At 71.5% G+C, this 55,733-nt stretch carries 52 protein-coding genes and 4 tRNA genes (1 of these 56 running past the window's edge); 28 read left to right on the top strand and 28 right to left on the bottom strand.

Annotation, left to right across the window (positions count from 1 at the left end; all coding sequences use genetic code 11):
* From D1648_RS09775 to D1648_RS09765, 3 genes are all read right to left on the bottom strand, one after another.
* A protein-coding gene (locus D1648_RS09775; RefSeq protein ID WP_126281986.1) for a hypothetical protein crosses the window boundary here: on the bottom strand, window positions 1–200 show its start. The gene continues 253 nt to the left of window position 1, outside the view; the window shows 200 of its 453 coding nt (coding positions 1–200); the start codon lies at window positions 198–200; its stop codon lies off the left edge, out of view.
* Window positions 201–254: 54 nt separating this feature from the next.
* Window positions 255–1,331: a hypothetical protein gene (locus D1648_RS09770; protein WP_126281985.1), complete on the bottom strand. Its 1,077-nt coding sequence runs from the start codon at window positions 1,329–1,331 to the stop codon at window positions 255–257.
* A 422-nt stretch (window positions 1,332–1,753) separates the two neighbouring features.
* A complete protein-coding gene (locus tag D1648_RS09765; protein WP_122941215.1) occupies window positions 1,754–2,371 on the bottom strand; it encodes a transposase in 618 nt (205 codons plus the stop codon).
* 64 nt (window positions 2,372–2,435) lie between these two features.
* Here D1648_RS09765 and D1648_RS09760 point away from each other — a divergent pair, with 64 nt between their 5' ends.
* Window positions 2,436–2,681 carry a type II toxin-antitoxin system prevent-host-death family antitoxin gene (locus D1648_RS09760; RefSeq protein WP_122941213.1) on the top strand — a complete coding sequence of 82 codons (246 nt, stop codon included), beginning with the start codon at window positions 2,436–2,438 and terminating at the stop codon, window positions 2,679–2,681.
* A gap of 546 nt (window positions 2,682–3,227) precedes the next feature.
* Here D1648_RS09760 and D1648_RS17800 read toward each other — a convergent pair.
* From D1648_RS17800 to D1648_RS09740, 6 genes are all read right to left on the bottom strand, one after another.
* Window positions 3,228–3,752: a hypothetical protein gene (locus D1648_RS17800; RefSeq protein ID WP_126281984.1), complete on the bottom strand. Its 525-nt coding sequence runs from the start codon at window positions 3,750–3,752 to the stop codon at window positions 3,228–3,230.
* 36 nt (window positions 3,753–3,788) lie between these two features.
* Window positions 3,789–4,286, bottom strand: a complete 498-nt coding sequence (locus D1648_RS17795) for a hypothetical protein (RefSeq protein WP_126281983.1) — start codon at window positions 4,284–4,286, stop codon at window positions 3,789–3,791.
* A gap of 180 nt (window positions 4,287–4,466) precedes the next feature.
* The gene (locus D1648_RS09755; protein WP_122941211.1) at window positions 4,467–5,195 is read right to left on the bottom strand and encodes an SOS response-associated peptidase; all 729 of its coding nucleotides are present in this window, start codon (window positions 5,193–5,195) and stop codon (window positions 4,467–4,469) included.
* A complete protein-coding gene (locus D1648_RS18215) occupies window positions 5,125–5,460 on the bottom strand; it encodes a type I restriction-modification system subunit M N-terminal domain-containing protein (protein ID WP_122941209.1) in 336 nt (111 codons plus the stop codon). Before D1648_RS18215 ends, D1648_RS09755 begins: the two co-directional genes overlap by 71 nt.
* A gap of 286 nt (window positions 5,461–5,746) precedes the next feature.
* Window positions 5,747–5,820 (bottom strand) — tRNA-Met (locus D1648_RS09745).
* A 273-nt stretch (window positions 5,821–6,093) separates the two neighbouring features.
* Window positions 6,094–9,108 carry a UPF0182 family protein gene (locus D1648_RS09740; RefSeq protein WP_241155434.1) on the bottom strand — a complete coding sequence of 1,005 codons (3,015 nt, stop codon included), beginning with the start codon at window positions 9,106–9,108 and terminating at the stop codon, window positions 6,094–6,096.
* A 248-nt stretch (window positions 9,109–9,356) separates the two neighbouring features.
* Here D1648_RS09740 and D1648_RS09735 point away from each other — a divergent pair, with 248 nt between their 5' ends.
* Complete coding sequence (locus D1648_RS09735) at window positions 9,357–9,914, top strand: PPA1309 family protein (protein ID WP_122941207.1); 558 nt, start codon at window positions 9,357–9,359, stop codon at window positions 9,912–9,914.
* A 66-nt stretch (window positions 9,915–9,980) separates the two neighbouring features.
* On the opposite strand, the gene D1648_RS09730 is transcribed toward D1648_RS09735, so the two are convergent.
* The 3 genes from D1648_RS09730 to D1648_RS09720 form a co-directional block, all read right to left on the bottom strand.
* Window positions 9,981–10,475, bottom strand: coding sequence for a single-stranded DNA-binding protein (locus D1648_RS09730; protein ID WP_122941205.1), 495 nt, complete (start codon window positions 10,473–10,475; stop codon window positions 9,981–9,983).
* Window positions 10,476–10,682: 207 nt separating this feature from the next.
* Window positions 10,683–11,045: a GNAT family N-acetyltransferase gene (locus D1648_RS09725; protein WP_122941203.1), complete on the bottom strand. Its 363-nt coding sequence runs from the start codon at window positions 11,043–11,045 to the stop codon at window positions 10,683–10,685.
* Window positions 11,046–11,426: 381 nt separating this feature from the next.
* Entirely contained in the window at window positions 11,427–12,056 is a 630-nt protein-coding gene (locus D1648_RS09720) for a superoxide dismutase (RefSeq protein ID WP_122941819.1), read from the bottom strand.
* 143 nt (window positions 12,057–12,199) lie between these two features.
* On the opposite strand from D1648_RS09720, the gene D1648_RS09715 reads away from it, so the two are divergent.
* The 4 genes from D1648_RS09715 (at window position 12,200) to D1648_RS18425 (ending at window position 18,436) form a co-directional block, all read left to right on the top strand.
* Window positions 12,200–16,885 carry an ATP-dependent helicase gene (locus D1648_RS09715; RefSeq protein ID WP_122941201.1) on the top strand — a complete coding sequence of 1,562 codons (4,686 nt, stop codon included), beginning with the start codon at window positions 12,200–12,202 and terminating at the stop codon, window positions 16,883–16,885.
* Window positions 16,885–17,793 carry a DNA-formamidopyrimidine glycosylase family protein gene (locus D1648_RS09710; protein ID WP_122941199.1) on the top strand — a complete coding sequence of 303 codons (909 nt, stop codon included), beginning with the start codon at window positions 16,885–16,887 and terminating at the stop codon, window positions 17,791–17,793. The genes D1648_RS09715 and D1648_RS09710 overlap by 1 nt, the downstream gene beginning before the upstream one ends.
* A 59-nt stretch (window positions 17,794–17,852) precedes the next feature.
* Window positions 17,853–17,925 (top strand) — tRNA-Arg (locus D1648_RS09705).
* 106 nt (window positions 17,926–18,031) lie between these two features.
* Window positions 18,032–18,436 carry a hypothetical protein gene (locus tag D1648_RS18425; RefSeq protein ID WP_164518672.1) on the top strand — a complete coding sequence of 135 codons (405 nt, stop codon included), beginning with the start codon at window positions 18,032–18,034 and terminating at the stop codon, window positions 18,434–18,436.
* A gap of 202 nt (window positions 18,437–18,638) precedes the next feature.
* Here the strand turns inward: D1648_RS18425 and D1648_RS09695 are convergent, their stop codons facing one another.
* From D1648_RS09695 to D1648_RS09670, 6 genes are all read right to left on the bottom strand, one after another.
* Window positions 18,639–20,309, bottom strand: a complete 1,671-nt coding sequence (locus tag D1648_RS09695) for a CotH kinase family protein (protein ID WP_122941196.1) — start codon at window positions 20,307–20,309, stop codon at window positions 18,639–18,641.
* A 1-nt stretch (window position 20,310) separates the two neighbouring features.
* Window positions 20,311–20,997: a DUF4956 domain-containing protein gene (locus D1648_RS09690; protein WP_122941194.1), complete on the bottom strand. Its 687-nt coding sequence runs from the start codon at window positions 20,995–20,997 to the stop codon at window positions 20,311–20,313.
* Window positions 20,998–21,084: 87 nt separating this feature from the next.
* Entirely contained in the window at window positions 21,085–21,984 is a 900-nt protein-coding gene (locus tag D1648_RS09685) for a polyphosphate polymerase domain-containing protein (protein WP_206424798.1), read from the bottom strand.
* 143 nt (window positions 21,985–22,127) lie between these two features.
* Window positions 22,128–22,802, bottom strand: coding sequence for a response regulator transcription factor (locus D1648_RS09680; RefSeq protein ID WP_122941192.1), 675 nt, complete (start codon window positions 22,800–22,802; stop codon window positions 22,128–22,130).
* A gap of 2 nt (window positions 22,803–22,804) precedes the next feature.
* On the bottom strand, window positions 22,805–24,013 hold the full coding sequence (locus D1648_RS09675; protein ID WP_122941190.1) for a sensor histidine kinase: 1,209 nt from the start codon (window positions 24,011–24,013) through the stop codon (window positions 22,805–22,807).
* 51 nt (window positions 24,014–24,064) lie between these two features.
* Window positions 24,065–25,414 (bottom strand): S1C family serine protease, encoded by a 1,350-nt coding sequence (locus D1648_RS09670; protein ID WP_122941188.1) that lies wholly within the window; start codon window positions 25,412–25,414, stop codon window positions 24,065–24,067.
* Window positions 25,415–25,606: 192 nt separating this feature from the next.
* On the opposite strand from D1648_RS09670, the gene D1648_RS09665 reads away from it, so the two are divergent.
* On the top strand, window positions 25,607–25,858 hold the full coding sequence (locus D1648_RS09665; RefSeq protein ID WP_122941186.1) for a hypothetical protein: 252 nt from the start codon (window positions 25,607–25,609) through the stop codon (window positions 25,856–25,858).
* Between the two features lie 107 nt (window positions 25,859–25,965).
* Window positions 25,966–26,844 carry an SDR family oxidoreductase gene (locus D1648_RS09660; protein ID WP_122941182.1) on the top strand — a complete coding sequence of 293 codons (879 nt, stop codon included), beginning with the start codon at window positions 25,966–25,968 and terminating at the stop codon, window positions 26,842–26,844.
* A gap of 196 nt (window positions 26,845–27,040) precedes the next feature.
* On the opposite strand, the gene D1648_RS09650 is transcribed toward D1648_RS09660, so the two are convergent.
* Entirely contained in the window at window positions 27,041–27,589 is a 549-nt protein-coding gene (locus D1648_RS09650; protein ID WP_122941180.1) for a thioesterase family protein, read from the bottom strand.
* 150 nt (window positions 27,590–27,739) lie between these two features.
* On the opposite strand from D1648_RS09650, the gene orn reads away from it, so the two are divergent.
* Window positions 27,740–29,644: an oligoribonuclease gene (orn, locus tag D1648_RS09645; RefSeq protein WP_122941178.1), complete on the top strand. Its 1,905-nt coding sequence runs from the start codon at window positions 27,740–27,742 to the stop codon at window positions 29,642–29,644.
* A gap of 152 nt (window positions 29,645–29,796) precedes the next feature.
* On the opposite strand, the gene D1648_RS09640 is transcribed toward orn, so the two are convergent.
* Window positions 29,797–30,147 (bottom strand): thiamine-binding protein, encoded by a 351-nt coding sequence (locus D1648_RS09640; RefSeq protein WP_122941176.1) that lies wholly within the window; start codon window positions 30,145–30,147, stop codon window positions 29,797–29,799.
* A 135-nt stretch (window positions 30,148–30,282) separates the two neighbouring features.
* On the opposite strand from D1648_RS09640, the gene D1648_RS09635 reads away from it, so the two are divergent.
* Complete coding sequence (locus tag D1648_RS09635; protein WP_122941174.1) at window positions 30,283–31,266, top strand: diaminopimelate dehydrogenase; 984 nt, start codon at window positions 30,283–30,285, stop codon at window positions 31,264–31,266.
* 194 nt (window positions 31,267–31,460) lie between these two features.
* Window positions 31,461–31,536: transfer RNA gene (locus tag D1648_RS09630), tRNA-His, on the top strand.
* A gap of 104 nt (window positions 31,537–31,640) precedes the next feature.
* Here D1648_RS09630 and D1648_RS09625 read toward each other — a convergent pair.
* Complete coding sequence (locus D1648_RS09625) at window positions 31,641–32,042, bottom strand: DapH/DapD/GlmU-related protein (RefSeq protein ID WP_370239787.1); 402 nt, start codon at window positions 32,040–32,042, stop codon at window positions 31,641–31,643.
* 136 nt (window positions 32,043–32,178) lie between these two features.
* Between D1648_RS09625 and D1648_RS09620 the strand changes: the two genes are divergently transcribed.
* Window positions 32,179–33,369 (top strand): alpha/beta hydrolase, encoded by a 1,191-nt coding sequence (locus D1648_RS09620; RefSeq protein WP_164518671.1) that lies wholly within the window; start codon window positions 32,179–32,181, stop codon window positions 33,367–33,369.
* Between the two features lie 79 nt (window positions 33,370–33,448).
* Window positions 33,449–36,004: an FAD-dependent oxidoreductase gene (locus tag D1648_RS09615; RefSeq protein WP_122941170.1), complete on the top strand. Its 2,556-nt coding sequence runs from the start codon at window positions 33,449–33,451 to the stop codon at window positions 36,002–36,004.
* Between the two features lie 13 nt (window positions 36,005–36,017).
* Here the strand turns inward: D1648_RS09615 and D1648_RS09610 are convergent, their stop codons facing one another.
* Window positions 36,018–36,791 (bottom strand): IclR family transcriptional regulator, encoded by a 774-nt coding sequence (locus D1648_RS09610; protein WP_122941168.1) that lies wholly within the window; start codon window positions 36,789–36,791, stop codon window positions 36,018–36,020.
* A 189-nt stretch (window positions 36,792–36,980) separates the two neighbouring features.
* Between D1648_RS09610 and D1648_RS09605 the strand changes: the two genes are divergently transcribed.
* The 6 genes from D1648_RS09605 to D1648_RS09580 all read left to right on the top strand — a co-directional run bounded on the left by D1648_RS09605 (window position 36,981) and on the right by D1648_RS09580 (window position 42,778).
* Complete coding sequence (locus D1648_RS09605; RefSeq protein ID WP_122941166.1) at window positions 36,981–38,219, top strand: glycine cleavage T C-terminal barrel domain-containing protein; 1,239 nt, start codon at window positions 36,981–36,983, stop codon at window positions 38,217–38,219.
* Entirely contained in the window at window positions 38,212–39,066 is an 855-nt protein-coding gene (locus D1648_RS09600; protein ID WP_241155433.1) for a methylenetetrahydrofolate reductase, read from the top strand. The genes D1648_RS09605 and D1648_RS09600 overlap by 8 nt, the downstream gene beginning before the upstream one ends.
* 113 nt (window positions 39,067–39,179) lie before the next feature.
* Complete coding sequence (locus D1648_RS09595) at window positions 39,180–40,007, top strand: GTP pyrophosphokinase family protein (RefSeq protein WP_122941162.1); 828 nt, start codon at window positions 39,180–39,182, stop codon at window positions 40,005–40,007.
* Window positions 40,008–40,078: 71 nt separating this feature from the next.
* On the top strand, window positions 40,079–40,870 hold the full coding sequence (locus tag D1648_RS09590) for an NAD(P)-dependent oxidoreductase (protein ID WP_122941160.1): 792 nt from the start codon (window positions 40,079–40,081) through the stop codon (window positions 40,868–40,870).
* On the top strand, window positions 40,867–41,589 hold the full coding sequence (locus D1648_RS09585; protein WP_206424797.1) for a Pr6Pr family membrane protein: 723 nt from the start codon (window positions 40,867–40,869) through the stop codon (window positions 41,587–41,589). Before D1648_RS09590 ends, D1648_RS09585 begins: the two co-directional genes overlap by 4 nt.
* A gap of 4 nt (window positions 41,590–41,593) precedes the next feature.
* Complete coding sequence (locus tag D1648_RS09580; RefSeq protein ID WP_122941158.1) at window positions 41,594–42,778, top strand: cytochrome P450; 1,185 nt, start codon at window positions 41,594–41,596, stop codon at window positions 42,776–42,778.
* A gap of 33 nt (window positions 42,779–42,811) precedes the next feature.
* Here D1648_RS09580 and D1648_RS09575 read toward each other — a convergent pair whose 3' ends face one another.
* Window positions 42,812–43,654 (bottom strand): maleylpyruvate isomerase N-terminal domain-containing protein, encoded by an 843-nt coding sequence (locus tag D1648_RS09575; RefSeq protein WP_122941156.1) that lies wholly within the window; start codon window positions 43,652–43,654, stop codon window positions 42,812–42,814.
* 144 nt (window positions 43,655–43,798) lie between these two features.
* Here D1648_RS09575 and D1648_RS09570 point away from each other — a divergent pair, with 144 nt between their 5' ends.
* From D1648_RS09570 to D1648_RS09555, 4 genes are all read left to right on the top strand, one after another.
* On the top strand, window positions 43,799–44,014 hold the full coding sequence (locus tag D1648_RS09570) for a heavy-metal-associated domain-containing protein (protein WP_122941154.1): 216 nt from the start codon (window positions 43,799–43,801) through the stop codon (window positions 44,012–44,014).
* A 64-nt stretch (window positions 44,015–44,078) separates the two neighbouring features.
* Window positions 44,079–46,364, top strand: a complete 2,286-nt coding sequence (locus D1648_RS09565) for a cation-translocating P-type ATPase (protein WP_122941151.1) — start codon at window positions 44,079–44,081, stop codon at window positions 46,362–46,364.
* A 45-nt stretch (window positions 46,365–46,409) separates the two neighbouring features.
* Entirely contained in the window at window positions 46,410–46,757 is a 348-nt protein-coding gene (locus tag D1648_RS09560; protein ID WP_241155432.1) for a metal-sensitive transcriptional regulator, read from the top strand.
* Window positions 46,758–46,895: 138 nt separating this feature from the next.
* A complete protein-coding gene (locus tag D1648_RS09555; RefSeq protein ID WP_164518670.1) occupies window positions 46,896–47,663 on the top strand; it encodes a TetR/AcrR family transcriptional regulator in 768 nt (255 codons plus the stop codon).
* A gap of 18 nt (window positions 47,664–47,681) precedes the next feature.
* Here the strand turns inward: D1648_RS09555 and D1648_RS09550 are convergent, their stop codons facing one another.
* From D1648_RS09550 to D1648_RS09530, 5 genes are read right to left on the bottom strand one after another with little or no spacing between them, the layout of a single operon-like run.
* A complete protein-coding gene (locus D1648_RS09550) occupies window positions 47,682–48,281 on the bottom strand; it encodes a cysteine hydrolase family protein (protein WP_122941146.1) in 600 nt (199 codons plus the stop codon).
* Window positions 48,278–49,171, bottom strand: coding sequence for an SDR family oxidoreductase (locus D1648_RS09545; protein WP_122941144.1), 894 nt, complete (start codon window positions 49,169–49,171; stop codon window positions 48,278–48,280). Before D1648_RS09545 ends, D1648_RS09550 begins: the two co-directional genes overlap by 4 nt.
* 60 nt (window positions 49,172–49,231) lie before the next feature.
* Window positions 49,232–50,434 (bottom strand): alcohol dehydrogenase catalytic domain-containing protein, encoded by a 1,203-nt coding sequence (locus D1648_RS09540; RefSeq protein WP_122941142.1) that lies wholly within the window; start codon window positions 50,432–50,434, stop codon window positions 49,232–49,234.
* Between the two features lie 39 nt (window positions 50,435–50,473).
* On the bottom strand, window positions 50,474–51,505 hold the full coding sequence (locus D1648_RS09535) for a cation transporter (RefSeq protein ID WP_122941140.1): 1,032 nt from the start codon (window positions 51,503–51,505) through the stop codon (window positions 50,474–50,476).
* The gene (locus D1648_RS09530) at window positions 51,502–51,990 is read right to left on the bottom strand and encodes a transporter substrate-binding domain-containing protein (protein ID WP_122941138.1); all 489 of its coding nucleotides are present in this window, start codon (window positions 51,988–51,990) and stop codon (window positions 51,502–51,504) included. Before D1648_RS09530 ends, D1648_RS09535 begins: the two co-directional genes overlap by 4 nt.
* A gap of 269 nt (window positions 51,991–52,259) precedes the next feature.
* On the opposite strand from D1648_RS09530, the gene D1648_RS09525 reads away from it, so the two are divergent.
* The 5 genes from D1648_RS09525 to D1648_RS09505 all read left to right on the top strand — a co-directional run bounded on the left by D1648_RS09525 (window position 52,260) and on the right by D1648_RS09505 (window position 55,494).
* Entirely contained in the window at window positions 52,260–52,502 is a 243-nt protein-coding gene (locus tag D1648_RS09525; RefSeq protein WP_241155431.1) for a hypothetical protein, read from the top strand.
* Between the two features lie 15 nt (window positions 52,503–52,517).
* Complete coding sequence (locus D1648_RS09520) at window positions 52,518–53,252, top strand: GAF and ANTAR domain-containing protein (protein ID WP_122941136.1); 735 nt, start codon at window positions 52,518–52,520, stop codon at window positions 53,250–53,252.
* Between the two features lie 86 nt (window positions 53,253–53,338).
* Window positions 53,339–54,379 (top strand): TetR/AcrR family transcriptional regulator, encoded by a 1,041-nt coding sequence (locus tag D1648_RS09515; protein ID WP_122941134.1) that lies wholly within the window; start codon window positions 53,339–53,341, stop codon window positions 54,377–54,379.
* Between the two features lie 115 nt (window positions 54,380–54,494).
* Entirely contained in the window at window positions 54,495–55,268 is a 774-nt protein-coding gene (locus D1648_RS09510) for an ABC transporter ATP-binding protein (protein WP_122941131.1), read from the top strand.
* Window positions 55,269–55,420: 152 nt separating this feature from the next.
* Window positions 55,421–55,494: transfer RNA gene (locus tag D1648_RS09505), tRNA-Lys, on the top strand.
* Window positions 55,495–55,733 lie beyond the last annotated feature (239 nt).

The following is a 55,733-nucleotide window of genomic DNA, read 5'->3' as shown; positions in this document are numbered from 1 at the left end:
CTGCTGCCGAAGGCTCCCAAGAGCGAGCAGAGGAGGATCACGGCGAGCAGCACTCCGGCCACGATGGGCAAGGGATCGCCGTACCCGAAGATCAGCGGGGAGAACCATGAGACTCTCTCCACGAAGACCTCTGAGCTCACCGGCGAGGCCATGAACTCAACCTTGTAGGTGGGCAGCACAGCGACGACGAAGGCGATCACGCAGCCCGCGAGAGCTAACCAGTCGAGACCACGGGTTCTCATCTGCGCCCCCATCTACTTGATCCAGAACTTGGTGTTCGTGCCGACCAGGCCACCGGCGAGCACAACCTTCGGATATCCAGAGTAGCCGTAGTGGACGATGGCGTCACCGTTCTTGACGAGACCGTAAGCAACGACCGCGTGACTGGACTTGGACTTCCCGGACGTCGTGGGGAATCGCCCGAAGAGCAGAACGGGACGGTTTGCATTGATCTGCGACGCCACGCCGGAGTTACCCCAATTGTAATAGCAATCGACCGAGACCTTCCGATTCGAGGCATTGCGCTGCAATGCGCGAACCAGATCGGGAGCCCACGTCTTGTTGCGCCCCTTCGCGATCTTCTGAAGGTGGGACGCGAAGTTCGGCGAGCTCGTCATGTTCGTTCCGGACCGGTAGCCCTTGGGTAGCAAGCCCTTACTGGACTTCCTCGCATGCCAGTACCGCGTAAGGATGCTGCCCGCAACCCATCCGCAGATGTCCGTCTTGTTCGGGTAGACCCTGGAGCCTGTGACGAAGGACGCCGATGTCACGAGCTTCTTGACGGTTCCGGCCTTCGGAGGAACAGGCTTGGCCATCGGCTGCACCTTCCCAGGCTCACTCGACGCCTCTGGGGCCCTCTGATTCTCAGAGTCGAAGTCCCGCGAGAAGGCCGAGAACTCCGCAGAGGCGGCTTGAACGCTGGCGGGCTCCACGACCTCTCCATCGAGGACGTTCACCGCCCGCCCCTTGTCCACCGCGAAGAACTGGCCGGGGCCGTTATACAGACGGTCTCCACCGGCATTCAACCGGTAAGGATTCGCGGCCTCGTCGGAGAACTCTAGATAGACCCTGTTGGTCGGGTCGACCACCGCATACCCGGCACCCCCGAACACCCAGCATTCCAGCGGGTTCTCTGACTGCGGGTTCAGCGGAGTCACGCTGATCGATGAGGGCGAAGAGCCGAGCATCGACTCTCCGAGCACCCACCGCCAGTCGCCGGCGTCAGGCGCGAACTCGTCCCGCGGATCTTCCGCGCGCGCCACCTCCCCACCGAACACCACCGCGCCGGCTGCGAGCGCAGTGGCAGCCAGTACATTTCTACGTGCGATCATATCGAGCCCTCTTCCCTGAACGTGGAAAATGGCACACAAGCGTGCAGGTAGGACTGTGTTGGAATTCCGACACCCTGCAAGGCCGCTAAGGGCCAGGCGCACGCAATACCAACTCTGACGGGAATGGGACCACCACGCCAAGGGCGCGCAACTCGCTAATCGCGAGCGTGCAGGATCCGCACACCTACGGATAGACCACCGGACACGCGAGTACTTCACTGCGCACGGGAGGGAGAGCTGGCTCGCGCCGTGGCATCCCGTGATGGGCGTCATACTATTCGGTCTTCAGAGCTGCGGTCAAGAGTGGAAATCGGCACGGTTCCGGATATGTGCACGTCTGCGGGGAACATTCTCACCTCCGGGACCGCTACCGGCTGGTCGGAACCGTGCGGAAGCTGCATCAACGACTGCGAACAGTGGGATCATCGGGGCCGCGCCCTCCGGCTCGTGCTGCGGCCCTGCCGCTCGGCTGGGAGCAGGTCGTGCTTGCGGAGCAGCCAACGCACCCAGGTCGCGCCATGCTCGAGGGCGAGCGATAGCGTCTGCATCGGCACACCGTCCTCGACGAGAGCGAGGCACGCCTCTGCGACCGCGAGCCCCTCGGGGCCCGTCATGTCGAGGTGCCCGGGCCGCGACCGCGGTGCCGGCGGACACTGCTCGAGCAGTCGGCGCAGCAGGGTGAGCTCAGCGTCGGTGGGTGTTCGGCGCGAGCGGAGCTCGGGGTACCGCGTCATCGGTGGCCCGTGGGTCGCTTCCAGCGCGGTGCGCACCGCGGTCCTCGAGCACCCCAGTGCCTCAGCGATCCCCTCGATGGTCTCCCCCGCGTCGCGCCGGCGCGCGACCTCTGCAGGGTCCGCGACGGGCTTCGCTCCCGAGCGACGGTAGGCGACCTCGTGGCGCTGCCGGACGATGCGGCGCAGGGAGCCCGGATGCAGGTCGTGGTCGCAGGCGATCTCGACCCACGACTCCCCCGCCTCGTAGCGTGTGATGGCGTTGCGGGCGATCTGCTCGCGCTGCTCTTCGGTGAGTCGCTTCCTCATCGCGTCCCTTGCACCTGTGGCGGCCGCTCTGGTGGGTCAGTAGTCCACAGTGCACGATGGTCCCATGCGCTTCGTGACCATGTCTCATTTCCGCAGCCGCCAGAGCGAGCTCCTGGCGTCGGTGCACGCCGAACCGGTCACGCTGACGTCCCGCGGAGTCGGCCGTCGCGCCGTCGTCGTATCGCCGGAGCTCTACGATCGCGCCCTCGAGGCCCTTGAGGACAGGATCGACGTCGAGTCCGCAGCGGAGGCCCGCAAGGAGGGCGGATCGGTAAGCCACCGGGAGATGATCGCCGAGCTCGGACTCTGAGCCGCTCGGTCCGAGTAGTCCACGGCTCGCACAAAGCAGCCTTATACATCACAGCAGAGAAGCGAGGTCCGAGGACCAGCAGACCTACAGGGCCTACCCGTGGGGCGCTCGTCAGCCAAACCAACGCTCACATACTGAACGCGCCGGTTCATTGACTCCAGCAGTCGGATTGAGTACCATGGCGAAAAAGACAGGGGGAGCATCTTGGCCATTTCCGCAGGTACTTCAACACTCGCAGGCACGATAAGACGTAACAGTTCTTACCTCTTAATCCTTGGCGTCGTCGGAATATTGGTCGGCCTCCTAGTGATCGACTCGCGGTCACTAATCTGGGCTGGCGCTACCACGTTTACCATCGGGGTTGCCCTCCTGGTAGCCTCGTCAATATACCTGCGGTATAGCAGGACGAGGGACGGTCGCTGAGGCCTACACCCGCCGAATCCCCGATCGCCATCGCATTCACGGCTATCGGGGATTCGGTGTCACTCTGTCGGATTAACGAACGAGCATCGAATGGTGCACGTCATTCACCCCTTCGGTAATGCATCAAATATCCTCGTCACTAATGCACACCGTCTTGGGGAAGCTGGCCGTTTTGGCCCACTTCCTGATCGAAGCGCCACTACTTCGAGGGGCTCCCATTAGTGCAAGTATGTTCGACCAGGGGGTCTTGCCGAGGAAGATGACCTTCTCGGCAGACTGCCCAGCAGAGATAACCCAGGAGGCCGAGGCTACCTGCCACTTGTAGACTTTGAAGCATGCGCTACCCATCGGCTTAACGACGGGCCCCGATTCAGCACCATGACTCGAATTCGCAAGCGAGTCCTCGGACGAATTACTTCGATACATGTCGAGAGCCAGCTTTACGTCACGATGCGGAAGCGTCTGCCTAGCCTCCTGCACGAGCGCCTCCAGGAATGGATTCTCAGCGATCAGCTTGTCATTAGCCTCTCCATACCCCCCGCCTGCAGATGGCGATGCATGTGCGGGGGACGCAACGAAGAGCGCCACAGCGGCGGTCGGAAGCGAAGCGAAAATTGCGCGTCTGCGTAGGGTCTTTTTAGTGTTCACGGGTCTCCTTGCGGCTGGCGGACTTTGGGGAAGTGGTCACTTGACGGTAACGCAGACGTTCCTGGGCCAGCTTCGAGAGTCGATCCATCTGAACAGTTCATTGACCGTGAAGGATCCCCCAAGCCCGAGGGCACCGAAGACCAGGCTGGCGGGCAGCCCTGCAATCGTGAAAGACGCAAGTCCGCTAACCACTTGCACAAGACCGAACCGAATGCGGAGATCCCAAGCGACCGCTCGTACCATCCATCCGTAGACCTTGACGCACACCTTCTTCATGGGGACGATTACTGGGGCGTCGCCGTCTCCACTTTCGCGAGAGCTGGTCGTGGAATCGATAGGCGCTTGCTCTGAAATCTCCTTGAGAGCTTCGAGAGTCTTGCGAATCTCTTCTCTATCTAGGTGTTGCGACTGCTCTTCGACGATCTCCCGAAGACCGGGCCGGCTTTCGATGTACTTGTCGAGCTCCACCCCATAGCTCTCAGCCTTCGTCTCAGCCGACGCCACTCCGGGCGTGAGGATAGTTGCAGTTGCCACGGCAGCCCCGATAAAGAGTCCTCTACGATGCATCGTTCCCCCATGCTTGATTGACGGTTGTCGATTTTCGACCTACCGAGGACGGCAGCGCCGCGCAAGGGTGGACTTCCGTAGCACTCCCGTCCACGCTCGTGCCCGTAGTGGCGAGGTGCGAGGGTGTTGTCCATTTTGGTATCTGTCTCAGCCGAGCTCGATGGGCTCGATGAGCGAGGGATCGGTGCGATCGACCTTCCGGGCATTGTTGACCTCGCGGCTGACCGGGTGGGTCACGAGCGTCGCCGCGATCTCCTCGGAGACCTCGCCCAGCCCCTGGTGCAGGTCGGCCTTCTCGTCGTCGTCGGGTTTGCCGGGGGCGAGCCACTCCCCCAGCTTCCCGCTCGGGAGGTAGGCGGGCATGCGGTCGTGGACCTCGCCGGCGGCGTCCTTCGCCTCGCGGGTGATGATCGTGAAAGTGATGTCCCAGGACTCGCCGCCCTCGGACCTCCGCGCAGCGGAGAGGCCGGCGGCGTTCAGCAGGCCGCCGTCATTGGGGTGGACGAAGTAGGGCTGCTTGGTGCCGTCCTTCTGCTCGACCCACTCGTAGTAGCCGGTCATCGGCACGACGACCCTCTGCGAGGTGAACGATCCGCGGAACATGCCGTTCGTCGTGACCGTCTCGTAGCGGGCGTTGATCGGCCGGGGCCCCTTCTCCTTGGCCCACGAGGGGCGCAGGCCCCAGCGCGCCGGCTCCAGCGTGCGCACGAGCTCGCCGCCGTCGTCGTCGAAGTGCGCGCGCACGACGGGCACCAGCGTGGACGGGGCAATGGAGAAGACCGGCGACCAGTCGGGCCCCTCCCGATCAGCCTTGGTGGCGACGTAGGCATGGAGCAACCCCGCCTGGTCGTAGTCGAGTACGAACCTCCCGCACATCGCGGCCTCCTCGTCGGCGATGAGTACGCACCTGGTTGTAGTCGCTCGTCGCCCAGAACGAGAGGCCAACGTTGTCGGCGCTTCGCGTGCGGATCGTGAGCTGCGTCCGGCGCTGCTGTTCGGTCTCATGGGGCGTGACGACCTCGCTCATCACCTCGCGGCGTGGCTCCATGACGCACTCGAGCCGGCGCAGCACGGTGAACGGAAGGACAACGGCGCCGTACTCGGCCTCTTCCACGCTGGTGGACCGAAGGACGCTGAGCACACCTCAGCGGCGACGGCGCAGCCTTCGTCGCCGTGCTCCGCTCGCGAGGGCCGGCGACGGTAGCTACGGAGCACGTCGGGGACGGGCGCGCCGGGAGCGGTAGCGCCGGGGTGCCGTCGGGGCTCCACGCCGAGCTGGAGAACTTCGCCAGCTCTCCCGGCGGTCCTGCGACACGCCCGCCAGGCCAGGTCGACATCTTGCGTACAGGTTTGCGCAGAGGTGCGCCACCACCGGGCACAAAGAAAGGTCCCCCACCAGCATTTCTGCTGGTGAGGGACCCTATTCGTAGCGGGGGCAGGATTTGAACCTACGACCTCCGGGTTATGAGCCCGGCGAGCTACCGAACTGCTCCACCCCGCGGCGACATCAGTAACTCTAGGACGACCTGCCCCCCGAGTCCAGCCGGAACCCCTCCGACGTGGGCCATGACACGTTCATGGGCGGTTCACCTGCGGGGACGGGCTGTGCTGCGCCCGCGCAGCGGCTCTGCCAAGCATGCGTGGCCCGGATCCGAGCCGGCCCTGATGCAGGACGCCCGCCGCAGGGCCGGCGTCTGCCGGCGCCGCGACGGGCGTCCTGGTGAGCGATCCGGGCCTTCCCCGAGGGGCGGGCGGTCCCGGCAGTCTGGCGTGCTCAGCCCTCCCCGCCGTCGGAGGGAGCCGTGGTGCCGGTCCCGTCGAGCTCCTGATTGGCCTCGACGGCGCGGTTGAGCGCGTCGGCCAGGTCGTCCTGCGCCTGGCCGTAGGCGGCCCAGTCGCCCTCGGACATGGCCGTCTCGGAGGCCTCGACGGCGGTGTCCATGTCGGTCAGAGCCTGGTCGAGTCGCTCCTGGGCACTGCCGGAGGCCGCCGGGGCGTCCTGGCCGCCGTCGTCGTCCGCCGGGGCCTCGTCCTCCGCGGCACCGCCCTCGTCGACGCTGCCCTCACCGGTCTCGGCGTCGGCCGTGCCGCTGGGCGCATCGGTGTCGGTCACCTCCGCGTCACCGGCGGAGGCACCGGAGTCGCCGCCGAAGACGAGATCGAGTGCCTCGTCGAGCGTCGGGGCGAAGCCGATCCGGTCACCGAAGGAGACCAGCACCATCTGCAGCAGCGGGTACTGGGTGCCGCCGCCGGTCTGCGAGGACTGCAGGTACACGGGCTGCACGTACAGCAGGCCCTCGCCGACCGGCAGGGTGAGCAGATTGCCGTTGATGACCTCGGAGGCGCCCTGCTGCAGCAGGTTCAGCGCCTGGGACACGTTCGGCTCCGCGTTGAAGGTCGCCTGCACCTGGCCGGGACCGTTGACCGGGTTCGAGGCCGGCAGCACGAGCAGCGTCATGTTCCCGTAGCTGTCGGCGGGGTTGCCCGCCGTGCTGCCGGTCTCCGAGTCCACGGCGAGGAAGCCGGTGAGCACGTTCTGCCCCTCGGAGGGGATGAAGCTCGAGGAGAGCGTGAACCGCGGCGTCTCCTCCTCCGGCATCTGCATGGTCAGGTACATCGGCGGCTGCGGGGCCTGATCGCCCGTGGTGCCGTCGGGATTGGTGGGCGCCGGGACCGTCGGGTCCGGCGGCACCTGCCAGAAGTCCTGCTGGGTGAAGAAGTCGTCCGCGTCGGTGACGTGGTACGTCGCGAGGATCTCGCGCTGCGCCTTGAAGTAGTCGGCCGGATAGCGCATGTGCGACATGAGCTCCGCGCTGATCTCGGAGGCGGGCTGCAGCGCGTCCGGGAACACCTCGGACCAGGCCTTGAGGATCGGGTCCTCGGTGTCCCAGGTGTACAGCGTCACCGAGCCGTCGAAGGCGTTCACGGTCGCCTTGACGGAGTTGCGCATGTAGTTCGCGGAGCGCTCGCGATCCGATGCGGTCGAGTTCGGATCTGTCTGGGAGTCGTTGACCGTCTGGTCCAGGTCCACCGACTGCGCGTACGGGTACTCGGTCGTCGTGGTGTACCCGTCGACCACCCACACCATCTCGTCGTCCACGACCGCCGGGTACATCTGCGAGTCCAGAGACAGGAAGGGCGCGACCTCGCGGACGCGGTGCTGGGGGTTGCGGTCGTAGAGGATCTGCGACTCCTCGTTGAGGTAGTTCGAGATCACGATGTTCGGGTCCCGGAACTTGATCGCGTACAGCAGCTGGTTGAAGAAGCCGCCGACGGAGGGGCCGCCGTCTCCCTCGAAGGTGTTGTAGACCTGTTCGCCGCCCTGCTCGTCGTCCGTGCTGCCCTGCTGGTAGTCGAACTCCTGCGGTTCCGTGCCCTCGGGCGCGCCGACGATCGAGTAGTCCGGGGAGTGGCGCCCGAAGTACACCCGCTCCTCGTACTCGCCCAACGCGCCCTCGCCGGGCACGCCCGACTGGAGGAAGCTCGGCTCGCCGTCGGAGTTGCGGCGATTGCCGTGCGCGGCGGCCGTGCCGTACCCGTGGGTGTAGGTGATGTGCTGGTCCACCCAGGAGCGGTCGGAGAGGCCGAACTTGTCCGGCCGCAGCTCGCGCACGCCGATCACCGTGTCCTGCAGCTCGCCGTCGATCTCGTAGCGGTCCACGCTCAGCACGTCGTCGAAGCCCCAGTAGCGGCGGTTCGCCTCGCGCTGCTCGAAGGTGGGCGAGATGACGTTGGGATCCATCAGGCGGATCTGCGCGGTCGTGGAGGCGTCCTCGCGCAGCGCCCCGGAGGTCGCGTCGGTCGAGGCGGCGTAGGGCACCTCCTTGACGTCGTCGAGATCGAAGGCGGTGCGGGTCGCGTCGATGTTGTGCTGGATGTACGTCTGCTCCAGCGCACGCTCGTTGGGCTGGACCTGGAACTGCTGGATCGCCCACGGGTAGAGGTTGCCGACGGCGAGGGTCGACAGGATCATCAGCCCGGCGCCGATCGCGGGGATGCGCCAGTCGGAGCGGAAGATCCACACCACGAACAGGGCGGCGACCACGATCGCGGCGATCGCGAGGATCGTCTGCGCGGGCAGGATCGCGTGCACGTCCGCATAGGAGGCACCCTCGAAACGGGTGTGCGAGGCGGTGAGGAGGTCGTAGCGCTGGAACCAGTGCCCGGCGCCGAGCAGCAGCACGTAGATCGCGGCGAGCACGCCGAGGTGGCGGCGCGCGGAGCGGGTCACCTCGAGCCCGCTCTCCTGCCCCCAGCTCACCCCGCCGTAGACGAAGTGGCCGATCAGGGCGCCCACGATCGCGACCAGCAGCACGAACTGCCCGAAGGAGACCAGCACGTCGATCACCGGCAGGGTGAAGACGTAGAAGGAGATGTCATTGCCGAAGATCGGATCGGTCTGTCCGAAGTCCTGCGGGTGCAGGAACAGCTGCACGTCCTGCCAGCGGCGCGACAGCGCGAGGCCTCCGAAGGCCCCGATCACGATCGGGGCACCGAAGGTCAGGCCGCGGCGCAGCGGGTCCACCGCCGCGCGGAACTGCTCCAGCGCCTCCTGCTCCCGCGTGATCGGCGGGTAGACGGGACGGCGGGTGTAGGCCATGCGGAGGCTGAGGAACAGCGGCACCGCGAACACCACGAAGCCGACCGCGAACAGGATCGCCTGGGTGACCCAGCGGGTCAGGAGCACGTCGGTGAAGCCGAGCTGGTCCGTCCACAGGTACTTCGTCCACACCTCCGAGGCGATGACGAGCGCCACGACGAGCGCGCCGAGCACGATCACCGTGATCATCAGGGGTGAGAGCCTCCGGGACTCGCCGGAGCCTCCGTCGGGAGCCGGTCGTGGGCGCGGCCGCGGCATGTCGCCGAACTGGGCGGAGAAACTCACAGATAACCTCTGGTGCCTCGAAGTGGGAGCGCACGCCGGCCCCCGCGACGCCGTGGGGCCCGACCCTGCTCCAGGTACAGTGTGATGCCGCCGTCGTGCACGGCGGTCACCCCATTCTGTCAGGCCGAACCTGTAAGGGACCTCTCGATCCGATGACGACTCCTGCCCAGGACCCGCTGGACGCCCCGACCGCCGCTCTGGCCGCCGCCGTGCTCGAGGTCGCCCGGCACGTCGAGGAGGGACCGTTGCCGGCGCCGCGTCTGTTCGCGCTGGCCCGCAGCACCGAGCTGGTCGCGGCCTCGCCGGCGCTCGCGGCGCTGCTGGGCGCCGAGGGCGAGGGGGCGAACGCCCACGACGACCTCCACCTCACGCCGATCGACCTCGACGAGGGTGAGTCTCCCGCAGCGGCGCCCTCCGCCTCGGATCCGCTCGCGGCGCTCGAGTCGGTGCAGTGGCCGGATCTCGCCGCAGGCGGAGCGATCGCCTGCGAACTCGCCCCCTCGGCCTGGTCCGTGCGCGAGAGCGGGGCTCCTGCCGGATCGGCGGGACTGCCGACCGGGCGGCAGCTGCGCGTGGTGGTCGCCGCGCTCACGGATGGCACGACCTGGTCGGCCGTGCACCGCGGCGACGAGGACGGCTACGTCCTCGGCGCCGCGCTGCTGCCGGAGATCTCCGAGGCGCTGCTGCAGACCCTGCACCAAGGAGCCTGACCCGCGTCCGCTCCCCCGCCGCGTTCGCGGGGCGACTGCTCGGTGAGTCGCCGCGCGGGCGGCTGCTCAGAACGCCGGAGCGAGCGAGTCCTCGTCCTCCTCCTCGTCCGTGTCGGTGAGCGCGTCCTCCGGATCCGCGGAGCCGGCGCTCGCGAGGATCTCCCCCGAGTCCCGGTCCACGTTCGGGACGTCCTGCGCCCGCAGCGGCTTGGTGAACACGGACGTGCCGTAGGTGAGGTCGTGGCCGATGGCCTCGGCCTGCAGGTTCAGGGAGTAGCGGGCGGCGCCGTCCTCCCCCTGCCACTCCGAGGTGCTCAGCCGACCGGTGACCACCAGCGGCTGCCCCCGGCGCACCGAACGCATGACGTTCTGGCCCAGCGCCCGGCGGGCGAAGATCGTGATGAACTCGGTCTTGCGATCGGTGAAGTCCTGCACGGCGGTGTTGTAGTAGCGCCCCGTGACCGCGATCCGCAGCTTCACGGTCGTGGTCCCGTCCCCCTGCTTGTGCTCGCTGGGATCTGCGGTGACGTTCCCCATCAGCGTGGTCTGGATATCCCTCATGGCGGTGTCCTTCCTGGCTGCCGGGGACGCCCCCGGCCTCGGCACCCTGCCGAGTGCCCCCAGCGTCGCCGCGCGGAGCGGCGGGCTCCAGGGGCCCTTCGGAACTGTGGACAGCGGTGGTCTGTGGAGGAGAGGTCGCGCATCGGCCCGGAGCGCCGGGGTTCGCAGCGGCGGGGCCGGAGCAGCGGTGTACAGGGCGGGCGCGCGTCAGGACGGCGCGTCGACCGCATGGGCGAGGAGCGCCGTGCCGATGCCGCTGCCCCGCTGCGTCGGTTCGACGAACAACATCTCCAGCGTCCCGTCGAGCACGCCCGAGAAGCCGACCGGTCGGCCCTCGCGCTCTGCGACCGAGAGCTCGACGGCCGGGAAGCAGCCGGTCTGCTGCTTGGCTTCGATCTCGTCCCGATCCGCCTGCGTGAGGAAGTCATGCGTCGCGTCCACCGCGCGCCGCCATATCGCTGCGAGCGCCGGATGGTCGCCGGCGCCGACGGACGACCGGATACTCAGGGCGGAGGTGTCGGACGGCCGGATGCCGGCGTCGGGAGCGGTGGGGTCTCCTCGGGACGGCATCGGCTCATCCTCCCAGGAGCTCGCGCGGGGCGCACGTGCTCCCCGCGGGAGGCTGAGCAGGATGCGCCGCGGAGCCGGAGCAGAACACGACGGTGCGGCGTGACTCGGAGGACGGATGCGCCGACGGGCCTATGGCGACATGAGGTGGCTATATAGCCAGCTCATGTCGCCATAGGCCCGTCCACGACACCGACCCTCGCGGGAGCCGGCGCGGGCCCGACGACACCGATCCCCGCAGGACACCGCCCCGCGCATGACGCCGGCCCGTCCACGACACCGCCCCACGCATGACACCGACCCGGACATGACTCCGGCCCGCGCCCCCTTTGTCTCAGGGAACACGGGCCGGAGCCGGCGGATCAGCGGGCCGAAGCCCGGCGATCAGGCCTGCGGGACGACCAGACCGGTCGCGGACGAGCGCGCGGCCTCGAAGCGCGCCTGCACATCCGCCCAGTTCACGATGTCCCAGATCGCCTTGACGTAATCCGCCTTCACGTTCTGGTAGTCCAGGTAGAACGCGTGCTCCCACATGTCCAGCTGGAACAGCGGGATCGTCGCCACCGGCACACCGTTCTGCTGATCGTAGAACTGCTCGATCACCAGGTTCCCCCCGATCGGCTCGTACGCCAGCACCGCCCAGCCCGAGCCCTGGATCCCCAGCGCGGCCGCCGTGAAGTGCGCCCGGAACTGATCGAACGACCCGAAGAACTCATCGATCGCCGCAGCGAGCTCACCGGTGGGCTTGTCCCCACCCTCCGGCGAGAGGTTCTTCCAGAAGATCGAGTGGTTCGTGTGACCGCCCAGGTTGAACGCCAGATCCTTCGAGAACTGGTTCACCGTCCCGAAGTCACCGGCCTCACGCGCCGCCGCCAGCTTCTCCAGCGCCGTGTTCGCACCCTTCACATACGTCGCGTGGTGCTTGGAGTGATGCAGCTCCATGATCTTGCCGGAGATCGACGGGGCCAGCGCACCGTAGTCGTAGTCGAGATCAGGAAGCGTGTACTCCGCCATGTGGATCATCCCTTCGTCAGTTGTCCGCGGGATCAGCCGGTGCGGATCCCGCCGTGCTCTCCATCCTGCCACGATGGCCCACGTCCTGACAGGGTGAGGCCCGTGAGCGGTCGGGCGTCGGCCCCGCGGTCCACAATGGGGGGATGGCCACGCCCGCTCCGGTGCTCCCCGCCTCGTTCTCCCCCGCCGCCGCGGCGTGGTTCGCGGAGTCCTTCGAGGCCCCGACACCGGCGCAGGCCGCGGCCTGGGAGGCGATCGAGCGCGGCGAGGACACGCTCGTGGTCGCCCCGACCGGCTCGGGCAAGACCCTCGCCGCCTTCCTCACCGCGATCGACCGACTGGCCGGGACTCCCGCGCCGGCCGCCGGGACGGCGAGGACGAGCGTCCTGTACATCTCCCCGTTGAAGGCGCTCGGCGTCGATGTCGAGCGGAACCTGACCTCCCCGCTCGTGGGCACCGCCCGCACCGCCGAGCGGCTCGGCGAGCGGCGCCGACCGTTGAGCGTCGGCGTCCGCACGGGCGACACCCCGCCGGCGGAGCGGCGCCGGCTCGCGACGAGCCCGCCGGACATCCTCATCACCACTCCCGAGTCGCTGTTCCTCATGCTCACCTCGCGGGTGCGGGAGACCCTGCGCGGCGTGGAGACGGTGATCCTCGACGAGGTCCATGCCGTCGCCGGGTCGAAGCGGGGCGTGCACCTGGCGCTGTCCCTCGCGCGTCTGGACGCGCTGACCGCCGCGCCCGCGCAGCGGATCGGGCTCTCGGCGACGGTCGAGCCGGTCGACGAGGTCGCCGCCTTCCTCACCGGCACCGGCAGGCCGCGCGAGGTGGCCGTGGTGCGCCCGCCCTCGACCAAGAGCTGGGACCTGACCGTCACGCTGCCGGTCCCGGATCTGAGGGCGATCGAGCCGCCTGCGGACGCCGTGGACGACGAGGACGTCTCCGGGACGATCTGGCCGCATGTGGAGCGGGCCGTGCTCGAGGAGGTCCTCGCCCACCGCTCCACGATCGTCTTCACGAACTCGCGCAGCCAGGCCGAGCGCCTCACGGGGAAGCTGAACCGGCTGCACGCCCGGCGGGTCGCCGCGGAGGCGGCCGACGGCCCGGACGGGGAGGTGGAGGAGCCGGTCGAGGTCGAGGACATCGCCCGCGCCCATCACGGCTCGATGTCCAAGGAGATCCGCGCCGGGATCGAGGACCAGCTGAAGTCCGGGACGCTGCGCTGCGTGGTCGCGACCAGCTCCCTCGAGCTCGGGATCGACATGGGCGCGGTGGACCTCGTGCTGCAGGTCGCCGCCCCCATGTCGGTCTCGAGCCTGCTGCAGCGGGTGGGACGGGCCGGGCATGACGTCGGCGCGGTCTCCGAGGGGTCGCTGCATCCGCTGCACGCCGCGGACGTGCTGCGCTCCGCGGTCGCGGTGCAGGAGGCCCTCGCGGGCCGGATCGAGCCGCTGACCGTGCCGCGCAACGCCCTGGACGTCCTCGCCCAGCACACCGTCTCCGCCGCGGCGATGGAGGACCTCCAGGTCGATACCTGGTTCGACCTGGTCCGCTCCGCGCACCCCTACCGGGCGCTGCCCCGCTCGGCCTTCGACCAGACCATCGATCTGCTCGCCGGCCGCTACCCCAGCACCGACTTCTCCGAGCTGCGGCCGCGCCTGGTCCACGATCGGGAGACCGGCACGCTGAGCGCCCGGCCCGGCGCGCAGCGCCTCGCCGTCACCAGCGGCGGCACGATCCCCGACCGGGGCCTGTACCCGGTGCACCTCGTCGCCGCCGAGGGCGATTCCCAGCCACGGCGCGTGGGCGAGCTCGACGAGGAGATGGTCTACGAGTCCCGGCGCGGGGACGTGATCACGCTGGGCACCAGCAGCTGGCGGATCGAGGAGATCACCGCCTCCCGCGTCACCGTCTCCCCCGCCTTCGGGCTCACCGGACGGGTCCCCTTCTGGCACGGCGACGGGGACGGCCGCCCCGCGAGCCTGGGCCGCGCGATCTCCACCGCCCAGGCGGAGCTCGCGGCCCTCCCGCGCCCCGACGCCGAGGCGCACCTGGAGGGGCTCGGCCTGGACGCGAACGCGTGCACCGTGCTGCTCGACCACCTCGCCGAGCAGCTGCAGGTCACCGGCTCCGTGCCGGGCCCCGACCAGCTCGTGGTCGAACGGTTCCGCGACGAGCTCGGGGACTGGCGGGTGGTGCTGCACTGCGCGGCAGGGCAGCGGATCACCGGTCCGTGGGCTCTGGCGGTCGGGGCACGGGTCGAGGAGCGGTACGGCCTGGACGGGCAGGTGATGGCGGCCGACGACGGGATCGTGCTGCGCATCCCGCACGGCGAGCACCCGCCCGGGGCGGACCTGTTCGTGTTCACCCCCGAGGAGATCGAGGAGGAGGTGCGCCGCCTCGTCGGCTCCTCCGCCCTGTTCGCCGCCCGGTTCCGGGAGTGCGCGGCCCGGGCCCTGCTGCTGCCGCGTCGCGACCCCAACCAGCGCGCCCCGCTGTGGCAGCAGCGTCAGCGCTCCGCGCATCTGCTCGAGGTGGCGCGCCCGCACCCGGACTTCCCGATCATGCTCGAGGCCGCCCGCGAGTGCCTCCAGGACGTCTACGACCTGCCCGCGCTCGTGGACCTCATGACCGGGATCGGGCGGCGACGCGTGCAGGTGCGCGAGGTGGAGACCGCCGACCCCTCCCCCTTCGCGCGCTCCCTGCTGCTGGGCTACATGGCGCAGTTCCTCTACGACACCGACGCGCCGCTGGCCGAGCGGCGCACGGCCGCCCTGGCGCTGGACCAGTCGCTGCTGGCGGAGCTGCTGGGCACGGTGAGCCTGCGCGAGCTGCTGGACGCCGAGGTGATCGCCGAGGTCGAGCAGCGCCTGCAGGGCCTCGCCGAGGAGCGGGCGCTGCGCGGGCCCGAGCAGATCGCCGATGCGCTGCGTCGCCTGGGCCCGCTCACTCCCGAGCAGCTAGGACAGCGTGCTGCGGAGGGGCTCGACCTGGAGGCCGCGCTCATCGGGCTCGAGGAGGCGCGGCGCGTGATCAGGGTGCGGATCGGCGGGAGCACGCACCTCGCCGCGATCGAGGACGCGGGACTGCTGCGCGACGCCCTCGGCACCGTCCTTCCGCAGGGGATCCCCGCCGCGCATCTCGAGCCCGTCGACCGCGCCGTCGCGCAGCTGCTGGCGCGATGGGCCCGCACCCGCGGCCCCTTCCCCGCCGACGCCCCGCAGAGAGCCTTCGGCCTCGCGCCCGCGGTGGCCCGGGGCGCGCTCGAGCAGCTCACGGCCGAACGGGTCCTCGCCCAGGGCGAGTTCACGCCGGGCCGCGAGGGCGAGGAATGGGTCGATGCGGAGGTGCTGCGCCGGATCCGGCGGGCGAGCCTCGCCGCCTCCCGCCGCGAGATCGCCCCGGTCCCCGGCCCCGTCTACGCCCGCTTCCTCGGGCAATGGCAGCACCTGGTGGGGCGCCGCGCGGACGGCCGACGCGAACGCGGCACCTGGAGCGGTCACGAAGGGCTGCTGTCGGTCGTGGACCAGCTGGCCGGGGTGTCCCTGCCGCTGTCTGCCTGGGAGTCGCAGGTGCTGCCGGCGCGGCTGCCGGAGATGACGCCGGCGCTGCTGGATGCCGCCTTCGCCTCCTGGGAGCTGGTGTGGACCGGGCACGGGAGGCTCGGCGCCGACGACGGCTGGATCCGCCTCCACCTCGCCGATGCGCTGCCGCTCGGGCTCGACGCCGAGCAGCTCGAAGAGGCCGCCTCGGCCCTGGTCGAGGGCTCCCTCGCCGCACGGCTGCTGGAGCTGCTGCGCACCACGCCCGGCGCGCTGCGGCACGGCGAGATCCTCACCGCCCTCGCGGACGGCGGAGAGGCGGCCCGCCCTCAGGACCTGCACGAGGCGCTGTGGGACCTCGCCTTCACCGGCCTGGTCACCAACGACTCCTTCGAGGCGCTGCGCTCCTACGGCCGCGGCCCCGCGCCCGCGCCGTCCGCGCGCACCACGGGCCGCTCCCGCACCCTGGGCCGACGCGGTGCGGCCCGGCTCTCCGCGGCGATGATGCGCCAGGGCGCGTCCAGCCCCTCGGAGCTGGTGACCGGACCGGTCGGCGCGGGCCGCTGGTCCGCGGTGCGGGTCGAGCCGGTGGATCCCGCCGCTCGCTCGGCGGCGCTCGCGACGCTGCTGCTCGATCGCCACGGCGTCGTCACGCGCGGCGCGATGGACGTCGAGGACGTCCCCGGCGGCTTCGCGGGCGTGTACCGGGTGCTGTCGGTGCTCGAGGAGAACGGCAGCTGCCGCCGCGGCTACTTCGTCGACGGGCTCGGCGCCTCCCAGTTCGCGCCCGCCGAGGCGGTGGACCTGCTGCGCGATCGGGACCGGGAGGCGGAGGCGGCGCGGGAAGCCGCGACCCGGGACGGCACGGCCGCCGACCCGTCGGGCGGCGGGGTCGCCGTCGCGCTCGCGGCGACCGATCCCGCGAACCCCTACGGCGCCGCGCTCCCCTGGCCCGCGCTGCCGATCGCGCCGCCCGAGGGGGCGACGGTGCGGCCGGCCCGTCGCGCCGGCGCGCTCGTGCTGCTCGTGGACGGGCACGTCCAGGCCTTCGTGGACCGCGGCGGCAAGCACCTGCTGTGGTGGGCCGACGACGCCGCGACCCCCGAGGTCGCCGCGCAGCTGGTGCGGGCGATCGCGGAGGACTCGCGCCTGCCGCAGCTGCGGATCGAACGGATCGGCGGCCACGGGATCGACGCCGAGCCGGTCGCCGCGATCGCCGAGGAGCTGGGACGGGCCGGCTGCTACCGCTCCCCGCGCTCGCTGCGGCTGCGGGCGGGTGATCGCTGATGCCCGAGGGGGACACCGTCGCCCGGCAGTGCCGGATCCTCGACGAGGCGCTCGCCGGCACCGTGCTCACCACCTGCGAGCTGCGGGTGCCGCGCGAGGCGACCGCGGACCTGGTCGGCTGGCGCGTCGCCGAGGTGCGGCCCCGCGGCAAGCATCTGCTGATGCGTCTCGTCCCGCCGGTCGCCGGCCCGCCGCCGCTCACCCTGCACAGCCATCTCATGATGGACGGGATCTGGCACGTGGACGGCAGGGCGCTGCGCTCGAGCGACACGAGCTCCGGCCCGCGGCTCGCGGACACGATCCGCGTGGACCTGACCGCCCGGCACGAGGACGGTCGGCAGGCCCGCGCGGTCGCCTACGACGTCAAGCAGGTGCGGCTGCTGCGCACGGCCGACGAGGACGAGCTGGTGGGGCATCTCGGCCCCGATCTCCTGGACCCCGCATGGGACGAGGACCCCGCGCTGCGTGACACGGCGATCGCCAACCTCGCCGCCGAGCCGCAGCGGCCGATCGGACTTGCCATGCTCGACCAGCACGTCCTGTCAGGGATCGGGAACATCTATCGCAGCGAGCTGTGCTTCCTGCGCCGCGTCCACCCCGCCGCGCCCGTCGCCGAGGCGGGCGATCCCGCGGAGTTCGTCGACCTCGCCCATCGCCTGCTGGTGCTGAACCGGGACCGGGAGGTGCGGGTGACCACCGGCGGGATGCTGGGACGGGACGGGGACCTGTGGGTGTACGGCCGCGGCGGGAAGCAGTGCCGCCGCTGCCGCTCGCGGATCCAGCGGGGCGAGCTCGCCGAGCCGCGCCTGGAGGGGACGGAGTCGCGGGTGCTGTGGTTCTGCCCCCGGTGCCAGGCGGGGCCCGGTTGCCCACCCTCGGCGCCGACGGCGCGGGGACGCAGGCGGTGAGCTCCGCGCACTCCATGGCGCGGAGCGGCCCGAGGCCTCGGTAGACTCGTGCGCCGTCAGCCTCCATAGCTCAATGGATAGAGCAACGGCCTTCTAATCCGTAGGTTGCAGGTTCGAGTCCTGCTGGGGGCGCTCCGGTGCCGCGCCGCCGACCGCATTGGACAAGGCTTGCCTCGCCTTGCTGGGCTACTGCCAACCTTCATCGCGTCCCACCCGGAGGGACGAAACGATCCCCTCCGTGAAGACTCGCACCCTCCTGCCTGCCCTGCTGGCCTCCGCCGCCCTCGCCCTCACCGCCTGCTCCTCCGGCGGCGCCGACGCCGCCCCCGAGGAGGACTCCGCCGACGCGGTGACATTCACCCATCTCACCCTCGACGACCTCGAGATCGCCTTCGACGAGCAGCCCGACACCCTGGTCTTGGACTGCTGCGCCTACAGCTCTCTGCACGAGTACGGGGTGGAGCCCGATGCGCTCTTCGGCTTCGACTGCGAGAACCTCTTCGTCATGGGCGACATCGACATCAGCGGCATCGAGCGGATCGGGCAGGACGGCGAGATCGACGTCGAGAAGCTCGCCGAGCTGCGCCCCGACGCGATCATCGGGCAGGGCTGCGCCCCGGGCACGTGCGACGAGTGGCGCTGAGCCAGCATCCACCGCCATATGCGGGGATGGATGCTGGCTGAGCGCCACCGCATGCAATCCCTCCCGCCGCCGGAGCCCCTCGACGGTGCATCAGGGCTGCGGCGGCACCGGGCGGAGGCCGCCGGCGCATCCCGATCGGCTCAGCCCGACCGGTCGGGCATCCCGATCGGCTCAGCCCGACCGGTCGGGCATCCCGATCGGCTCAGCCCGGTCGGCCGGGCATCGTGGTCGACTCCTCCGGGGCCTCGGCGGTCAGCTCCTCGAGCTGCGCGGCGAGGCTCGTGGACAACTCGGAGGCGCCCTGGTCGCCGACGGACTCGGCGCGGGCGGTGAGCTCCTCGAGGATCGACAGCGCGTCCCCGGAGGCGACGAGCTGCTCGTAGAGGTCCGCATAGGACTGCTCGTACAGGGCGACGAAGTCCTCGTCCTCCCGCAGCCGCTCCTCCAGCACGCCGCTGCCGCCGACGGAGAGCCCGCCCATGCCCTCCGGCATCTCGCCGTCCTCGGGCATCTCGGGCATGCCCTCGCCGCCCGGCCCCTGCGGCATGCCCTGACCGTCCGGCATCCCGCCGTCCGACGGCGGCGCCTCGCCCTGGGCGGGTGCCTCACCCTCGGCAGGCGCCTCACCCTGGGCGGGTGCCTCGCCGTCGGTCGGCGTCCCGCCTCTCCCTGGGCCGCCGCCCCCGCCCATCGCGGAGAACGACAGGTTCAGGTCCCAGGACAGGACGGTGAACTGCTCGGCGGATGTGTCGTACCAGAGGTAGTAGTTGTTCCCCGGACCGCTCATCCCATCGGAGTTCGACAGCAGCGCCTGCGTGGCCAGATAGGTCGCGAAGGACTCGACGTCCACGTACTGATCGATCTCACGGGCGAACTCCTCGTCGTCGGCCTCGTCCAGGAAGCGGACCAGATCGATGACCGGCTGCAGGTCGTAGGAGCCCTCGGCGTTGATCTGGTGGAAGGACTCCTCGTAGTCGGTGGGGTCCTCGCCGACGTACTCGAGCGAGCCGCCGGCCCGGGCCTTGTAGAGGACGCCCTCGCCGAGCGAGTCCGCCCACTGCGTATCAGGGGTGTCGACCACCAGGCGCGCACTCTCCTCCCCGCCGTTCACGCTCAGGGTGGTGTACGTGTACTGCTGCGTGGTCTGGCCGGAGCGCGCGGTGAGCTCGAGGGCGAGCTCCTCGTTCAGCGCGGTGTCCGAGCCGCTGGCCGCAGGGCGCAGCGTGATCTCGGTGCGGCCCTGGAAGGCGCGCCCCTCCTGGTACTCGTCGAAGCTGATCAACCACGGCAGCTCCTCCGGGGAGTCCTCGGACAGCTGGGTCATGCCCATGCCGCCCATCCCCCCTTGGTCCTCCATGCCCTCGGGCAGCTCCGTCCCCTCGGGCATCCCCTCGCCCATGCCGCCTCCCTCGTCGTCGGAGCGGAGCGAGGAGAGGGTGGAGTTCCCCTTCAGGCGCAGGCCGACGTCCTCGATCAGGACGCCGTCGATCGTGATGTCGGCCTTGAGGAAGTTCTTCTCGCCGTCCTCCTGGTAGTCGTCGATCACCTCGGCGTACTCGGTCTCGTCGTAGCTGATCTCGATGGTGTGGACGCCGTCGTCGAAGAGGTCGCCCTCCCCGGAGATGTCCTGGGTGATCACGCTCTGCGTCGTCAGCTCGGAGGTGATGTACGGGCGGACCATGGCGCTGCCCGCGGTCAGCGAGAGCGCGACCCCGGCCGCGGTGCACACCGCCAGCAGCTTCCAGTGGTGGCGCAGCCGCACCGGCAGCCGATGGCGGAGCGAGCGACGGGGCCGGTGCGAAGGCTCCGCATCGGCGCCGGGGGCCGTGCCGGGGCCGGGTTCGCGGTCGGGAGCGGTCTCTCGGTCCGTCATCTCACATGTCCGTCTGGTCGTAGCCGGTCAGGACCGTCGCCTTCTGCCCCGCATTGATGCCGCGCAGCGCCTCGATCACCTCGGAGGGCTCCACCCCGCGCTTGAGGCGGGCGGTGTAGCTGTGCTCCATGAGCGCGCCGCCGCGCACGCTCTCGGTGCTGATCAGCTCGAACTCCTCGGTGAAGCGGATCAGGACGTCCGCGATGCGCGGGGCGTGGTCGCCGTCGTCGGCCGGGACCTGGACCTTGACGACCTGGCGCTGGACGTTCATCGCGAACCAGTTCAGCTTGTGCATCACCAGGATCACCGCGCAGATCAGGAGCGTGGCGAGGATCGCGAGGGTGTAGAAGCGCGTGCCACAGGCCATGCCGATCGCCATCACCAGGAAGATGAAGCCGACGTCGCGGGTCTCCTTGATCGCGTTGCGGAAGCGCACCACCGACAGGGCGCCGACGAGAGCGAAGGCACGGGCGATGTTCGAGCCGACCACCAGCATGATCAGGGCGATCAGCATGCCGAGGATGATCAGCGTCTGCACGTAGCTCTGGCTGTAGCTGATGTTGCGGTGGGTGGCGCGGTACGTCCAGGCGACAACGAGCGCGCAGACCAGGGCGAGGCCGAGCGCGAGCAGGACGTCCAGGACGCTGAAGGTGCCGGAGAGATCGGTGAGACCGAAGTCGAGTTCCATGGGGTGATACCTGTGAATCCGTGAGGTGGGTGGCGAGGTGTGCGCCGTCGGCGCGGTGGAGGCCGTCCGGAGGCGGCCGGTCGAGTGTCAGGCGCGGGAGGATTCCGCCGCAGCGCCGAGGCGCTCCGACGGGTCGACGTGGCCGTCCTCGGGGACGTGGAAGACCGAGCGGGGCGCGAGCCCGTGCGCCTCGACGCTCTGGCAGTACTTCGAGATGCGCTGGATCTGCAGCCCGTGACGGGCTGCCATGTCGGTGATCCAGTAGGGGGCGCGCTCGTCGACCTTCACCTCGAGCACGGCGAGATCGGGGCGGATGATGAAGCGGTTCTCGGTCTCGGCCCGCAGGTCGAAGTCCCGGTCGCGGCCCAGCACTCGATGATCGAGCGTGACGCGCAGCCCGAGATCGGCCCCGGTCCCCACGAACGGCTCGCGGCGGTAGCCGGTCATCGCGGTAGCCCGCAGGTCGAGGCGCACCACGAGGTCGAGGACCTCGTCGACGAAAGCCTGATCGTTGCCGGGGAGCTCCAGACGTCGCCGACGGTCGCAGAGGTCGAGCGCCTGCTCGTAGGGAAGCATGACCCGGCGCTTCTGGGTGACCCGGTTGACGCGCTGCTTGATCTCCACCGAGACCGGGCCGTCGGTGGAGAGTTCGCCGAGCGACTCGCCGTAACGCCGGATCCGCAGCTTGCGCCGGAACTTCAGCCCCTCGATCTTCTCGCGATAGAAGCGCAGCTGGGCAGTGTCGTAGTAGACGCTCCACACCCCGTAGCCGCTCGGACCGGCGTGAGGGTCGGGTTCCATGCGCCCGGTGAGCTCCTCGCGGATCGCCTCCAGCTGCGAGCGCGGCACGAGGTACTTCAGCTCGAAGCGGTTGAAGGCGTGGAGCGCACCGGGGGCGCGCAGGCGATGACCGGTGTCCTCCTCGGCCGGCGCCGGTCGCGGCACCGACGTCCCGCGGGAGGTCTTTCGGGGGCGGACGGAGAACACTGTCTCTCCTCGTCGGCTCGGGGTCTGCGGTACCCGGCCATCCTTCGCCGTCGGCGACCTCGCCGCGTCCCCCTGTCGCGGCAATCCTCTCTACTGCGTCCGCGGTACGGCGCAGGCCGCAACGGTGCGCGGCGAGGGCGGGCTCACTCCCCGGGGACCAGCATCCCGCTCTCGTAGGCGAGGATCACCAGCTGGGCGCGGTCGTGCGCATGGACCTTGGTCATGATCCGGTTCACGTGGGTCTTCGCCGTGTGCGGCGAGATGAACAGGGACTCGGCAATCTCCTGGTTCGAGCGGCCGCGGGCCACCAGGAGCAGCACCTCGCGCTCCCGCTCGGTCAGCAGCGACAGCTCCGGGGCCGGATCGGGCACGGGGCGACGCTCCGGCTCCCCGCCGAGCACGTAGCGGGTGATCAGGCCGCGCGTCGCCGCGGCGGAGAGGAGCGCGTCCCCGGCGTGGACGGCGCGCACGGCGCGGACGATCTCCTCGGGCTCGGCACCCTTGCCGAGGAATCCGCTGGCCCCGGCGCGCAGCGCCTGCAGCACGTACTCGTCCTCCTCGAAGGTCGTCAGGATCAGCACGCGCGTCTCGGCGTTGGCCGGATCGGCGCAGAGCGCCGCGGTCGCCTCGATGCCGTCCAGTCCCGGCATGCGGATGTCCATCAGCACCACGTCGGGGCGCAGCTCGGCGGTCCGGGAGACGGCCTCGGTGCCGTCGACCGCGTGCCCGACCACGGCGATGCCGCTCTGATCGGTGAGGATGTCCCCCACCGCCTGGCGGATGAGCGGCTGGTCGTCGGCGATGAGCACCGTGATCATCCTCAGCTCCTCTCTGTCAGCGGAAGCTCCACGAGCAGCCGGAAGTCCATGCCCGCGAGACCGGCCTCGACGGTGCCGCCCGCGGAGGCGACCCGTTCGCGAACTCCCAGCAGGCCCAGCTGGTCGCCGGTGACCTCGCCGCGGCCGGAGGAGAGCGGCTCGATCCGGTTGAGGACCTCGATCCGCAGCGAGGAGCTGCCAACCGCGATGCGCACCCGCACGCCGTGGCGTCGGCCGTGCTTGTGAGCATTGGTGAGTCCTTCCTGCACCACCCGGTAGCCGACCTGTCCGGCTGTGCCGTCCACCTGCTCGAGCTCGCCGTCCACGCGCAGGTCGATCTCGAGCCCGGCCGCCTCCATGCGGGCGACGAGCTCGGGGAGGTCGCCCATCCCCCACTGCGGACGGGTCGGGGCGGCGGGATCCTCCTCCGAGCGCAGATGGGTCAGCAGGTCGCTGATCTCGGAGAGCACGCCCCGGGCCGCGCTGCGGATCGTGCCCAGCGCCTCCCTCGCCTTCTCGGGGCGGGATTCGAGCGCCTGCGAGGCGACACCGGCGTTGAGGCTGATCACGGAGATGCGGTGAGCGACCGTGTCGTGGAGATCGCGGGCGATCCGCAGCCGCTCCTCGGCGACGCGACGCCGCGCCTCGACCTCGCGGCTGCGCTCGGCCCGCTCGGCCCGCTCGGTCACGGCGGCGAGGTACTCGCGGCGGGAGCGGGCGCTGTCGCCGAGGGCGACCGCGACCGCGAGCGCCGCAGCGACCTGGAAGACCCTCGGGTCCACGCTGAGGTCCTGGACGGTCCGCAGGCTCAGCAGCGCGATCACGACGGCGGCGAGGCCGCCGCCGAGCAGCGCGGCGATCCGCGGCACCCGCCCGGCCATCGAGTAGGCGGCGATCACCGCGGCGATCCCGGGGCCCAGCATCGGCACGTGCATCAGCACCATCACCCCGTAGCACAGCAGCGTGAGCGCGAGCGCCGTCACCGGCAGTCGGCGCCGCAGCAGCAGGGCGAGCGCGGCGACCACCGCCGTCACGGGCAGCAGCACCAGCACGGCCGGGTCCGGGAAGGGCATCCGCGGAACGGGGAACAGGCCCGTCAGCAGCACCAGCACGACCGCGATCAGGTCGAGCGCCCAGTCCGGCAGTCGCCGGGGCGCCTCCCCCCGCAGCGGCCCGCCGTGCGACGGTGCGGACGGCAGCGGAACGTTCATGGCTCCATTGTGCGGTGCGTGATGGTGCGGTGCGTGCGGGTCCCGGCCCGCTCAGGAGGCGCCGAGGGTGACATCGACCTGCTGCTCCTCCTCGTCGCGGAGCACGGTGAGGGTGACGGTGTCCCCGGCAGGATGCTCGCGGATCACGGCGGTGAGGGCGGCGCCGTCGGCGGTCGCCCGGTCCTCCACCGCGATTATCACGTCGCCGGCGGCGAGTCCCGCGCGCTCCGCACCGCTGCGGGCCTCGACCTGCTGGACCGCGGCGCCGCTGGTGAAGCCCTCTGCGTCGCCGGCGTCGGCGACCTGCACACCGAGGAGCCCGTGGGAGACCTCGCCGTCCTCGAGCAGCTGGGCGGCGACCTCCCGAGCGCGGTCGACGGGGATCGCGAAGCCCACGCCGATGGATCCGGCCCCCTCCTCCTCGGTGGACGTCGAGGCGATGGCGACGTTGACCCCGATCAGCTCCCCCGCATCGTTCAGGAGCGCGCCGCCGGAGTTGCCCTGGTTGATCGCCGCGTCGGTCTGGATGACGCGCAGGTGGACATAGCTCTGGGTGCTGTTCTGCTCGGCCTGCTGCTCCGGAGGGAAGAACTCGAAGCGCTCTCCGTCCGGGCCGGGGACGACGGCCTGCTCCTCCTCGGGCACCTCGGAGGAGGCGACCGAGATGCTCCGGTCCAGGGCGGAGACGATGCCGGTGGTGACGGTGCCGTCCAGGCCCAGCGGGGCGCCGATGGCGATGGTGGTGTCGCCGACGAGGAGGTCCGCCGAGCTGCCCATCGGCATGGGCTCGAGCTCGCCGGGCGCGGCGAGGGAGACGATGGCGAGGTCGCCGACGGGATCGGTGCCCACGACGGCGGCGTCGGTGACGGTCCCGTCGGCCAGTCGCACGGTGATCTCGGGATCGGAGGCCTCGCCGCCGAGCGTGACCACGTGCGCGTTGGTGAGCACGTGCCCCTGGGAGTCCAGCACGATGCCCGAGCCGCTGCCGGCGGCGGAGGCGCTGCTCACCGAGAGGGTGACCACCGAGTTCGAGGCGGCCTCTGCCGCCTCGGAGATCGACCCCGCCGAGGCGGTGCGAGCGGTCCCCGTCGCGCTGCCGGTGCTCCCCTGCGTGGCGGTGCCGGAAGCGCTCGCGGCGGTGTCGGAGCCGCCCCCGGCGGCCTCGAGCGCGGTCACGGCGCCGGCGCCCACCGCCCCGCCGCCGAGGGCGGAGGCCGCCGTCGCCGCGAGCAGGAGGCGTCGGGAGACGCCGTGGCCGCCGGTGGCGGCCGGCGCGGCGGGCTGCGGGGCTGGCTGCGGGGCGACGTCGGCCGGCGTCGGCTCGGCGGGCAGGACCTCGGTGCGGTCGTCCCACCCCGCGGACAGGGGGTGGGGGTCCCGGGGATCGGAAGGCTGTGTCATGGCGTGGTCCTCTCCTCACGCTCGCCGTGCTGCTTCCCCGAGCATCGCGTGCCCGCGCGGGCGAAGCGTCCCCCTGCTGCGGCATCCGCGTACCGCGTTCGCGGTATTCTCCGGCCACCGGGATAGCGTGGGCCCGACCCTCGCGGGGCCCGCCTCCGGCCCGCCCCGCTCCGCCGTCCAGGAGCCGTCCCGATGATCCTCAAGGTGCTGAGCTTCGGCGCGATCGCGCTGCTGCTCCTGCTGCGCCTGGCCCGCACGCCCTTCGGAGCGCGCCTGCTGGGCGTGTCCCTGCGGGTGCTGAACATCGTCTTCCTCGCCGCGCTGGGGATCGCGGGCGTGGCGGCGGTGATGTACGAGCAGTGGATCCTGCTGGCCGTCGTGGTGGTGCTGCTGGTGATCAGCCTCGTCGAGGAGGTCCGGCGGAGGTTCGCGGCGCGGGCCTGAGCGCTCCGCCCCTGTCGGAGAGCGCGGCAGCCCCGTAGCCTCGAGGCAGGGCGCGCCGTTGCCGTCGAGCCGATCGGTGCGACCGGCGGCCCGGGAGGGCGGTGCGCATGTCCCACACCGGCAGGACCTACGTCGTCACCGGCGCCGACGGCGAGATCGGCGGCCTCACCGCGCGGACGCTCGAGGACCGCGGTGCCCGCGTGATCCGCTGCGGGCTCGGCCCGGAGGTCGACGTGAGCGCCGACCTCCGCGACGATCCGGGACGGGACCTGCTGGTCCAGGAGGTGGCACGTCTCGCCCCCGGAGGGATCGACGGGCTCGTGCTGGCCGCCGCGACGCGCGCGCCGACCTCCGCCGCCGTGCGCGTGAACCACTTCGGGACCCTGGCCGTGCTCGCCGGGCTGCGCACTGCGCTGCGGAAGCGGGAGGCTCCGCGGGTCGTGATCGTCTCTTCCGCCTCGTCGCTGTCCGCCGGTGACCCGGACGTCGTCGGTGCCTGCCTGCGCGGGGACGAGGAGGTGGCGATCGCCGCCGCGGAGCGGGCGATCGCGCGGGGGCGCGGAGCCGCCCTCCACCGCTCCTCGCAGATCGCCCTGAACCGCTGGGTGCGTCAGCACGCGGCCGCCGAGGACTGGGCAGGCACCGGGGTCCCGGTCAACGTGATCGCCCCCGGGATCGTCGGCACCTCGGCGAAGCGCGAGGAGATGCTGACCGATCCCGACCAGCTCCGGCTTCTCTCCGTCGCGCTCCCCCAGCCCCTCGGCCTGCCCGGCCCGGTCCAGGCGGTCGCCGACGCGATCGCCTGGATGATCGGTCCCGAGAACTCCTTCATAGCCGGGCAGATCGTGTTCGTCGACGGCGGGGCCGACGCCGCGCTGCGCTCGGACGCGCCGTACCGGGAGGGCGTCCGCTACGGTCCCGTCGCGCTCGCCCGGATGCTGGGCTACTCGGCGCGGTCCAAGCTGCGCTCGCTCCCGCGGCGGTGACCTCCCGCGACGGAGCTCAGAGGGCGCTGACCTCCACACGGGTGGTGACCGGCATCGGATCCCGGACGAGGTCCAGCACCGGGCAGTGCGCGTCCACGGCCGCGCAGCTCCTCGTAGTGCTCCTCGGACTCGGGACCGGTCAGGCGCACCACCAGGCGCACCACGACGAAGCCCGCGCGGGCCGTCATGCGCGCAGTCAGCGACCCCGGCCCGTCTCCCCGAGCGCGCGGCTGTGAGCAGAGGACTCCCGGTTCCACTCCGTCACCCACTGCGGCAGCACGAGGTCCTCGGGCGCGGGACCGGCCAGCTCCAGCACCTCGTCGACGTCGACCGACCCGCCGGAGGTGCGCAGGAAGCGCGCCCGCACGATCGCGTCGGCGATCACCGTGTCGCCGCGCCGGAAGATCTGCTCCATGTAGATCCAGCGCTCGTCGTACCCGATCACGCGGGTGGCGAGGTCGAACTTCTGCCCGAGGGTGAGCGAGCGGCGGTAGGTGATGGTCTGCCCGGCGACCACCGGATACCAGCCGGCATCGGTGATCTGCTTCCAGAACCCGGAGCGGAGCATGAGGTCCGTGCGGCCGAGGTCCATGATCGAGAGATAGCGGCCGTTGTTCATGTGGCGCTGGACGTCGAGGTCGGCGGGGTTCACGCGGAAGCTCGTGTGAGAGGTGTCCCAGATGCCGAGTGCGGACTTCGCCCGCACGCGCAGCAGGAAGAGCAGCAGGCGGAGGTACATGTTCATCGCGGTCCCCTCCCCAGGGTCTCGTCGGTACGTCGTCGATACCAGATGACTGAAGGGTAACTTCCCGGGGCCTGCGCCCGTGCATGCGAGCGAGCTCACGACCTGCTCCGCGGCCGCCCCGGACCTCGGCCGCCACGCTACTGTGGTCCGGTGACCTCCAGCTCCGCTCGTGCCATCAACGACCGCATCATCTGGGTCGACTGCGAGATGACCGGACTCGACAAGCAGCGCGATGCGCTGGTCGAGATCGCCGTCCTCGTGACCGACGCCGATCTGAACATCCTCGGGGACGGCGTCGACGCCGTGATCAAGCCCCCGGCCGAGGCGCTGAAGGGCATGGATCCCTTCGTGGTGAACATGCACACCGTCTCCGGGCTGCTCGAGGAGCTCGACGGCGGCATGACCCTCGCCGAGGCGGAGGCGCAGTGCCTCGCATACGTCAAGGAGCACTGCCCTGAGCCCGGAAAGGCGCCGCTGGCGGGCAACAGCGTCGGCACCGACCGCGTGTTCCTGGACCGCGACGTGCCCGAGCTCGCGAACTGGCTCTCCTATCGCACGATCGACGTCTCGAGCCTCAAGGAGCTGGCCAAGCGCTGGTTCCCGCGGGTGTACTACAACATCCCCGCGAAGCACGGCGGCCACCGCGCCCTCGCCGACATCCGCGAGTCGATCCAGGAGCTGAAGTACTACCGCGAGGTGCTGATGATCTCCGAGCCCGGCCCCACCACCGCCCAGGCGCAGGAGGCCTCGCGCCGCTTCGAGCTGCGCGACGGGGACACCGCCGAGGGCGGTGCTGCGCCGGCGCCGGGTCCGCACGTGCCCTGGCTCGACCGCGCCTCGCACCGCACCTGGCTGGCGGACGAGGCCGACGAGCTGCTCGTCTTCGGCTCCGAGTCGGTGCGGGAGGACGGCGGCTTCGCGTGGCTGGACGAGACCGGCGCCCCGGACCTCTCCCGGCCCTCCGAGCTGTGGATCACCTGCCGGATGACCCACTCCTTCGCGCTCGGCCACCTGCTGGGCCGGCCCGACTTCGGCCGCTTCGCCGATCACGGCATCGCCTCGCTGCGCGGCGTCTTCCACGACGACGAGCACGGCGGCTGGTTCTCCTCGGTGGAGGGCGGCCGCGCCGTCGACGACTCGAAGCAGGCCTACGCCCATGCCTTCGTGGTCCTCGCCGCCTCCTCCGCGACCGCCGCCGGCCGACCCGGCGCGAAGCAGCTCCTGGACGAGGCGCTCTCGGTGCTCGATGAGAAGTTCTTCGACGAGGCCGCCGGGATGAGCGTGGACACCTTCGACCGCGCCTTCTCCGTCTGCGAGGAGTACCGCGGGATCAACGCGAACATGCACACGGTCGAGGCGCTGCTGGCCGCGGCCGACGTCACCGGCGAGCGTCGCTGGCTGGACCGCGCCGTCGGCATCGCGACCCGTGCGATCGACGAGTTCGCGCGCGCCAACGACTGGGCACTGCCGGAGCACTTCGACGTGGAGTGGACCCCGCTGCTGGACTACAACCGCGACCAGCCCGCGCATCCCTTCCGCCCCTACGGCGCGACGATCGGGCACTGGATCGAGTGGGCGCGCCTGGTGCTGCAGGCGCGGGCGGCGCTCATCGCGCTGGACGGCGAGGCGCCCGAGTGGATGCTCGAGGCCGCGACCGCGCTGATGGAGAAGTCCGCCGCCGCGTTCGGCGCCGACGGGCAGCCCGGCTGGGTGTACACCGTGGACTGGGACGGCACGCCCGTCTCCTCCGAGCGGATGCACTGGGTCGCCGCCGAGGCCGTCGCCGCCGCCGCGGTGATGTACGAGGTCACCGGCGAGCGGATCTGGGCCGAGCGCTACGAGCAGTGGTGGGAGTACATCTCCACCTACCTGCTCGATCCCGAGGAGGGCTCGTGGTTCCACGAGCTCGACGCGGACAACGAGCCGCAGGGCGTGACCTGGCCGGGCAAGCCCGACATCTACCACGCGCTGCAGTGCGTGCTGATCCCGCGCCTGCCGGTCGCCCCGGCACTGTCCGCCGCACTGCGCGACGGGCTGCTGGACAGCGACCTCTGAGCTCGGCGCCGCCGCGCTGCAGACAGCGCGGCGGGGTCGCTCCCTCACCACGTCTGTCCCGAGAGCGTGAGCTCACCGCGCCCATCCCGTGAGAGGTGCTGGAATGCAGTGCCATTCCAGCTCCTCAGACGGGATGCCCCGCAAGGCGGGGCTCAGCGCCCCTCGAGGCGCGTCGCGGCGGCCTCCATGCGCTCGACCTTCCCGTCGAGCTCGCCCACGTGCCCGGGGCGGATGTCGGCCTTGAGAACGAGGGAGACGCGGGAGCCGTAGCGACCCGCCTCCTCGGTCGCGCGCCGCACGACGTCCATGACCTCGTCCCACTCCCCCTCGATCTCGGTGAACATCGAGGAGGTGCGGGTGGGCAGGCCGGACTCGCGCACGATCCGCACCGCGGCGGCGACCGCATCGTGAACGCTCGCGGCATCGGACCCCTCGCCGAGGTCGCGCGCGAGGTGCGGGTCCGAGGGCTCACCGGTGGGCTGGACGGAGAAGGCGACGATCATGCCGTCAGTCTCCTCCCTCGCCGACGGCAGAGCAATGGACCGAGCCGGAACCGGCATCCTCATGAGGTGCCTCTTCAGTAGCATCTTCCCGGGCGTCCGCCGCCGCGGGCGCTCTCCTCGAGCAGAGCAAGGAACATGACTGCACATCGGATCGGAATCGTCGGCTACGGGAACCTGGGACGCGGCGTCGAGCTCGCCGTCTCCCTCCAGGAGGACATGGAGCTGGTGGGCGTGTTCACGCGCCGTGACCCGGCGACCGTGACCACGGCGCACGAGGGGACGCCGGTCCGCTCGATGGACGCGCTCGAGCAGATGCAGGGCGAGATCGACGTGCTCGTGCTGTGCGGCGGGTCGAAGACCGACCTGCCCGTCCAGACCCCGCGGCTCGCCGAGCGCTTCACCGTGGTGGACAGCTTCGACACGCATGCCCGGATCCCGGAGCACTTCACGGCGGTGGACGCCGCTGCCCGCGCCGCCGGCACCACGGCGCTGATCTCCACCGGCTGGGACCCGGGCCTGTTCTCGATCAACCGTCTGTTCGGCGAGGCGATCCTCGCCTCCGGCGAGACCTACACCTTCTGGGGCCGCGGCCTGTCCCAGGGGCACTCCGACGCGCTGCGCCGCGTGGACGGCGTCGCCGGCGCCGTGCAGTACACGAACCCCTCGCAGGACGCCATCGACCGGGTGCGCGCCGGTGAGCGGCCCGATCTCAGCACCCGTGAGAAGCACGTGCGCGAGTGCTTCGTCGTGCTCGAGGAGGGGGCCGACGCCGACGCGGTGCGCGAGGCGATCGTGACGATGCCGCACTACTTCGAGCCCTTCGACACGACCGTCCACTTCATCAGCGCCGAGGAGCTCGCCCGCGACCATCAGGGCATGCCCCACGGCGGCTTCGTGATCCGCTCCGGAGAGTCCTCCCCCGGCACCGCCCAGACGATCGAGTACCGCCTGCAGGAGGAGTCGAACCCCGAGTTCACCGCGAGCGTGCTGGTCGCCTACGCCCGGGCCGCCGCGCGGCTCGCCGCGGCCGGGGAGCACGGGGCGAGGACCCCCTTCGACGTCGCCCCGGGCCTGCTCTCGCCGAAGTCTCCCGAGCAGCTGCGCGCCGAGCTGCTCTGACCGGTACCGCGCACCGGGGGCGGTGCAGTCCGGGCGGCGTCATGCAGCCGTCCGGGCGGCCGGTCCGGTGTCGGCGGCGACGCCCCCGGCCCGGATGCAACGCGTCTCACACTGCGCCGACCCCCTCCGGGCTGGGATATGCCCAGGCGAACCGGTATATTGTTCTCTTGTCGCACGGCATCGCCCTGCGCATGGTGGTCGTAGCTCAGTTGGTAGAGCTCCTGGTTGTGGTCCAGGCGGTCGCGGGTTCAAATCCCGTCGATCACCCCAAGAAACGCCCTGGCGACAGGGCGTTTTTTCTTGCCCCGGACATAGCTTCGGGCAGGGTTCCACGGGCCGCCCGCTCAGCGCGCGGCCCGTGAGCAGCCCTCGTCTCAGCTCCGCGGCACCTCGCGCACGACACGCGCCGGGGAGCCGACCACGACCGTCCCGGCAGGGACGTCCGTGGTCACCACGGACCCGGCGCCCACCACGGCGTCCTCCCCGATCGTTACCCCGGGCAGCACGGTCGCTTTCGCGCCGATCCACACCCGGTTCCCGACGACGATCGGCGCGGGGTGCAGATCCGCGCGGTGAGAGGGGTCCATGTCATGGTTCAGCGTCGCCATCACGACGTCGTGCCCGATCCGGCAGTCGTCGCCGATGGCGATGCCGCCCTGGTCCTGGAAGCGGCAGCCGGAGTTGATGAACACCCGCTCGCCGAGGTGGAGGTTCCGACCGAAGTCCGCGGTCAGCGGAGGGAACGGCGCGTCGGCGGACGACCGTGCCGGCGGCACCGGGAAATCTCCTGGCCCCGCTCCGCGACGCGCTCTAGGGTCGATGGCGGCGACGCACCGCATCCCGGTCGGTTCCCCGTCCTCCGAGCGCCGCCGGGCCGCGGCGCCTCGATGCGCCGCAGCGGAAGGACCGCACATGACCTACGGAATCCTCCTCACCCTCACGATCTGGGCGGTGCTCGTCGCCCTCATGCTCCGCCCTCCGCACCGCCCGCTGCCGCTGGCACGCGCCGTGTACTACCTCAGCGTCGCCGCGAACGAGCTGCCGATGCTGGTGCTGCTCCTGCTCGCTCTGACCGTGTCGTCCTCCCTGCTCCCCGACGACGTCGACCCGACGCTCGGGCCCCTTCCCACCGTGGCCGGGATCGTGCTCGGGCTCTTCCTGCTCGTGGGCCTCGCGATCCTCCAGCGCAGGATCATCCGCAGCCGTGCCGTCATCGCGCACACCATGGACCTGTCCGCAGAGGCCCGACCGTTCCGATGGACCTGGCCGGCGCCGCTGCCGCTGCGGCCACGGGAGGTCGAGCGCATCGCGGGGCTCGCCCACGGCCCGGGCGGGCGCGAGCACCGCCTGGACCTGTACCGCAGGCGTCACCGGGACGGTGCCGCCACCCCCGCCTCGCCCGCACCGGTGCTGCTGTACTTCCACGGCGGCGGGTACCGGTCCGGCTCCAAGCATTTCGAGTCCCGGCATCTCCTGCACCGCATGGCGCAGCGCGGGTGGGTGGTGCTCAGCGCGAGCTACGGGCTGCGGCCCGGCACCACCTGGCCCGGCCACCTGATCGACGCGAAGCGCGTGATCGCCTGGGTGCACGAGCATGCGGCCGAGCACGGGATGGATCCGTCGAGGATCGTCATCTCGGGCAGCTCCGCAGGAGGGCATCTGGCCACCCACTGCGCCCTCACCGGCGGCGACCCGCTCCTGCAGCCCGGCTTCGAGGAGATCGACACGCACGTCGCGGCCGCTGTGGTGCTCTACGGGTACCTGGGCCGGTACTACGGCCAGCGGCCCGGCGAGCAGCCCGCCTCGCATCCGCTGGACCTGTCCGTCAGCGGCGCCCCGCCGGTGCTGATCGTGCACGGCGCGCTGGACAACTGGGTCCCGGTCGTCCAGGCGCGGGACCTCGCAACGCACCTGCGCGACGGCTCGCCCTCCCCCGTCGTGTACGCGGAGCTGCCGGGCGCCCAGCACGGCTTCGACGTGTTCGCCTCACCGCGCTTCCGCGCCGTCGTCGGCGGGATCGAGCGCTTCCTCGCCCCGCTCGAGGAGCACGAGCCGGCCGGCTCCTCGCTCCCCGCGACGAACACGCCCGGCCGGCCCGGCTGATCGACCTGCACGACCCCCTGGTCAGCCGGGTCTTCGCGGCGCTACCGTGGGTGGGCCACGGGAGGTCGAGGAGGACACCATGGTGCAGCTGCCCCACAGCGCGGACGTCGTCGTCATCGGAGCCGGGGTGGTGGGCAACGCCGCCGTCGCCCATCTGGCGGATCTGGGCTGGCGGAGCATCGTCCAGCTCGACAAGGGGCCTCTGCCCGATCCGGGCGGCTCCACCGGCCACGCCTCGAACTTCGTCTTCCCCGTCGACCACTCCAAGGAGATCACCGACCTCACCGTCGACTCCCTGCGCCAGTACACCGAGCTCGGCGTGCTCGACCACTGCGGGGGGATCGAGGTGGCCCGCAGCGCCGAGCGGATGCAGGAGCTGACCCGCCGCATGACCTCCGCGCTCTCCTGGGGCGTGGAGGCGCATCTGGTCTCCCCCGCCGAGATCCAGCAGCTCGTCCCCTTCTGCGACGCGGATCTGCTGATCGGCGGCTTCCACACCCCCACCGCCGCGATCCTGGATCCGATCCGGGCCGGGGAGCTGCTGCGGGAGCGCGCCGAGGAGGCCGGGGCGCTGAGCACCTTCGCGATGACGGAGGTGACCGGGATCGAGACCCGGCGCGGGAGGGTGACGCGGGTGCTCACCGACCGCGGGGAGATCCGGACGGAGCACGTCGTGATCGCCTGCGGGGTGTGGAGCCCGCAGGTGGCCGCGCTCGCCGGCGCCGCGATCCCGCTGGCCCCGGCGGTGCACCAGATGATCGACGTCGGCCCGATCCCCGAGCTCGAGGCGACCGGGGAATGGATCAGCTTCCCGCTGCTGCGGGACATGGACCGGCTGATGTACGAGCGCCAGCGCGGTTCGAGCCTCGAGATCGGCTCGTACGCGCACCGGCCGATGCTGCACCGCCCCTCGGAGATCCCGCCCGTCGGTGACCATCCCGGGCAGGCGACGCCCACCTCCTTCCCCTTCACCGAGGAGGACTTCACCGCCCAGTACGGCCATGCCCGGGAGATGTTCCCCGGCCTGCTCGCCGACCCGGGGCTGCCCCGCCCGGTCGCGATCAACGGACTGCTCGCGAACACGCCCGACGGGGGCGCGCTCGTGGGCGAGCTGCCGGAGGTGCGCGGGCTGTGGTCCGCGGCGGCGGTGTGGATCAAGGAGGCCGCCGGGGCGGGACGGATGCTCGCCGAGCTGCTCACCGAGGGCACGAGCGAGATCGACCCCCGTGGCTCGGATCCGGCGCGCTTCCACCCGGCCGCGCGCAGCGAGGCGCATGTGCGGGCCCGTGCGGCGGAGGGATTCCCGAAGACCTACGGGATCACCCATCCGCGCGAGCAGTGGCTCTCGGACCGGCCCTCGCGCACGAGTCCCGTCCACTCCCGCACCGCGACGCTCGGCGCGGAGTTCTTCGAGGCCGCCGGCTGGGAGCGGCCCCAGTGGTACGGCGCGAGCGCCCGGCTGCGGGACCGCTTCGCGGGACGGCTCACCGCGCGCGTGCACGAATGGGACGCGCGCTGGTGGTCGCCGCTGATCGAGGTGGAGCACCTGGCGATGCGCGAGGGGGTGGCGATGATCGACCTGGCCGCCTTCGCGATCCTCGACGTGCGCGGCCCGGGCGCGCTCGCGCTGCTCGAGCGCCTCGCCGTCGCCCGGATCGACGTGCCCGTGGGCCGCTGCGTCTACACCCCGCTGCTCACCCCGGCGGGCACCTTCCGCAGCGACCTGACGGTCGTGCGCCGCGGCGAGGAGGACTTCCGCGTCATCACCGGGGGCACCGAGGGCGGGCGCGACCTCGCCTGGCTGACCGCCCGCGCCCCCGACGACGGGTCCGTGCAGATCACCGACTCCACCTCCGCCCTCACCACGATCGGGGTGTGGGGGCCGCGGGCGGAGGAGCTGCTGGACGCGGTCACCGACGCCGACGTGACGCTCGCCGCCTTCCCCTACGGCACCGCGCAGGACCTGCACCTGGGCAGCATCCCGGTCTCGGCGCTGCGGATCTCCTACGTGGGCGAGAACGGGGCCGAGCTCCACGTCGCCGCCGAGCACGGCCTCGCTCTCTGGGACCGTCTCTGGGCGGCCGGGCAGGAGCTCGGCGTGATCGCGGCGGGGATCGGCGTGTACGGCACGACGGGCCGGCTGGAGAAGGCGTACCGGCTGCTGGGGGCGGAGCTGACCGCCGAGCACGACCCGGTCGACGCCGATCTCGCCCTGCCGAAGGTCAAGCGCGCCGACTTCGTGGGCAAGCAGGCCTATCTCGCCGCCCGGGAGCGCGGGCCGCGCGCGATGCTGTGCACGCTGGCGCTCACGGACCCGCCCGAGGACCCGACGCTCGCACGCTTCCCCACCGGCGGCGAGCCGGTGCTGTCCCCGGACGGGGAGGTGCTGATCGACGCCGCCGGGCGACGCTCCTACGTCACCTCCGCGGGGCCCGCGCCGTCGCTGGGCCGGTACCTGCTGCTGGCCTATCTCCCGCTCGCGCAGGCCGAGCTCGGGACGGCCGTGCAGGTGCAGTACCTGGGCACGCGCCTGGCCGCCGAGGTGATCGGCGTCGGCCGCACTCCCCCGTTCGACCCCGAGGACTCGCGGATGAAGCACCCGGGCGGTGCGGACTCCGCAGGCCCGGGCGTCTGAGCGGCCGCCGCGCTCACCCCTCGTCCGCGGGCGCGCGATGGCCCAGGCGGCGCGAGATCTCCTCGGTCGCTCCGCGCAGCACCGCCGAGGCCTCGGGCAGCCGCTGCGGCGCGAGGCGGTAGGCGGGGCCCGCGGCGGAGACCGCCGCGATCACCGTGCCCTCGGGGCCGCGCACGGGGGCGGCGAGCGCGACGAGCCCCTCCTCGAACTCCTCGACCGCCTCGGCCCAGCCGCGCTCGCGCGCTTCGGCCAGCTGCTGCTCGAGCACGGCCGGATCGGTGAGGGTGCGCTCGGTGAAGGACTCGAGCCTCCCGCGCAGCAGCTCCCGGCGCTGGGCCGGCTCGAGGTGCGCCAGCAGCATCTTCCCGCTCGAGGTCGCGTGCAGCACCGTCCGGTCCCCCACCCAGTTGTGCAGCGCGACGGTGCTGCGAGCCTGCGCCTGGTAGAGGTTCACGGCGACCCCGCCGCGCAGGACCGCGACGTTGACCGTCTCCCCGAGCTCCTCGGCGAGCGCCTCGCACACCGGCCCCGCGATCGCGGTGAGGTCGCGCCGCGGGCGGGCGGAGGCGGCCAGGCGCAGCAGCCCCACCCCGAGCTGGACCGTGCCGTCCTCGCTGCGCTCGACGAGGTCGTGCCGCTCGAGGGAGGCCACCAGCCTCGAGGCGGTCGAGGCGTGCACCTCGAGCTCCCTCGCGATCGCGGCGATGGATGCCCCGTCCTCGCGCGCGATCGTCTCGAGCACCTGCACCGCCCGGTCCACGGACTGCACTGCACCGCTGATCGTCATCCTCCGCTCCCTCCTCCCCGCGCTCCGCGGGGCTCGTCCGCCCCACCGCGCACCGGCGGGACCATCGCGCAGCAGGGTCCGACATCATCACCCCCGTTGCGCATTGCGCACATCATTGCGCATGTTGCATGGCGATGTCACAGTGGAACACACCGCGGACACCGCGTCCCTGTTCTGAGGAGATCCCCGATGACGGTGAATCCTGACCCCGGAATCCTGCTCTACCCCCGCTTGCGCAAGTCGCCCTTCTTCTACGCGTCGAGGCAGCACGGCGTCGCCCTGTACAGCGTGTACAACCACACCTACCACCCGCGCCACTACGGCGATCCGCTCGCGGAGTACTGGGCGCTGCTGGAGGGGGTGACCCTGTGGGACGTCGGCGTGGAGCGCCAGATCGAGATCTCCGGACCCGACGCCTTCGACTTCACGAACCTGCTGGTCACCCGCGATCTCAGCAAGTGCAAGGTGGGCCAGTGCAAGTACGTCTTCCTCTGCGACCAGCACGGCGGGATCCTCAACGACCCGATCCTGTTGCGCCTGGAGGAGAACCGCTTCTGGCTCTCCCTCGCCGACAGCGACATCCTGCTGTGGGCGCGGGGCGTGGCCGCGTACGCCGGGATGGACGTGAGCATCGAGGAGGTCGACGTCGGCCCCGTGCAGGTGCAGGGCCCGAAGTCCTACGCCGTGCTGCGGGACCTCGTGGGCGAGGCGGTGGCGGACATCCGCTACTACCACCTCCACGAGTTCACGATCGACGGCATCGAGGTGATCGTCTCCCGCACCGGGTACACCGGGGAGATCGGCTACGAGATCTACGTGAAGAACGCCTCGCGCGACGCCGAACGGCTCTGGGCGACGGTGCTCGAGGCCGGCGAGCCGCACGGGATCCGGGTCATCGGCCCCTGCCATATCAGGCGCATCGAGGGCGGGATGCTCGCCCACGGCGCGGACACCACCGTGGACACCAACCCCTTCGAGGTGGGGATGGGCTACGACTGGATGGTGGACCTCGACCAGGAGGCGGACTTCCTGGGCAAGGAGGCGCTGCGCCGCGTCAAGACCGAAGGGCCGCGGCGCATGCTCGTCGGCCTCGAGATCGGCGGGGAGCGGCTCGGGACCTACAACGACGGCTCGATGATCGACGCCTTCCCGGTCCTGCATGACGGGGAGGTGGTGGGGAAGGTGACCTCCGCCTGCTTCTCCCCGCGGCTCGAGAAGAACATCGGCCTCGCCCTGGTGCCCGCGGAGCTCTCGGCGCTCGGCACCGCCTTCACGGTCGACGTCGGCGAGCGCCTCGGGGCGCTGCTGCCCTCGGGGCTCCCGCCGGTGGACGCGGTCGTGGTGCCGAAGCCGTTCATCGATCCGGCCAAGGAGCAGCCGAAGGCCGATGTCGCGGCGCTGGCCGGGGAGGCCGCCGCCGGTGCCTGAGCCGACCGAGCGCTCGTCCGAGGCGCCGGGTCCCGGGAGCTCCCCCCTCCCGGACCCGGCGCCTCAGCAGGCGCAGTTCGAGGTGATCCCGCTGCCGGGCGTCCTCGAGCAGGTGCTCGAGCACCTCGACCCCGGAACGCGGGTGACGGTCACGGCCTCCCCGGCCCAGGGCCTGGACGCCACGATCGGGACGGCGATCGCCCTCGCCCGCGCCGGCAGGATCGCGGTGCCGCATCTGGCCGGCCGGATGGTCCCGGGGGCGCGGGAGCTCGAGGCGCTCCTGGACCGGCTGGGCGAGGAGGGGATCGATCAGCTCTTCGTCATCGCGGGAGACGCCGCGACGCCGGCCGGGCCCTACGAGGGCGCGCTCGCGCTGCTCGAGGCGCTGGATCCCGCGCGGCGGGGCCTCTCCGTCGGCATCGGCGCGCATCCCGAGGGGCATCCCTTCGCGGAGCCCGGCGCGGCGCTCGAGCTGCTGCGGCGCAAGGCCGAGCATGCCTCCTATCTCGCCACCCAGATGCTGTTCGCGCCCGGGCCGCTGGTGAGCTGGGTGGGCGAGCTGCGGTCAGCGGGCATCGACCTGCCGGTGCGGCCCGGGATCGCCGCGCCCGCCTCGCGCTCCCGCCTGCTGCGGATCGGGACGCGCATCGGGGTGGGCCGCTCGCTGCGGATGCTCACGGCCGAGGGCTCCGGGGTGCGGCGCCTGCTGGGACCGGGCAGCTGGGACCCGGAGCCGCTGCTGGAGGAGCTCGAGTCGGCGGAGGCGCCGGGGATCGTCGCCCCGCACGTGTTCACCTTCAACTCACTCGCGGAGACCGCCGCCTGGTGGGGGCGTCGCAGCGGCTGAGCGCGCCTGCGCCGCGGGCGGCCGTGCCCCGCAGGCCTCCCGTGCATGTCGCGTCCAGCACGCTCTGGCAGGATCGTCGCTCCGAGCCCTGATCCCGCGAGGAGTGTCGTCGGATGGATGAAGCATCGTCACCGCAGGAGGCGCAGCCTCCGCGAGAGCCGCGCGCGCAGCCGGTCGGCGACCTGATCGCCGCGCGCACCGGGCGTCCCGTGCTCTCCGAGTCGGAGCAGGACGAGATCGCGGCCGGGCTGCGCCAGGTGTACGAGGAGTTCATCGCGCTGCGGATGCACTACCAGTTCGGCATCGACGAGGTGCTGACGAAGGTGGAGATCCTCCGCAAGGAGTTCGAGCAGATGCACGACTACTCCCCCATCGAGCACGTGCGCACGCGGTTGAAGTCGGTGGAGTCGCTGATGGAGAAGGCGCTGCGCACCGGGGGCGAGATGACCGTGCGCGCGATCCGGGAGCGGATCCACGACATCGCCGGCATCCGCATCACCACCAGCTTCGTGGCGGACGCGTACTGGATCGCGGACATCCTCGCCGCCCAGGGCGATCTCGAGGTGCTCACGGTCAAGGACTACATCGCCTCGCCCAAGCCCAACGGCTACCGCTCCCTGCACCTGATCGTGCAGGTGCCGGTGTACCTGTCCACGCATGTCGAGCAGGTCCCGGTCGAGCTGCAGATCCGCACGATCGCGATGGACTTCTGGGCGAGCACCGAGCACAAGCTCTCCTACAAGTACGAGAGGAACCTCCCGCCCGCGCTGCGCGCCGAGCTCGACGACGCCGCCCGGGTCGCGGACGAGCTCGACCAGCGCATGGAGCGCCTGCGCGGCGAGATCCGCCCGCAGGCCGCACCGGGCGGCGGCAGCGGCCTGTTCCCGGGACGGCCCGGGACCCCGGGCACGCCGGGCGACGCAGCCGACGAGACCGGCTGATCCCGGCCGCCCTCCGCCGGTGAGCGACGCACCCCCTGCGTGATCGGGGCCATGCGGACCATACTGGGGAGATGACCCAGAACACCGCTCGACGACGCGTGCTGATCACCGGGGCGACCGGAGGGGTCGGCTCCCACCTGTCCAGGACCCTCGCGGAGGACTACGAGATCATCCGCCACGGCCGCGATCCGGGCAGCGCCCCGGAGGGCGCGGACCTGAGGATCGCCGACCTCGCGGACTTCGAGGCCGTGCGCGCGCTCATGGACGACATCGACACCGTCGTGCACATGGCCGGGGCCTCCTCCCCGGAGTCGAGCTGGGAGCAGGTGCTCGAGGCGAACATCATCGGCGTGCGCAACGTGCTCGAGGCGGCGCGCGGCGCCGGGGTGCGCCGCGTGGTGCTCGCCTCCTCGAACCACGTGATGGGGATGTACGACCGGCATGAGCAGTGGCCGGTCTATCCCGAGCAGCTGCCGCGGGCCGATTCGCTGTACGGGGTCTCGAAGATCTTCGACGAGGCCCTGGGCCGCTTCTACCACGACGAGCACGGCCTGGACGTGATCAGCCTGCGGATCGGCTGGTTCAGCGAGGACCCCCTCTCGGCCGAGGAGGACATCCTGCGCGCCATGTGGCTCAGCCCCGGCGACTGCACCGAGGTGGTGCGGTGCGCGATCGAGGCGGAGGTGCGCTGCGGGCTCTACTACGCGATCTCCGACAACCCGAACCGGCGCTGGTCGATGACCAACACCCAGCTCGAGCTCGGCTACCGCCCCCGTGACGCCTGGACGGCGCTGCCCGGCGCGCAGGAGCAGGTGGTCGAGGGCGGTGCCCCGGTGCGTGACACCTGGCCGCGCGGTTCATGAGCACCCCCGCGCCGGGGCCGCGCCCCGCTCTCCGCGAGGCCTCGCCCTGTGCCGTCGACGCCGCCGTCCGCCCGTCGACCCGCGAGCGCCTCGCCGTCGGCCTGCGGGCGGCGGTGGCGCTGCTGGTGCTCGCGGCGCTGGCCTGGAGCACCGTCCAAGCGGTGCAGGACGGCGTGCTCGCCCAGCACGTCTCCTTTTTCACCAACCAGTCGAACCTCCTGTTCGCGCTCCTGCTGGTGGCGAGCGTGGCCCTGCCGCACCGGCGACGTCCCCCGTGGTGGGACGACGTGCGCGGCGCGGCCGCCTTCTACTTGATGATGACCGGGATCATCTACGCGCTGCTGGTGGCGCCGCTGGACGAGCTGCTGCGCTGGGACATCGGCTGGACGGGGATCGTGCTGCACCGGCTCGCCCCGATCGCGGCGCTGCTGGACTGGCTGCTCGCCCCGCGGCGGCGTCGGCCCTCGGCGTGGAGGCTGCCGGGGTGGCTGGCCTACCCGGTCGCCTATCTGGTGCTGACCTGGCTGCGCGGCGGCGTGACCGGCTGGTACCCGTACGACTTCCTCGATCCGACGGTCTCGTCCTGGCCGCAGGTGCTCGCGACCACCGCGGTGGTGCTGATCGCCTTCCTGGTCATCGCCGCGGCCGTGCACCTGCTGCAGGGCGGCCTGCACAGGAAGGAGGTCCCGGGAAGGGACCCAGGGCCCGACCTACGGTGAGCGCATGAGCATCCCGACCTTCGACCCCACCGGACTCGAGCCCCGCTCGGCGACCGACGATCTGCGCGCCGAGTCGCCGCTGGCGCGCACCCCGGACGGGACCTGGGTGGTGCTCGGGCACGAGGAGGCGCTCGCGGTCGTGGAGGACGCGGAGCGCTTCTCCTCCGCCGTCTCCCGCTTCCTCCAGGTTCCGGGCGGCCTCGACGGCGCCGAGCACGCGGCGCTGCGCGCGGCGACGGATCCGTTCTTCGGCCCCGCGGAGATGGACCGCCTGGCCCCCGTGCTGCGCGGGGTCGCGGCGGGGCTGGTCGAGGAGCTGCTGGACGGCGTCGATGAGCGGGGCACCGAGATCGACGCGGTCGCGGCGCTCGGCGCGGTGTTCGCGGTGCGCGCGCAGACGACATGGCTGGGCTGGCCGGCCGAGCTCGAGCCCGAGCTGCTGCAGTGGATGTCCGAGAACCACGAGGCCTCCCGCTCCGGGGACCTCTCCCGCACCCGCGAGGTGGCCGAGCGCTTCGACGAGATCATCCGCTCGCTGCTCGCCCCCCGCATCGCCGCCGGCCAGGACGCCCCCGCGGACCCGACCACGGCGCTGCTGCGCCTGCGGCTGCCGCTGCCGGACCCGGACGTGCCCGGCTCCGAGGAGCGGTCGCTGCGCGAGGAGGAGATCGTCTCGATCCTGCGCAACTGGACCGGCGGGGACCTCGGCTCGATCGCGCTGTGCACGGGGGTGCTGCTCGCCGCCGTCGCCCGCGCGCCCGAGCTCGCCGAGCGGCTGCGGGACGGGTCCGAGCAGGAGGCGGCCGCGATCGTCGACGAGCTGCTGCGCATCGACGACCCCTTCGTCTCCAACCGCCGCGTCGCCACCTGCCCGGTCACGCTGGCCGGGCAGGCGCTCGAGGAGGGGGACCGGGTGATGGTCCACTGGACCTCGGCCAATCGCGACGAGCGGGCCTTCCGCTCCCCCGACGCGTTCGACCCGGCCGCGAACTCGACGCGGAACCTCGTCTACGGGGCCGGTCCGCATGTGTGCCCGGGACGGCCGCTCGCGACGCTCGAGCTGGTGACGCTGCTGCGCGTGCTGCTGTCGGCCGCGCAGGTGCGCCCTGCCGGGACTCCCGGCGAGCGGGAGGTCGCGCCGGTGGGCGGATGGGCCCATGCCCCGGTCGTCCTCGTCCCGCGCCGCTGAGGCCGGCAGGCCTCGGCGCCCCCGTCCGTCGGCTCAGTCGTGGCCCTCGGCGATGAGCTCCTCGAGCTGGGCGAGGGCGGCGGAGTCCCCCTGGAGCGCCACGCGCTGCGCCTCCTCGCCCAGGTGCGCGAGGGCCTGCTCCCGGCCCCAGGCCCACAGGTCCAGGGCCTGGGCGGTGCCGGCGGCCCGGGCCCGCGGGAGGTCTCCGGCGGGTCGGCCCGGCGGGAGCAGGCGAGCGACCGGTGCGTCGAACTCCTTCCCGTCGCGGGGGCGGGTGCCGCTCCAGCGGCTGATCTCGATCCACTGCGCAGTGCCGCCGTCGGGGACGATCTCGACGGCGGCGACGGGCCGGGTCGTGGCCCAGTCCGGGATCCACTCGAACCCGGCGGGCCACATCACCTCGAGCACGTGAGCGAGCCCGTCGGCCGCGACCTGCGGCGCGATGGGAGTGACAGGTCGGCCGGCGGTCAGCTCGGCGTCGACGCGGTGGATCGTCGCCTCGTGGGTCTGCATGCGGCGCGTGATCCCCACGCCTTGGATCGCCGAGTACCAGAACCAGGCGGGGTCCTCATCGGCGTGGGCGGCGAGCTGGGCGAGCAGGGCCTCGGTCGCGGCGCTGCGGCGGGCGAGCAGCGCCTCGCGCTCGACGGGCCGCTCGGCCCTGCCTTCCTCGATCGCCATGACCTGCTCCTGCGTGGTGGCCCCGGCCTCGAGGATCGCGGCCCAGAACTCGTGGACCTCGGCGAGGTGCCACAGGAGGTCGTCGGCGGTCCAGTCGGGGCAGGTGGGGACCTGCTGGTCGGGGGCGGTGGAGGCGAGGGCGGCGACGGACCGCTCGGTCTCCTCGCGGATGGTGGCGATGGCGTCGATGGTCATGACCCCATCGAAACACTTCTGTGTGACACGGGGCACCCCGATAACCGCCACTCCTTGCCGACCCATACCCCACAGGGGTATACCAAGAGGTGTACGGATACCCCATGCGGGTATCGAATGCGATCGACGATCGAGGAGACAACGATGAGCACGACCACCACCGAGTTCCAGGTGACCGGCATGACCTGCGGCCACTGCGAGATGTCCGTGCGCGAGGAGGTCGGCGAGCTCCCCGGCGTGACCGGTGTCGAGGTCAGCCACGAGACCGGCCGCCTCCGCGTGGTCTCCGCTCAGGAGATCGAGGACGCCGCCGTCCTCGCCGCCGTCGAGGAGGCCGGCTACACCGCGGTGCGCGCCTGAGCAGCCCACTCCCCGACTCCCTGACTCTCACGACGCGGGCACGCCGCGCCAGGAAGGATCCGAGATGGCCACCAGTCCGGCTCGGCAGCCGCTCGACGTCGGCATCGAGCTCGAGATCGGCGGGATGACCTGCGCCTCGTGCGCGAACCGCATCGAGCGCAAGCTGAACAAGCTCGACGGGGTCAGCGCCTCGGTGAACTACGCGACGGAGAAGGCGCGCGTGACCGTGCCCGAGGGGTACGACCCGAGCGACCTCGTCGCCGTGGTCGAGCAGACGGGCTACACCGCCGCGCTGCCCGCCCCGCCCGAGGAGCGTGCGGAGCCGGGCGAGGATCGTGAGGCCGAGGATCCCGAGCTGCGCTCCCTGCGCCAGCGGCTGATCGGCGCGGCGGTGCTGACGATCCCGGTGATCGTGCTGTCGATGGTGCCGGCGCTGCAGTTCACGAACTGGCAGTGGCTGGTCCTGGCGCTCGCCTCGCCGGTCGTGGTGTGGGCGGCCTGGCCGTTCCACCGCGCGGCCGCGATCACCCTGCGCCACGGCGCGGCGAGCATGGACACCCTCATCTCGGTGGGCGTGAGCGCCGCCTTCCTCTGGTCGCTGTACGCGCTGTTCCTCGGCAGCGCCGGGATGCCGGGCATGACCCATGAGTTCTCCCTCGCGATCGGCCCGTCCGACGGGTCGGCGAACATCTACCTCGAGGTCGCCGCGGGGGTGACGCTGTTCATCCTGCTGGGCCGCTATCTCGAGAAGCGCTCGAAGCGGCAGGCCGGGGCGGCGCTGCGGGCCCTGCTGGACATGGGCGCGAAGGACGTCGCCGTGCTGCGGGACGGCGCCGAGGTGCGCGTGCCCGTCGCGGAGCTCGCCGTCGGGGACCTGTTCGTGGTCCGCCCCGGGGAGAAGATCGCCACCGACGGGATCGTGGACCAGGGCAGCTCGGCGGTGGACGCCTCGATGCTCACCGGCGAGTCCGTGCCCGTCGAGGTGGGCGAGGGCGATGCCGTCACCGGCGCCACCGTCAACGCCGGCGGACGCCTCGTGGTGCGGGCGACGCGGGTCGGCGCCGACACCCAGCTGGCCCGCATGGCGCAGATGGTCGAGGACGCCCAGTCCGGGAAGGCCGAGATCCAGCGGCTCGCGGACCGGGTCTCGGGCGTGTTCGTGCCGATCGTCATCGTGATCGCCCTCGGGGTGCTCGCGGTGTGGCTGCTGACCGGCCATCCGGCCGAGGCGGCCTTCACCGCGGCGGTCGCGGTGCTCATCATCGCCTGCCCCTGCGCCCTCGGGCTCGCCACGCCCACCGCGCTGCTGGTCGGCACGGGGCGCGGCGCCCAGCTCGGGATCCTGCTGAAGGGTCCGGAGGTGCTCGAGTCCACCCGGAAGGTCGACACGGTGCTGCTGGACAAGACCGGCACCGTCACCACCGGTCGGATGACCATGGTCGACGCGACCCCCGCGACCGGCGCCGACCGCGCCGAGCTGCTGCGCCGGGCGGGCGCCGTCGAGAACGCCTCGGAGCACCCGATCGCGCAGGCGATCGCGAAGGGCGCGGCGGAGACCGACGGGCCCCTCCCGGAGGTGACCGACTTCGAGAACCTCGCCGGGCGCGGCGTGCGCGGCGTCGTCGAGGGCGTCGAGGTGCGCGTCGGCCGGGAGAGCCTGCTCGAGGACGCGACGTTCCCCGCGGAGCTCGCCGAGGCGATGTCCGCGGCCCAGTCCCGCGGCGAGACCGCGGTGATCGTCGCCTGGGAGGGGCGCGCCCGGGGCGTGCTCGTCGTCGCCGACGTCGTCAAGCCCACCAGCCACGAGGCGATCACGCAGCTGAAGGGCCTCGGACTCACCCCGGTCCTGCTCACGGGCGATCACCGCGCCGTCGCCGAGCAGATCGCGGCCGAGGTCGGGATCGAGCAGGTGATCGCCGGGGTCCTGCCCGAGGACAAGATCGCCGAGGTGAGGCGTCTCCAGGAGCAGGGGAAGGTCGTGGCGATGGTGGGGGACGGCGTGAACGACGCGCCCGCGCTCGCCCAGGCCGATCTTGGTCTCGCGATGGGAACCGGAACCGACGTCGCGATCGAGGCCGGGGACATCACCCTGGTGCGCGGGGATCTGCGCTCCGCGGCCGACGCGATCCGGCTCTCCCGGCGCACCCTCGGTACGATCAAGGGCAATCTGTTCTGGGCCTTCGCCTACAACGTCGCGGCGATCCCGCTCGCGGCGCTGGGGCTGCTGAACCCGATGCTCGCCGGGGCCGCGATGGCCTTCTCGAGCGTGTTCGTGGTGGGCAACAGCCTGCGACTGCGGTCCTTCCGCAGCCGCGCGCAGGATGCCCCGGCCACGGGCCCCTCGGTCTGACCTCCCGTTCCGCTCTCCCCCTTCCGTCCATCCCAGGAGGACCCCATGACCGCCGTCGATCCCGCGAGGACCCCCGCCGCCGAGGAGCCCGCTGCCGAGGGCCATGAGCACCACCACGGCTACATCTCCGACAAGGCCCGCTATCTGGCGCGCCTGAAGCGGATCGAGGGGCAGGCCCGGGGGCTGCACCGGATGGTCGACGAGGAGAAGTACTGCATCGACATCCTCACGCAGATCTCGGCCCTCAAGAGCGCCCTGGACGGCGTCGCGATGGGGCTGCTGGACGATCATCTGCAGCACTGCGTGCTCGACGCCGCCCGCTCCGGCGGCCCGGAGGGCGAGGAGAAGCTCAAGGAGGCCTCCGCCGCGATCGCGCGGCTCGTGCGCTCCTGAGACCGCGCGGCGCCGACGGCGGATCTCGGCGTGCTCTAGGCTGGGCACGTCGTGACCTCGACCATGTCGTCGAACGGTCCGACCAGATGCGAGATCCCGCCTCTGACCGGCGCGCCACGAGGGAAGAGGAGCATGTCGATGCATGGAGTCACCTCCGGACCGTCTCGGGGCCACGACGCGGCGGGCGGGGTGCGCCCGCCCGATCTCCTGCGGAGGGAGCCCGACGGCGAGCACGTGCTGACACCGCCCCGGGGGCGCCGGGAGGAGATCCTCGACGGCGCATCGGAGATGTTCGCCGAGCACGGCTATCACGGCTCGAGCCTGCGCGACATCTCCGCCCACATCGGGATCTCCCACTCGGGGATGCTGCATCACTTCGAGTCCAAGGACGACCTCCTCGACCGCGTGATCGACCGGCTCGAGGCACACGCCCAATCCGCGCTGGAGCGGATCGACGAGTTCTGCGGCAGCCGCGAGGACCTGCTGCGGGGGCTCGCCGAGGTCTGGCATCCGGCCTCCCTGCCGATCCTGCTGCTGGCCACCCTCGATGCGGAATCCGTCAGCGAGGACCATCCCGGCCGCTACCGGGTGGCGCGCCTGCGCAAGGTCCACGAGCACATGCTCGAGACGTGCTTCACCGGCCTCGCAGAGCGCGGTCCCCTGCGCGAGGAGACGGATCCGGCCTTCGCCGGCCGGGCCCTGCTGGCCGTGGTGCTGAACCTCGCCGTGCGCGAGAAGACCGTCCGGCCCTACCAGCGCCCGAGCCGGGACGACGCACCGCTGGCCGACCTGGCGCGCCAGGTCGACGCGCTGCTCGGGACCGAGGTCGATCGCGCCGAGCACGGCGCCCAGCCTTCCGGCCGCGAGTTCCCCGGCCCTGACCGCGAGGGCCCCCGGGCCATCTGAGGCAGGGCCTCGCGGCGCTCACGCCCCCAGACGCGCGAAGGCTTCCTCGACCGTCACGAGCTCGGCCTGCCGGTCCTCGACCAGGAGCTCGAGCACGGTGCGCATGTGCTCGGCCCGCTCGTCGGCGATCGCGTCCCGGACCACAGCGGCGCGGACGTTGTGGGCGTAGGCGTCCCGGGCGGTCTGCGCGATGCAGGCATGGGTGGAGACGCCGGCGATCAGAACCCGGCTCACCCCCAGGTTCCGCAGCCGCAGGGACAGGTCCGTGCCGAACCAGGCGCTGTCACGGGTCTTCTCGATCCTGGTCATCCCCGTGGTGTCCAGCTCGTGCACCACGGCGGTGCTCGGATCGCCGTGGAACAGGTAGCCCTGGTCGTCCTCGAGCATGCTGAGCGTCCAGGTGGAGCGGTCGCGGCTGTGCTCGGTCGTGATCAGCAGGATCGGCGCCCCCGCCCTGCGGGCTCCTCCGGCCAGCGCCTGCACCGCAGCGAGCACGTCGGCACGGGCGGCCGCGAGGGCGGGGTCCTCGAAGAAGGCCTCCTGCAGGTCGATGAGCAGCAGCGCTGTGCGCGGCGCCGGCCCCGGCTCCTCGAGGCGCGTCGGCTGCTCGGCGTTCACGGGGTCGGGCTCCCTCCCGTGACGGCGAGGGTCTCCCCGAGCACATAGCTGGACTCGGAGGACGTGAGGAACACGTAGGCCGGGGCGAGCTCGGTGGGCTGGCCGGCGCGGCCGAGCGGCGTGCTCTTGCCGAACTCGGGCAGCGCCTCCTTGGGCTGTCCGTCGGAGACCTGCAGCGGAGTCCAGATCGGACCCGGCGCGACCGCGTTGACCCGGATGCCGCGCGGGGCGAGCTGCTGGGCGAGCCCCTTGGTGAAGTTGTTGATGGCCGCCTTGGTCGAGGCGTAGTCCACGAGCGTGGGCGAGGGGTCGTAGGCCTGGATCGAGGTGGAGTTCACGATCGTGGCACCGGCGGGGAGGTGCTTCAGAGCGGCCTGGGTGATGCGGAACATCGCGTGGATGTTCACCGCGTAGGTGTTCACCCACTGCTGGTCGTCGATCTCCTCGAGCGACTCGACCGCGATCTGCCGACCGGCGTTGTTCACGAGCGCGTCGAGACCGCCGAGCCCGTCCACGGCCTCCTCGACGAGCCGGCGGCAGAAGTCCGCGTCGGCCAGGTCGCCGGGCAGCAGCACGGCGGTGCGCCCCGCCTCCCGGATGATGCCCGCGACGTGCTGGGCGTCCTCCTCTTCCTGGGGGAGGTAGTTCAGCGCGACGTCCGCGCCCTCGCGGGCGAAGGCGATCGCGACCGCTGCGCCGATGCCGGAATCGGCGCCGGTGATCAGCGCGCGGCGGCCCTCGAGGCGGCCGGTTCCGCGGTACGACTGCTCGCCGCGGTCGGTGCCGGGGATGAGCTCGGCGTCCAGGCCGGGCTCGGGCTGGTCCTGCCGCGGCGGGGTGATGTCGGGGAAGCGGGTGACGGGGTTCGTGAAGGTGAGCTGGTCTGTCATGGCTACTCTCCTCGGTTCGGTGTCGGGGGCGGGTCTCCGCAGCGGTGCGCTGGGGACGGTTCAGGCAGTGGTCGGGGCGGCGGCGATCGTCGGGTCGAGGACGACCTTGATGCAGCCGTCGTGCTTGCGCTGGAAGAGGTCGTAGCCGACGGCCGCCTCGTCCAGGGGGAGCCGATGGGTGACCAGGTCGCCGACGCCCAGCGGGTCGCCCGGGTCCTCGACGAGCGGCAGCAGCGTGTCGGTCCAGACCCGCACGTTGCACTGGCCCATGCGCAGCTGGAGCTGCTTGTCGAACATCGTCAGCAGCGGCATGGGGCTCGCCGCGCCGCCGTAGACCCCGGAGAGGGAGACGGTCCCTCCGCGGCGCACGAGGTCGATGGCCGTGTGCAGGGCGGCGAGCCGGTCCACCCCGGCGTGCTCCATGAGCGGCTGCGCGACCGCATCGGGAAGCTTGCCGGCGAGGGTCTGGGCGAGCCCGGCGACCGGGCTGCCCTCGGCCTCCATGCCCACCGCGTCGACGACGGCGTCGGGCCCTCGACCCTGGGTGCGCTCGCGGATCTCGCCGACGGTGTCCTCGGCGAGGTCCAGCACCTCGATGCCGTGGCGCTCGGCCATGGCCCGCCGTTCGGGGACGGGATCGATGCCGAACACGCGCGCTCCCAGGTGGCGACCGATCCGGGCCGACAGCTGGCCGACGGGCCCCAGGCCGATCACCGCGAGGGTGCGGTGGGCGGGCACCCCGGCGTACTGCACTGCCTGCCACGCGGTGGGGAGGATGTCGCTGAGGAAGAGGTAGTTGTCGTCGGGCAGCTCGGTGCCGACCTTCATCAGGCCGTAGTCGGCGTGCGGCACCCGGAGGTGCTCGGCCTGGCCGCCGGGGACCTGGCCGTAGAGCTTCGAGTAGCCCAGCAGAGCGGCCCCGGAGCCGTGCTCGGTCACCTGGGTGGTCTCGCACTGGGAGGGCAGCGACTGACTGCACATGGTGCAGCGGCCGCAGGAGATGGTGAAGGGGACGACGACTCGGTCCCCGGGACGCACCCCGGTCACCTCGGAGCCGACCTCCTCCACGATCCCCATCGGTTCGTGGCCGATCACGTCACCGGCGCTCATGAACGGTCCGAGCACCGAGTACAGGTGGAGGTCGGAGCCGCAGATCGCGGTGGAGGTGATGCGGACGATCGCGTCGGCGGGCTGCTCGAGTACGGGGTCCGGCACGGTCTCGACGCTCACGTGCTCGGGGCCCTGCCAGGTCACTGCTCTCATGATCCCGCCTTCCGGTCGTGATCTCGTGGATGCTCCACGCTAGGGGCTGTCGTCGGCGCCTGTCCGCAGAGTCGACCGAAAGGTCTGCGTCGGCGGCAGCTCGGGGACCGGGGCGATGACGACGTCGTGCACCTTCCAGTCGAGCTCGTCGACCCGGTCGCGCAGCGCGGCGATCCGCTCGAGGGTCGGCTCGGCCCCCGCGACGGGGACGACGAACACCTCGGCGTGGAAGACGTGCCCCTCATCGCGCACTCGCGCCGACGCCTCGCCCACCCACGGCTCCGCCTCCGCCCGCTCCTCGATCCGGCGCGTCAGGGGATGCGGCGCGGAGTCGTCGTAGGTCCGCGCCTCGCCGTCGGTGAGCCCGCCTATGGAGCCGCGGAGGTTCTTGACCCCGTCGCGGAGGATCGAGACGGAGACCAGCAGCGCGGCCGCCGCATCCGCCCACCAGAGGCCGAGCCCCACGCCGATCACCCCGGCGATGGTGGCGACCGCGGTGGACCAGTCCGCCTTGCCCATGTCCGCATCGGCGAACAGCACCTTGTCGTGCAGCGTCTCGGAGAGCGCGAGCTTCTTCCGCCCGAGGACGACCGGACCGATGCTGGTCACCACCATCACGGCCACCATCAGCCAGCCGGACCAGATCGCGTGGCCGAAGAGGACGGTCAGTCCGATGGGGGGCCGCTCGACGGTCACCAGGGTCATCGCCGAGTCGATCGCGAGATAGCCGCCCATCGCCAGCAGCGCGATCGCGGCGACCAGGTGGGCGACCCCGATCGAGCGATGGAAGCCATAGGGGTGACGGCGGTCGGGCCGCTTCCGGATCCGGCGCGCCGCGACGAGGAAGGCGATCGGGGGCAGGAGGGAGAGGACGTCCTCTGCCCAGGCCGCCCGCATCGCCTGGGACTGCCCCGCCACCAGGGCGACCAGGGCGACGGTCACCGACATCCAGGCGATCGTGATCCACTCCAGGCGCGTGGCCCGCCGCAGCGTCTCGCGCTGCTCCTCGCCGAAGGCGTCGTGCCCCGATCCCGTCGCCTCCTCGCCTCCCTCGCCCTCGGAGCCGTTCACAGCTCGCCCCCGCGCTCGGCGAGGAACCGCTCGATGTCGGTCATCAGCGCGTTCTCGCCCGGCCGGACTCCGACGACGATCTTCACCTCGGCGCCGTCGGGCCCGGTCGTCGTGGTGTAGGGGCGCGTCGCGGCGATCTCGGAGGTCCAGGGGACGTCGGAGGCGAGCCCGCCGACGACCACGTCGAGCTGTCCCTCCCGCATCATCGCCGCCAGGGTGTTCTCCCCCGCCGGCACCCATTCGACCTCGGCATCGATCGTCTCGGCGTAGTCGGTGAGCAGATCGACCTCGGAGCCGCTCACCTCGCCGTCGTCGGCCACGTCGGTCCAGGGAGGGTTCTCGCTGACACCGACCCGGAGCACGCCCTCCCGGGCCCGGTCCAGGGTGCCCTGGGGATCCGCGGGGAAGCCGCCCTGGCAGCCGGCCAGGAGGATCGTCGCCGCAGCGACCACCAGCAGCCTCCGCATCCGTCGGGGAACGGTCATGCCCCCACCTCCGTCTCCATGCGACTTCCGTGCGCAGGGCCGCGCACCGCTCGTCTCCGCACCGCTGTCATGCCTCATGGGTGCCACCCTCGTGAGCCCGACCCTACTCAGCGCGTTCCGCGCCGGGCCGTCCGATCGGTCCGTGCCTCCCGCCTGCAGGGGCGCCGCGCATGGTTGACCGTCATGACGACGGGGCATGGGATGGGCTGTGCAGGCGCAGTCCTGACGACGGCGCCGCACGATCGATCGACGGACGACCGGAGAGAGGGATGATGATGAACCACGCCGACGACGGTGGACGGATCACCGGGACGAAGGACGAGAACTACGACCTGATCTGGTTCGCGGAGCAGTGCCTGTCCAACGCCCTGCGGCTGGAGACCTACCGCGCCGACGCGGAGGAGGCCGGCGACACCGAGCTCGCCGACCTGTTCGGCAAGGCGCAGAGCGACAGCACGAAGGGGGCGGAGCTCGCCAAGGACCTGCTCGCCAGGCGTCTCGGCGCCCGCTGACGCGCCCACCCAGCCATGCTCGACCACGCCGAGGACCACCTCTCCCTGGCCACGATGCAGACTCTCCTGCTCGAGAGCGACGACATCCAGGAGTTCCTCCAGGACTTCACCGATCTGCTCGCACGGCAGCTCTCGCTGGGCGGTCCGGACCGCTGGTGCGCGGTGAGTCTGCTGAGAGATCGCAAGGCGGCCACCGCCGCCTCGTCGAGCCCCCAGGCGCTGGCCCTCGACGAGCTGCAGAACAGCTTCACCGACGGGCCGTGCATGAGCGCGATCCGGGCGGACACCGTGATCCGGGCAGGAGATCTGCGCAGCGACGGCCGCTGGCCCGAGTACGCCGCCGCCGCCCAGGAGCAGGGGGTCCGCGCCGTGCTCGGCCTCCCCTTCCGCCTCGACGACGAGGCGAAGGCCGGCCTGAACGTGTACTCCGCCACGCCCCACGACTTCGACCCGAGCACGGTCGAGTCGATCGTGCTCCACGTCGACCAGGCCTCGAGCGCGCTGCGTCTCGCGGTGCGTCAGGCCCTGCACTCCGATACGGCCAGGGACCTGCGCGCGGCGATGAAGTCCCGCACCGTGATCGACCTCGCGGTGGGGATCCTCATGGGCCGCAACCGGTGCGGTCAGGAGGAGGCCGTCGAGATCCTCAAGCGAGCCTCGAACCATCGCAACGTCAAGCTGCGCGACCTGGCGGCGGAGCTCGTCGCCTCGGTCAGCACTGCGCCCTCGACGACGTCGTTCGAGACGTAGGAGCGATCCGCCCCCGGGTGGGCTACGCTCCGGGTGAGGTCTAGCAGGAGGCCTCTTCGCCATCGTGCACGAAACGGCCTCCTCTCATGCCTCACTCCCTCTCCGTGACGGTCCACGTCGATCTGGACCTCCACGAGGTCGTCCTGGCCATCGCGGGCTGCCTCACCGCCCAGACCTATCTCTCCCTGCTCCCCGTCGTGGCTCAGGCCCGGAGCCTCGACCCCTCCCCGCGCATCACCCTCGACCTCCTGGACACCCAGCACATCGACGTCGACGGGCTCCTCCCGCTGCGCCAGGCGATCCACCTCGCCGATCCCGAACAGACGGTGCCCCTGAGCATCAAGGCACCTGAGACGCTCCCGCCGTGCCCGCTCAGCTCCTCCGCGCCGAGGGCAGACGGCTCGGACTCGCCGCCGCTGCGACTCCTCCACCGCTCCGACGCCCCTGCGACGACCGGGTCCGACGCTCCCCGACAGCTGCCGTCCGGAGCGGAGAGCACGACGATCCTCACCGAGCGCGCCCGTCGGGGCGTCGCGCCGCGCAGCCGACGGGAGGAGGTCCTCACCGGCGCCGCCGAGATGTTCGCCGAGCACGGCTACCACGGAGCGAGTCTGCGCGACATCGCCGGCCACATCGGGATCTCCCATCCGGGGCTCATGCACCATTTCCCCTCGAAGGACAGCCTGCTCCACGCGGTCATCGACACCCTCGAGGACCGTGCGCAGCGGGCTCTCGACGAGGTCGAGCGGCTGCGCGTCGAGCCCGAGGCGCTCATGCAGGAGCTCGCCACGACCTGGCATCCCGGCACCCTGCCCATCCGGCTGCTGTCCACTCTCGCCGCCGAATCAGTCAGCGGCGACCATCCGGGCCGCTTCCGCATGGCCCGGCTGCGGCGAGTCCACGAGAACATCTTCGAACAGTGCTTCACCGCCTACGGCGAGCAGGGGAGGCTGCGCAAGGGCCTCGATCCCGGCTTCGGCGGCAGGGCGCTGCTCGCACTCGTGCTGAACCTCGCCGTCCGCGAAAGGACGGTGCGGGCCATGCAGGGCCCGAGCCACGACGACGGCCCCGCCCAGGAGCTCGTCCGGATGATGGGCTCGCTCCTGTCGAAGGACGCCGTGCGCTGATATGGCGGACCATCGCCGGTCCCGCCTCGCGGCACGCCCCGGCGGCCTTCCCGGGCGCGTTCCAGTCGGGCTGGCTAGAGTGCTCCTGCCCGCCCCCTCCGCGAGAAAGACCCTGATGCCTGCTCCGACCTCCCTCACCGCCACCGCCCTGCACGCCGGATATCCCGGCGCGGCCGTGCTCGAGGGGGTCGACCTCGAGCTCCGCGCCGGTCAGGCCCCGCTGGGCCTGCTCGGCGCCTCGGGTGCCGGGAAGACGACGCTGCTGGAGACGCTCGCCGGAGAGCACCGCCCCTCCTCCGGGCGTGTCACCTGGGAGGGACGTGACGTGACGAAGCTGCGTGGCAAGGACAAGCGCCGCTTCCGCGCCGCCGTCCGGGTGGTCTCCCAGTACGCGATGACCATCACCGATCCACGGGAGACCGTCGGCTCGCGCCTCGCGCTCGCGGCGAAAGAGGCCCGCAAGGGCGGTCGCACCCATTCCGTCTCCCCCGCCGAGATGCTCGCCTCCGTCGGCCTCGAGGAGCGCTTCCTGCCGCGCACGATGCGCACCCTCTCCGGCGGTGAGATCCAGCGTGTCGCGCTCGCGACCGCGCTGTCCACCCGTCCCGAGCTGCTCGTGCTCGACGAGCCGCTGACCGCCGTGGATCCCCACACGCGCATGCGGCTGGCCCGGTCCCTCGGGGCGACCATCGAGCGTCTCGGCATCGGCGCGCTGATCGCCTCGCACGACCTCGAGCTGCTGCAGCGGCTGTGTCCAGAGATCGCCGTGCTGGGCCGCGGGCGGATCCTCGCTCGCGGCCCGCTCTCCGAGGTCCTCGCCGATCCCGAGGACGAGGAGGTCCGCGAGCTCGTCGCGGCCCATCCCGTCGCCGTGCAGCGCTTCGCCTGACCCGGCTCAAAGTTCTCACCCGAGCCTGCCTCGTCCTGCGGGTCGGCTCAGCGTGCCGGAAGCTCCCGAACAGCCTGTTCTGTTCGCTCGCTCACAGGAGGGCCTCTCGAGTTGGACAGCGGACGGCGCCGGGGTAAAGTTCTTCTTCGTCGGCGCCATTAGCTCAGTTGGTTAGAGCAGCTGACTCTTAATCAGCGGGTCCGGGGTTCGAGTCCCTGATGGCGCACCCGAGGAAGAAGCCCCACCGGTCAGCCGGTGGGGCTTCTTCGTGTCCCGGATGAGTTCCAGCAGAGTGCGATGGCGCGGCAGGGCTCACCGCGGCTGCGGGGACTGCGTGGGTGGTGGATCGGTCGGTGTCCTCGCGGCGGGCGGTGGCTCCGTCGGCGGCGGTCCTGTGGGTGGTGGCTCGCTCGGTGGTGGGCTCGGCGCCTGGTCGGGGGTCGGTGGTGTCTGGTCTGGGTGGTG

Source organism: Brachybacterium sp. EE-P12 (assembly GCF_003711805.1).
Taxonomy (GTDB): Bacteria; Actinomycetota; Actinomycetes; order Actinomycetales; family Dermabacteraceae; genus Brachybacterium.
This window is presented reverse-complemented; position numbering and strand designations above follow the sequence as displayed.

Bases quoted from the DNA above. Each gene is read 5' to 3' on its own strand.
- D1648_RS09770 (WP_126281985.1), bottom strand. From the start codon at position 1,331: ATGATCGCACGTAGAAATGTACTGGCTGCCACTGCGCTCGCAGCCGGC.
- D1648_RS09765 (WP_122941215.1), bottom strand. From the start codon at position 2,371: ATGAGGAAGCGACTCACCGAAGAGCAGCGCGAGCAGATCGCCCGCAAC.
- D1648_RS09760 (WP_122941213.1), top strand. From the start codon at position 2,436: ATGCGCTTCGTGACCATGTCTCATTTCCGCAGCCGCCAGAGCGAGCTC.
- D1648_RS09755 (WP_122941211.1), bottom strand. From the start codon at position 5,195: ATGTGCGGGAGGTTCGTACTCGACTACGACCAGGCGGGGTTGCTCCAT.
- D1648_RS09740 (WP_241155434.1), bottom strand. From the start codon at position 9,108: ATGATCACGGTGATCGTGCTCGGCGCGCTCGTCGTGGCGCTCGTCATC.
- D1648_RS09735 (WP_122941207.1), top strand. From the start codon at position 9,357: ATGACGACTCCTGCCCAGGACCCGCTGGACGCCCCGACCGCCGCTCTG.
- D1648_RS09730 (WP_122941205.1), bottom strand. From the start codon at position 10,475: ATGAGGGATATCCAGACCACGCTGATGGGGAACGTCACCGCAGATCCC.
- D1648_RS09725 (WP_122941203.1), bottom strand. From the start codon at position 11,045: ATGCCGTCCCGAGGAGACCCCACCGCTCCCGACGCCGGCATCCGGCCG.
- D1648_RS09720 (WP_122941819.1), bottom strand. From the start codon at position 12,056: ATGGCGGAGTACACGCTTCCTGATCTCGACTACGACTACGGTGCGCTG.
- D1648_RS09715 (WP_122941201.1), top strand. From the start codon at position 12,200: ATGGCCACGCCCGCTCCGGTGCTCCCCGCCTCGTTCTCCCCCGCCGCC.
- D1648_RS09710 (WP_122941199.1), top strand. From the start codon at position 16,885: ATGCCCGAGGGGGACACCGTCGCCCGGCAGTGCCGGATCCTCGACGAG.
- D1648_RS09695 (WP_122941196.1), bottom strand. From the start codon at position 20,309: ATGACGGACCGAGAGACCGCTCCCGACCGCGAACCCGGCCCCGGCACG.
- D1648_RS09690 (WP_122941194.1), bottom strand. From the start codon at position 20,997: ATGGAACTCGACTTCGGTCTCACCGATCTCTCCGGCACCTTCAGCGTC.
- D1648_RS09680 (WP_122941192.1), bottom strand. From the start codon at position 22,802: ATGATCACGGTGCTCATCGCCGACGACCAGCCGCTCATCCGCCAGGCG.
- D1648_RS09675 (WP_122941190.1), bottom strand. From the start codon at position 24,013: ATGAACGTTCCGCTGCCGTCCGCACCGTCGCACGGCGGGCCGCTGCGG.
- D1648_RS09670 (WP_122941188.1), bottom strand. From the start codon at position 25,414: ATGACACAGCCTTCCGATCCCCGGGACCCCCACCCCCTGTCCGCGGGG.
- D1648_RS09665 (WP_122941186.1), top strand. From the start codon at position 25,607: ATGATCCTCAAGGTGCTGAGCTTCGGCGCGATCGCGCTGCTGCTCCTG.
- D1648_RS09660 (WP_122941182.1), top strand. From the start codon at position 25,966: ATGTCCCACACCGGCAGGACCTACGTCGTCACCGGCGCCGACGGCGAG.
- D1648_RS09650 (WP_122941180.1), bottom strand. From the start codon at position 27,589: ATGAACATGTACCTCCGCCTGCTGCTCTTCCTGCTGCGCGTGCGGGCG.
- D1648_RS09640 (WP_122941176.1), bottom strand. From the start codon at position 30,147: ATGATCGTCGCCTTCTCCGTCCAGCCCACCGGTGAGCCCTCGGACCCG.
- D1648_RS09635 (WP_122941174.1), top strand. From the start codon at position 30,283: ATGACTGCACATCGGATCGGAATCGTCGGCTACGGGAACCTGGGACGC.
- D1648_RS09620 (WP_164518671.1), top strand. From the start codon at position 32,179: ATGACCTACGGAATCCTCCTCACCCTCACGATCTGGGCGGTGCTCGTC.
- D1648_RS09615 (WP_122941170.1), top strand. From the start codon at position 33,449: ATGGTGCAGCTGCCCCACAGCGCGGACGTCGTCGTCATCGGAGCCGGG.
- D1648_RS09610 (WP_122941168.1), bottom strand. From the start codon at position 36,791: ATGACGATCAGCGGTGCAGTGCAGTCCGTGGACCGGGCGGTGCAGGTG.
- D1648_RS09605 (WP_122941166.1), top strand. From the start codon at position 36,981: ATGACGGTGAATCCTGACCCCGGAATCCTGCTCTACCCCCGCTTGCGC.
- D1648_RS09595 (WP_122941162.1), top strand. From the start codon at position 39,180: ATGGATGAAGCATCGTCACCGCAGGAGGCGCAGCCTCCGCGAGAGCCG.
- D1648_RS09590 (WP_122941160.1), top strand. From the start codon at position 40,079: ATGACCCAGAACACCGCTCGACGACGCGTGCTGATCACCGGGGCGACC.
- D1648_RS09585 (WP_206424797.1), top strand. From the start codon at position 40,867: ATGAGCACCCCCGCGCCGGGGCCGCGCCCCGCTCTCCGCGAGGCCTCG.
- D1648_RS09580 (WP_122941158.1), top strand. From the start codon at position 41,594: ATGAGCATCCCGACCTTCGACCCCACCGGACTCGAGCCCCGCTCGGCG.
- D1648_RS09575 (WP_122941156.1), bottom strand. From the start codon at position 43,654: ATGACCATCGACGCCATCGCCACCATCCGCGAGGAGACCGAGCGGTCC.
- D1648_RS09570 (WP_122941154.1), top strand. From the start codon at position 43,799: ATGAGCACGACCACCACCGAGTTCCAGGTGACCGGCATGACCTGCGGC.
- D1648_RS09565 (WP_122941151.1), top strand. From the start codon at position 44,079: ATGGCCACCAGTCCGGCTCGGCAGCCGCTCGACGTCGGCATCGAGCTC.
- D1648_RS09560 (WP_241155432.1), top strand. From the start codon at position 46,410: ATGACCGCCGTCGATCCCGCGAGGACCCCCGCCGCCGAGGAGCCCGCT.
- D1648_RS09555 (WP_164518670.1), top strand. From the start codon at position 46,896: ATGCATGGAGTCACCTCCGGACCGTCTCGGGGCCACGACGCGGCGGGC.
- D1648_RS09545 (WP_122941144.1), bottom strand. From the start codon at position 49,171: ATGACAGACCAGCTCACCTTCACGAACCCCGTCACCCGCTTCCCCGAC.
- D1648_RS09540 (WP_122941142.1), bottom strand. From the start codon at position 50,434: ATGAGAGCAGTGACCTGGCAGGGCCCCGAGCACGTGAGCGTCGAGACC.
- D1648_RS09530 (WP_122941138.1), bottom strand. From the start codon at position 51,990: ATGACCGTTCCCCGACGGATGCGGAGGCTGCTGGTGGTCGCTGCGGCG.
- D1648_RS09525 (WP_241155431.1), top strand. From the start codon at position 52,260: ATGATGATGAACCACGCCGACGACGGTGGACGGATCACCGGGACGAAG.
- D1648_RS09520 (WP_122941136.1), top strand. From the start codon at position 52,518: ATGCTCGACCACGCCGAGGACCACCTCTCCCTGGCCACGATGCAGACT.
- D1648_RS09515 (WP_122941134.1), top strand. From the start codon at position 53,339: ATGCCTCACTCCCTCTCCGTGACGGTCCACGTCGATCTGGACCTCCAC.
- D1648_RS09510 (WP_122941131.1), top strand. From the start codon at position 54,495: ATGCCTGCTCCGACCTCCCTCACCGCCACCGCCCTGCACGCCGGATAT.